51 protein-coding genes (1 of these 51 cut by a window edge) are annotated in these 55795 nt (G+C 71.4%); 27 read left to right on the top strand and 24 right to left on the bottom strand.

Annotated features, from left to right (window positions below; translation table 11 throughout):
- Positions 1 to 703: 703 nt before the first annotated feature.
- Positions 704 to 1138, bottom strand: a complete 435-nt coding sequence (locus ACIBN2_RS44695; RefSeq protein ID WP_399143528.1) for a protease inhibitor — start codon at positions 1136 to 1138, stop codon at positions 704 to 706.
- 324 nt (positions 1139 to 1462) lie between these two features.
- Between ACIBN2_RS44695 and ACIBN2_RS44700 the strand changes: the two genes are divergently transcribed.
- From ACIBN2_RS44700 to ACIBN2_RS44715, 4 genes are all read left to right on the top strand, one after another.
- On the top strand, positions 1463 to 2026 hold the full coding sequence (locus ACIBN2_RS44700; protein WP_399143529.1) for a hypothetical protein: 564 nt from the start codon (positions 1463 to 1465) through the stop codon (positions 2024 to 2026).
- 125 nt (positions 2027 to 2151) lie between these two features.
- The gene (locus ACIBN2_RS44705) at positions 2152 to 2841 is read left to right on the top strand and encodes an alpha/beta fold hydrolase (protein ID WP_399143530.1); all 690 of its coding nucleotides are present in this window, start codon (positions 2152 to 2154) and stop codon (positions 2839 to 2841) included.
- Positions 2842 to 2920: 79 nt separating this feature from the next.
- Positions 2921 to 4090 (top strand): lactate 2-monooxygenase, encoded by a 1170-nt coding sequence (locus ACIBN2_RS44710; protein WP_399143589.1) that lies wholly within the window; start codon positions 2921 to 2923, stop codon positions 4088 to 4090.
- Entirely contained in the window at positions 4087 to 5067 is a 981-nt protein-coding gene (locus tag ACIBN2_RS44715) for a 2-hydroxyacid dehydrogenase (protein WP_399143531.1), read from the top strand. The genes ACIBN2_RS44710 and ACIBN2_RS44715 overlap by 4 nt, the downstream gene beginning before the upstream one ends.
- Before the next feature lie 29 nt (positions 5068 to 5096).
- Here ACIBN2_RS44715 and ACIBN2_RS44720 read toward each other — a convergent pair whose 3' ends face one another.
- The 3 genes from ACIBN2_RS44720 to ACIBN2_RS44730 form a co-directional block, all read right to left on the bottom strand.
- The gene (locus tag ACIBN2_RS44720; RefSeq protein WP_399143532.1) at positions 5097 to 6704 is read right to left on the bottom strand and encodes an RICIN domain-containing protein; all 1608 of its coding nucleotides are present in this window, start codon (positions 6702 to 6704) and stop codon (positions 5097 to 5099) included.
- 447 nt (positions 6705 to 7151) lie between these two features.
- Complete coding sequence (locus ACIBN2_RS44725) at positions 7152 to 7529, bottom strand: toxin Doc (RefSeq protein WP_399143533.1); 378 nt, start codon at positions 7527 to 7529, stop codon at positions 7152 to 7154.
- Positions 7530 to 7532: 3 nt separating this feature from the next.
- Positions 7533 to 7778, bottom strand: a complete 246-nt coding sequence (locus ACIBN2_RS44730; RefSeq protein WP_399143534.1) for a hypothetical protein — start codon at positions 7776 to 7778, stop codon at positions 7533 to 7535.
- A 146-nt stretch (positions 7779 to 7924) separates the two neighbouring features.
- On the opposite strand from ACIBN2_RS44730, the gene ACIBN2_RS44735 reads away from it, so the two are divergent.
- Both ACIBN2_RS44735 and ACIBN2_RS44740 read left to right on the top strand, forming a co-directional pair.
- Positions 7925 to 8425: a methylated-DNA--[protein]-cysteine S-methyltransferase gene (locus ACIBN2_RS44735; RefSeq protein ID WP_399143535.1), complete on the top strand. Its 501-nt coding sequence runs from the start codon at positions 7925 to 7927 to the stop codon at positions 8423 to 8425.
- Positions 8426 to 8453: 28 nt separating this feature from the next.
- The gene (locus tag ACIBN2_RS44740) at positions 8454 to 9176 is read left to right on the top strand and encodes a 2OG-Fe(II) oxygenase (RefSeq protein WP_399143536.1); all 723 of its coding nucleotides are present in this window, start codon (positions 8454 to 8456) and stop codon (positions 9174 to 9176) included.
- A 27-nt stretch (positions 9177 to 9203) separates the two neighbouring features.
- Here ACIBN2_RS44740 and ACIBN2_RS44745 read toward each other — a convergent pair whose 3' ends face one another.
- Positions 9204 to 9833 carry a hemerythrin domain-containing protein gene (locus tag ACIBN2_RS44745; RefSeq protein ID WP_399143537.1) on the bottom strand — a complete coding sequence of 210 codons (630 nt, stop codon included), beginning with the start codon at positions 9831 to 9833 and terminating at the stop codon, positions 9204 to 9206.
- A 175-nt stretch (positions 9834 to 10008) separates the two neighbouring features.
- On the opposite strand from ACIBN2_RS44745, the gene sigJ reads away from it, so the two are divergent.
- Together sigJ and ACIBN2_RS44755 are read left to right on the top strand one after the other, a co-directional pair.
- Positions 10009 to 10914 (top strand): RNA polymerase sigma factor SigJ, encoded by a 906-nt coding sequence (gene sigJ / locus ACIBN2_RS44750; protein ID WP_399143538.1) that lies wholly within the window; start codon positions 10009 to 10011, stop codon positions 10912 to 10914.
- A complete protein-coding gene (locus ACIBN2_RS44755) occupies positions 10911 to 12386 on the top strand; it encodes a cytochrome bc complex cytochrome b subunit (RefSeq protein ID WP_399143539.1) in 1476 nt (491 codons plus the stop codon). The genes sigJ and ACIBN2_RS44755 overlap by 4 nt, the downstream gene beginning before the upstream one ends.
- On the opposite strand, the gene ACIBN2_RS44760 is transcribed toward ACIBN2_RS44755, so the two are convergent.
- The gene (locus tag ACIBN2_RS44760; RefSeq protein WP_399143540.1) at positions 12377 to 14620 is read right to left on the bottom strand and encodes a glycoside hydrolase family 9 protein; all 2244 of its coding nucleotides are present in this window, start codon (positions 14618 to 14620) and stop codon (positions 12377 to 12379) included. The two genes, ACIBN2_RS44755 and ACIBN2_RS44760, sit on opposite strands and share 10 nt — an antisense overlap.
- Positions 14621 to 14771: 151 nt before the next feature.
- Positions 14772 to 17867, bottom strand: coding sequence for a glycoside hydrolase family 2 TIM barrel-domain containing protein (locus tag ACIBN2_RS44765; RefSeq protein WP_399143541.1), 3096 nt, complete (start codon positions 17865 to 17867; stop codon positions 14772 to 14774).
- Positions 17868 to 18121: 254 nt separating this feature from the next.
- On the opposite strand from ACIBN2_RS44765, the gene ACIBN2_RS44770 reads away from it, so the two are divergent.
- Complete coding sequence (locus ACIBN2_RS44770; RefSeq protein WP_399143542.1) at positions 18122 to 20509, top strand: SpoIIE family protein phosphatase; 2388 nt, start codon at positions 18122 to 18124, stop codon at positions 20507 to 20509.
- Positions 20510 to 20531: 22 nt separating this feature from the next.
- On the opposite strand, the gene ACIBN2_RS44775 is transcribed toward ACIBN2_RS44770, so the two are convergent.
- Entirely contained in the window at positions 20532 to 21101 is a 570-nt protein-coding gene (locus ACIBN2_RS44775) for an RNA polymerase sigma factor (RefSeq protein WP_399143543.1), read from the bottom strand.
- A 19-nt stretch (positions 21102 to 21120) separates the two neighbouring features.
- Between ACIBN2_RS44775 and ACIBN2_RS44780 the strand changes: the two genes are divergently transcribed.
- From ACIBN2_RS44780 to ACIBN2_RS44790, 3 genes are all read left to right on the top strand, one after another.
- Positions 21121 to 22491 carry a serine/threonine-protein kinase gene (locus ACIBN2_RS44780; protein ID WP_399143544.1) on the top strand — a complete coding sequence of 457 codons (1371 nt, stop codon included), beginning with the start codon at positions 21121 to 21123 and terminating at the stop codon, positions 22489 to 22491.
- A 126-nt stretch (positions 22492 to 22617) separates the two neighbouring features.
- Entirely contained in the window at positions 22618 to 23328 is a 711-nt protein-coding gene (locus ACIBN2_RS44785; protein WP_399143545.1) for a DUF4232 domain-containing protein, read from the top strand.
- Positions 23329 to 23436: 108 nt separating this feature from the next.
- Positions 23437 to 24690 carry an SLC13 family permease gene (locus ACIBN2_RS44790; RefSeq protein WP_399143590.1) on the top strand — a complete coding sequence of 418 codons (1254 nt, stop codon included), beginning with the start codon at positions 23437 to 23439 and terminating at the stop codon, positions 24688 to 24690.
- Between the two features lie 9 nt (positions 24691 to 24699).
- Here ACIBN2_RS44790 and ACIBN2_RS44795 read toward each other — a convergent pair whose 3' ends face one another.
- Positions 24700 to 26526, bottom strand: a complete 1827-nt coding sequence (locus ACIBN2_RS44795) for an RICIN domain-containing protein (RefSeq protein WP_399143546.1) — start codon at positions 26524 to 26526, stop codon at positions 24700 to 24702.
- 213 nt (positions 26527 to 26739) lie between these two features.
- Complete coding sequence (locus tag ACIBN2_RS44800) at positions 26740 to 27651, bottom strand: helix-turn-helix domain-containing protein (RefSeq protein ID WP_399143547.1); 912 nt, start codon at positions 27649 to 27651, stop codon at positions 26740 to 26742.
- A gap of 63 nt (positions 27652 to 27714) precedes the next feature.
- On the opposite strand from ACIBN2_RS44800, the gene ACIBN2_RS44805 reads away from it, so the two are divergent.
- Positions 27715 to 28533, top strand: coding sequence for a phytanoyl-CoA dioxygenase family protein (locus tag ACIBN2_RS44805; RefSeq protein WP_399143548.1), 819 nt, complete (start codon positions 27715 to 27717; stop codon positions 28531 to 28533).
- A gap of 18 nt (positions 28534 to 28551) precedes the next feature.
- Here ACIBN2_RS44805 and ACIBN2_RS44810 read toward each other — a convergent pair whose 3' ends face one another.
- Positions 28552 to 29523 carry an aldo/keto reductase gene (locus ACIBN2_RS44810; protein WP_399143549.1) on the bottom strand — a complete coding sequence of 324 codons (972 nt, stop codon included), beginning with the start codon at positions 29521 to 29523 and terminating at the stop codon, positions 28552 to 28554.
- Between the two features lie 260 nt (positions 29524 to 29783).
- Between ACIBN2_RS44810 and ACIBN2_RS44815 the strand changes: the two genes are divergently transcribed.
- From ACIBN2_RS44815 to ACIBN2_RS44840, 6 genes are read left to right on the top strand one after another with little or no spacing between them, the layout of a single operon-like run.
- Positions 29784 to 30680, top strand: a complete 897-nt coding sequence (locus tag ACIBN2_RS44815) for an endo alpha-1,4 polygalactosaminidase (RefSeq protein ID WP_399143550.1) — start codon at positions 29784 to 29786, stop codon at positions 30678 to 30680.
- A gap of 17 nt (positions 30681 to 30697) precedes the next feature.
- Positions 30698 to 31990 carry an ABC transporter substrate-binding protein gene (locus ACIBN2_RS44820; protein WP_399143551.1) on the top strand — a complete coding sequence of 431 codons (1293 nt, stop codon included), beginning with the start codon at positions 30698 to 30700 and terminating at the stop codon, positions 31988 to 31990.
- Positions 31991 to 32013: 23 nt separating this feature from the next.
- Entirely contained in the window at positions 32014 to 32976 is a 963-nt protein-coding gene (locus ACIBN2_RS44825; RefSeq protein WP_399143552.1) for a carbohydrate ABC transporter permease, read from the top strand.
- A complete protein-coding gene (locus ACIBN2_RS44830; RefSeq protein WP_399143553.1) occupies positions 32973 to 33794 on the top strand; it encodes a carbohydrate ABC transporter permease in 822 nt (273 codons plus the stop codon). The genes ACIBN2_RS44825 and ACIBN2_RS44830 overlap by 4 nt, the downstream gene beginning before the upstream one ends.
- Entirely contained in the window at positions 33791 to 34738 is a 948-nt protein-coding gene (locus tag ACIBN2_RS44835) for a carbohydrate kinase family protein (RefSeq protein WP_399143554.1), read from the top strand. The genes ACIBN2_RS44830 and ACIBN2_RS44835 overlap by 4 nt, the downstream gene beginning before the upstream one ends.
- A complete protein-coding gene (locus ACIBN2_RS44840) occupies positions 34735 to 36036 on the top strand; it encodes an alpha-glucosidase/alpha-galactosidase (protein ID WP_399143555.1) in 1302 nt (433 codons plus the stop codon). The genes ACIBN2_RS44835 and ACIBN2_RS44840 overlap by 4 nt, the downstream gene beginning before the upstream one ends.
- A 21-nt stretch (positions 36037 to 36057) precedes the next feature.
- On the opposite strand, the gene ACIBN2_RS44845 is transcribed toward ACIBN2_RS44840, so the two are convergent.
- Positions 36058 to 36591 (bottom strand): flavoprotein, encoded by a 534-nt coding sequence (locus ACIBN2_RS44845; protein WP_399143556.1) that lies wholly within the window; start codon positions 36589 to 36591, stop codon positions 36058 to 36060.
- Positions 36592 to 36600: 9 nt separating this feature from the next.
- The gene (locus tag ACIBN2_RS44850) at positions 36601 to 37059 is read right to left on the bottom strand and encodes a nuclear transport factor 2 family protein (protein ID WP_399143557.1); all 459 of its coding nucleotides are present in this window, start codon (positions 37057 to 37059) and stop codon (positions 36601 to 36603) included.
- A 115-nt stretch (positions 37060 to 37174) separates the two neighbouring features.
- Here ACIBN2_RS44850 and ACIBN2_RS44855 point away from each other — a divergent pair, with 115 nt between their 5' ends.
- Complete coding sequence (locus ACIBN2_RS44855; RefSeq protein WP_399143591.1) at positions 37175 to 37726, top strand: TetR/AcrR family transcriptional regulator; 552 nt, start codon at positions 37175 to 37177, stop codon at positions 37724 to 37726.
- A gap of 18 nt (positions 37727 to 37744) precedes the next feature.
- Here the strand turns inward: ACIBN2_RS44855 and ACIBN2_RS44860 are convergent, their stop codons facing one another.
- Together ACIBN2_RS44860 and ACIBN2_RS44865 are read right to left on the bottom strand one after the other, a co-directional pair.
- Positions 37745 to 37939, bottom strand: coding sequence for a ferredoxin (locus tag ACIBN2_RS44860; protein WP_399143558.1), 195 nt, complete (start codon positions 37937 to 37939; stop codon positions 37745 to 37747).
- Positions 37940 to 37952: 13 nt separating this feature from the next.
- Positions 37953 to 39152 carry a cytochrome P450 gene (locus ACIBN2_RS44865; RefSeq protein ID WP_399143559.1) on the bottom strand — a complete coding sequence of 400 codons (1200 nt, stop codon included), beginning with the start codon at positions 39150 to 39152 and terminating at the stop codon, positions 37953 to 37955.
- 321 nt (positions 39153 to 39473) lie between these two features.
- On the opposite strand from ACIBN2_RS44865, the gene ACIBN2_RS44870 reads away from it, so the two are divergent.
- Positions 39474 to 39917 (top strand): nitroreductase family deazaflavin-dependent oxidoreductase, encoded by a 444-nt coding sequence (locus tag ACIBN2_RS44870; RefSeq protein WP_399143560.1) that lies wholly within the window; start codon positions 39474 to 39476, stop codon positions 39915 to 39917.
- Between the two features lie 55 nt (positions 39918 to 39972).
- Here the strand turns inward: ACIBN2_RS44870 and ACIBN2_RS44875 are convergent, their stop codons facing one another.
- Complete coding sequence (locus ACIBN2_RS44875) at positions 39973 to 40938, bottom strand: cation diffusion facilitator family transporter (RefSeq protein ID WP_399143561.1); 966 nt, start codon at positions 40936 to 40938, stop codon at positions 39973 to 39975.
- 97 nt (positions 40939 to 41035) lie between these two features.
- Between ACIBN2_RS44875 and ACIBN2_RS44880 the strand changes: the two genes are divergently transcribed.
- Both ACIBN2_RS44880 and ACIBN2_RS44885 read left to right on the top strand, forming a co-directional pair.
- Complete coding sequence (locus tag ACIBN2_RS44880) at positions 41036 to 42049, top strand: glutathione S-transferase family protein (protein ID WP_399143562.1); 1014 nt, start codon at positions 41036 to 41038, stop codon at positions 42047 to 42049.
- A 3-nt stretch (positions 42050 to 42052) separates the two neighbouring features.
- Positions 42053 to 42376, top strand: coding sequence for a DUF4235 domain-containing protein (locus ACIBN2_RS44885; protein WP_399143563.1), 324 nt, complete (start codon positions 42053 to 42055; stop codon positions 42374 to 42376).
- 15 nt (positions 42377 to 42391) lie between these two features.
- On the opposite strand, the gene ACIBN2_RS44890 is transcribed toward ACIBN2_RS44885, so the two are convergent.
- Together ACIBN2_RS44890 and ACIBN2_RS44895 are read right to left on the bottom strand one after the other, a co-directional pair.
- Positions 42392 to 42784 (bottom strand): VOC family protein, encoded by a 393-nt coding sequence (locus ACIBN2_RS44890; protein WP_399143564.1) that lies wholly within the window; start codon positions 42782 to 42784, stop codon positions 42392 to 42394.
- Between the two features lie 131 nt (positions 42785 to 42915).
- Positions 42916 to 43629: a TetR/AcrR family transcriptional regulator gene (locus ACIBN2_RS44895; protein WP_399143565.1), complete on the bottom strand. Its 714-nt coding sequence runs from the start codon at positions 43627 to 43629 to the stop codon at positions 42916 to 42918.
- Positions 43630 to 43755: 126 nt separating this feature from the next.
- On the opposite strand from ACIBN2_RS44895, the gene ACIBN2_RS44900 reads away from it, so the two are divergent.
- From ACIBN2_RS44900 to ACIBN2_RS44910, 3 genes are all read left to right on the top strand, one after another.
- A complete protein-coding gene (locus tag ACIBN2_RS44900; RefSeq protein ID WP_399143566.1) occupies positions 43756 to 45258 on the top strand; it encodes an APC family permease in 1503 nt (500 codons plus the stop codon).
- A 54-nt stretch (positions 45259 to 45312) separates the two neighbouring features.
- Positions 45313 to 46947 (top strand): amidohydrolase, encoded by a 1635-nt coding sequence (locus ACIBN2_RS44905; RefSeq protein ID WP_399143567.1) that lies wholly within the window; start codon positions 45313 to 45315, stop codon positions 46945 to 46947.
- 434 nt (positions 46948 to 47381) lie between these two features.
- Positions 47382 to 49112 (top strand): hypothetical protein, encoded by a 1731-nt coding sequence (locus tag ACIBN2_RS44910; protein ID WP_399143568.1) that lies wholly within the window; start codon positions 47382 to 47384, stop codon positions 49110 to 49112.
- 69 nt (positions 49113 to 49181) lie between these two features.
- Here the strand turns inward: ACIBN2_RS44910 and ACIBN2_RS44915 are convergent, their stop codons facing one another.
- Genes ACIBN2_RS44915 through ACIBN2_RS44935 form a run of 5 tightly spaced genes read right to left on the bottom strand, consistent with a single transcriptional unit; the run spans position 49182 to position 53547 of the window.
- Positions 49182 to 50432, bottom strand: a complete 1251-nt coding sequence (locus tag ACIBN2_RS44915) for a cytochrome P450 (RefSeq protein WP_399143569.1) — start codon at positions 50430 to 50432, stop codon at positions 49182 to 49184.
- Entirely contained in the window at positions 50429 to 51034 is a 606-nt protein-coding gene (locus tag ACIBN2_RS44920) for a GTP-binding protein (protein ID WP_399143570.1), read from the bottom strand. The genes ACIBN2_RS44915 and ACIBN2_RS44920 overlap by 4 nt, the downstream gene beginning before the upstream one ends.
- Positions 51015 to 51386: a DUF742 domain-containing protein gene (locus ACIBN2_RS44925; protein WP_384267462.1), complete on the bottom strand. Its 372-nt coding sequence runs from the start codon at positions 51384 to 51386 to the stop codon at positions 51015 to 51017. Before ACIBN2_RS44925 ends, ACIBN2_RS44920 begins: the two co-directional genes overlap by 20 nt.
- Positions 51383 to 51793 (bottom strand): roadblock/LC7 domain-containing protein, encoded by a 411-nt coding sequence (locus ACIBN2_RS44930; protein ID WP_030043913.1) that lies wholly within the window; start codon positions 51791 to 51793, stop codon positions 51383 to 51385. The genes ACIBN2_RS44925 and ACIBN2_RS44930 overlap by 4 nt, the downstream gene beginning before the upstream one ends.
- A 5-nt stretch (positions 51794 to 51798) precedes the next feature.
- A complete protein-coding gene (locus ACIBN2_RS44935) occupies positions 51799 to 53547 on the bottom strand; it encodes an ATP-binding protein (RefSeq protein WP_399143571.1) in 1749 nt (582 codons plus the stop codon).
- A 320-nt stretch (positions 53548 to 53867) separates the two neighbouring features.
- Here ACIBN2_RS44935 and ACIBN2_RS44940 point away from each other — a divergent pair, with 320 nt between their 5' ends.
- On the top strand, positions 53868 to 55088 hold the full coding sequence (locus ACIBN2_RS44940) for a PucR family transcriptional regulator (RefSeq protein WP_399143572.1): 1221 nt from the start codon (positions 53868 to 53870) through the stop codon (positions 55086 to 55088).
- A 20-nt stretch (positions 55089 to 55108) separates the two neighbouring features.
- Here ACIBN2_RS44940 and ACIBN2_RS44945 read toward each other — a convergent pair whose 3' ends face one another.
- On the bottom strand, positions 55109 to 55795 hold the 3' portion of the coding sequence (locus ACIBN2_RS44945; RefSeq protein WP_399143573.1) for a GlxA family transcriptional regulator. Its footprint extends 273 nt past the window's final position; only the last 687 of its 960 coding nucleotides appear in the window; its start codon lies beyond the right edge, outside the window — the gene reads right to left on this strand; it ends in the stop codon at positions 55109 to 55111.

Genomic DNA, 55795 nt, shown 5'->3' on the forward strand with positions numbered 1-55795 from the left:
CATCGTGCTCGGGCACCAGGGCGGCGACGCGGTCGGGTACCGAGGCGCGGCCCGCACTGAGGTCTGCCATCGCCGGGGCCAGGGCATCGATCAGCAAGTCCGTGTCGAGCAGATCCTCGACCTGCGAGCGACCCAGAACCAGCATGCGCCTCAACCTCCTGTAGCCGCTCCTCCGGACAGCGACCGCACAGCCAAAGCGTTGACCGCCGGCCCCCGTCGCCCCAGCCACGACACGCCGCACTACACGCGCACGTTCATCCGTACGCGGCTGAGCACACAGCGTGCAGGCCGGCAACGGATTCTCCGGTGAGTTGACGGAAGTACTCCATCAAGCCACCGCACACGGTTGTGGCAGTCATTGACTCCCCGTCCGTCGAGGCCCGGCCGACTTCGGGGGGCCAGGTCGGTCATGCGCAGGCCGACGGAGCGGGTGAAGTCGTGCTGAGACATGCGAGTTGACCGGTAGTTCCAGCGCATGGAGGCGGCCCGCCGGCTGCTGCGCGGTGCGGGCCCCCTGAAAAGGCTTCCGCCCCTCCCCGCACTCCCCGGGGAGGGGCGGACATGAGCCAGGAAGTCGGCGGGCGGCCCCACTCCGCCCTGCCGACCCCTGGTACGAGATCGCCGGGTACCCCGCGTCAAGGGACTCGCACTCCCCAGTTGCGGTCACTTCAGATGCGCGCCGGCACTCTGCGACCCCGGTCCATCAGAACGTGAAGACGCTGCTGAGATAGGAGTTCTTCACGCACGAGTTGGCGAAGGTCTGCTCGTAGGAGACCCGTTTGCCCTGCCAGACGCCGTCCACGGTCACCACGACCGGGTCGTACTGCTTGGTGCACAGCACGTCGTCTCTCGCCGTCAGGGCGGTGACGTCTCCTCCGACGCCGCGCAGTTCGGCACAGGCCTGGGCCGGCGCCGGATGGGTGCCGGAGGCCGTCGGGGCGCACGACAGGGTGACGGCGCGCAGCGGCGTCGCGGTGGCGGCGCTGTCACCGTGGCCCACGGTGAGCACCAGGGCCGAGGGGGCGTAGAGCGAGGCGGGGACGGGGGACGGGTTGGCGAGGGCGGCGCCGGTGAGGGGTCCGCAGACGGCGGTGGCCGTGAGAGCGAGGGTCGCTGCCCAGCGCGCGGTGTTCCGCATTGTGTGCATCCTTCCGCTGGATTCGAGGGTGTGCCGGACGATTCCGGATGGGTGCCGGACCGGCGAGCGCGAGTCTGTCTGGTCCGCCGCCGAAAAACACCTCGACCCCACGCGTTTCGGTAACCTTCTGTATTCAATCAGTGGCGCGAAGTTACGGAATTCGAACGCGTAAACCCCGAAACTGAGCGGCCCTTGATCGCCCGATGCAGCCAACTGGCCGATTTCCGGCGCGTGATTAATAGGCCTGAAACATTCCGGTTGAGCTGTCGGCTGACTTCTTCCCGCCCCCTTGTGTTCATGGATCGTGCGAGTAATGGTCATTACATGATTACGACAGAGCAACAAGAGAAACTGCGCGGCTGGTTCGCCGGCCGGATGCCCGAGGACCTCTTCGAGGAGCCGGCCGAGCTCACGGTCGACCGCGAGGAGATCACCGTGATCGGCCGCATCCCCGAACCCCGGCTCGCCGAGGGCGCCTCGGACGCCGAGCGGGAGGCAGCGGTGCAGGGGCGGATCCAGGAGTTCCGGGAGCGCACCAGGGACGCGCGCGTCGAGGTGGCGCGCGAGGCCGAGCACCGCTTCCGGCGGAAGGTCTCCTGGGGTGTGGAGTGCGGCGGCGAGCGCGCCCTGTTCACCCACGTCGCCGCGCCCGTGATGACCCGGCTGCGCCAGCCCGAGCGCCAGGTGCTCGACACCCTGATAGCCGGCGGCGTCGCCCGCAGCCGCAGCGACGCCCTCGCCTGGTGCGTACGCCTGGTTCAACGGCACACCGACGACTGGCTCACCGAACTGCGGGACTCCCTCGAACACGTCCAGCGGGTGCGGGCCCAGGGCCCGGACACCGAACCGGAGGACGCCGCACCGAAGGCTCCGACGGACGACGAGTGAGGGACCATTCGTACAGTTCCGGCGCGGAAGATGGATGAACCCCTGGCGCTGCTGCGGCCGTTCCCCGAACCGCGGGCGGCCTACGGGCCTGAGGCGTCGTCAGTGCATTCGGTTACCTTGCTGCCATGACTGAATTCGTTCTGGTGGCGGGTGCCAAGCTGGGGGCGTGGGCCTGGGAGGACGTGGTGCCCGAGCTGCGGTCGGCCGGGCACGGCGCGCATGCGCTGACACTGTCCGGCCTGGCCGAGAGGCGAGGCACACCGGCCGGGCTGCAGACACATGTGCAGGACATCGTCGACGAGGTGGAGCGCCTCGACCTGCGGGACGTCGTGCTGGTCGGGCACAGCTACTCCGGGATACCCGTGGGGCAGGCGGCGGAGCGGATCGGCGACCGGCTGAAGCGGGTGGTGTACGTCGACGCGAGCGTCCCCGCGGACGGCAAGTCGTTCCTGTGGGGCTGGGACAGCGACGGGGTACGGGCGGCGATCGCGGAGAACGGCGGCTTCTGGCGGCCCTTCTCGGCGGAAGACCTTCAGGGGCAGGGTCTCACTGACGAGCAGGTCGCCCGGATCGTGTGCGGCGCGACCGCCCACCCGGGCGCCTCGCTCACCGAGCCGGCGGCCCTGACCCGCTCCCCCGCCGAACTGCCGACGACCTACGTCAAGTGCCTGCTGGACGGGCCCGAGCCGGGCGACGACGTGGCCGAGCTCCTCAAGAGCGAGCGGTGGCGGCTGGTCGAGCTGGACACCGGTCACTGGCCGATGTTCTCGCGGCCCCGCGAACTGGCCCGCATCCTGCACGAATCGGCCGTCTGACCCCGAGTCCCCACCCTGCCTACCCGCCGGTATGGTCAGCGTGCAGCGCGTTCTCAGCGACGAGAGGCGGGACCACCTCATGGCCAAGCACTGGGCGGACTTCCAGTACGAGATCTATCTCAACGGGATGACGGGCGCCGTCCCGCGGCTGCCGACTGATCTGACCCGGCTGGAGGAGCTGACCGAGCAGCGGCTCGGCCCCGGACCCGTCGGCTATGTCGCGGGCAGTGCGGGCGACGGCAGCACGGCACGCGCGAACCGGGCCGCGCTCGAGCGGCGCCGGATCGTGCCGCGGATGCTGCGGGACGTGCACGAGCGGGACCTGTCGGTGGAGGTGCTGGGCCGCGCCCTGCCCGCCCCGCTGGCGCTGGCGCCCGTCGGCGTGCTGTCGATCATGCACCCGGACGCCGAGCCGGCCGCCGCCCGGGCCGCCGCCGCGCAGGGGGTGCCGTACATCCTGTCCTCGGCGTCCAGCACGCCCATGGAGCAGGTCGCGGAGGCCATGGGGGACGGCGAGCGCTGGTTCCAGCTGTACTGGCCCAAGGATGTCGAGGTGGCCCGCAGTTTCCTCGGCCGAGCGAAGGCGGCCGGGTTCACCGCGCTGGTCGTCACCCTCGACACACCGTTGCTGTCCTGGCGTCCCCGCGACCTCGACCAGGCCTATCTCCCCTTCCTGCACGGCGTGGGCACCGCCAACTACTTCTCCGACCCGGCCTTCCAGGCGGGCCTCGCCAAGCCGGTGCACGAGGACCCGAACGCGGCCGTGATGCACTTCGTCGGCATGTTCTCCGACCCCGGCAAGAGCTGGCCGGATTTGGCGTTCCTGCGGGAGAACTGGGACGGCCCGATCGTCCTCAAGGGCATCCTGCACCCGGACGACGCCCGGCTCGCCGCCGACGCCGGGATGGACGGCGTGGTCGTCTCCAACCACGGCGGCCGCCAGGTGGCGGGTTCCGTCGCGGCCGCGGACGCGCTGCCGCGGGTCGCCGATGCGGTCGGCGACCGGCTCACCGTGCTGTTCGACAGCGGCGTCCGCACCGGCGACGACGTCTTCAAGGCCCTCGCACTCGGCGCGCGGGCGGTGCTGCTCGGGCGGCCGTACGTGTACGGGCTCGGGCTCGACGGGCAGCCGGGCGTCGAGCATGTGATCCGTTGCCTGCTCGCCGAGTTGGACCTCACGCTCGCCCTGTCCGGGCACGCCACCCCCACCACGATCGGCCCCGCCGACCTCATCGAGGAATCCGCATGACCACCGACCCGAAGAACGTGCTCGCCGTCATCGCCCCGCACGTCGGTGGCCGCACCGCCGGTGCCGGGCTCGCCACCCTCTTCCCCACCGAGGCGGACGTCACCGTCGTCGAGGCGGCCGACGAGGACCCGGCAGCCCTGCGCAGGGCGCACGTGATCATCACCGCACTCGCCCCCGTGAGCGCCGAACACCTCGCCGCCGCACCGGACTTGGCACTGGTTCAGTGCGCGAGCCACGGCTTCGACTACGTCGACGTGGAGGCCGCCCGCGGCCGCGGAGTGAAGGTGGCCAACATCGGCTCCAGCGGCGCCGAGTCGCAGAACGTGGCCGAGCAGACCTTCGCCCTGATGCTCGCGCTGGCCAAGCAGCTGATCCCGGCGCACACCGCACTGGTCGAGGCCGACTGGGCACTCCCCCGGCTCCAGCGCTCCCTGACCGAGCTGTGCGGCAAGACACTGGGCATCGTCGGGCTCGGCAACATCGGGCAGGAAGTCGCCCGCCGCGCGGTCGCGTTCGACATGAACGTCGTCTACGCCGGCCGCCGCAGGCTGCCCGAGGAGACGGAGGCCCGGCTGGGCGGGGCCCGTCATGTTCCGCTCGACGAGCTGCTGCGCACGGCCGACTACGTCTCGCTGCACGCGCCGCTCACCGGCGAGACGCGGAACCTGCTCGACGCCGAACGGCTCGCGCTCCTCAAGCCGACGGCGTTCGTCGTCAACACGGCGCGGGGCGCCCTCATCGACCAGGACGCCCTCGCGGACGCGCTGGAGAAGGGCGCCCTGGCCGGGGCGGGCATCGACGTCTTCGACCCCGAGCCGCCCACCCCGGCCCTGCGCCTGCTCAGGGCCCCGAACGTGGTGCTCTCCCCGCACGTCGGCGGCGTGACCCGCGAGACGCTGATCCGCATCGCACTGGCCGCCGTGCAGAACGTGACCGGGTACCTGGCGGGCGGGGAGCCGAAGGACGTCGTGAACTGAGCGCGCTCACCGTGGCGTTCCGAACCCGGTCACGAGATCCGCTCCGCCAGCTCGGCGGGCCGCACCGCCGGCGTGCGGGTGCCCGTGATCGACAGTGAGCCCGGACTGGCCGACGTCGCGGTGTCGGCCAGCCAGCGCTGTGCCGGGGAGTGGTCACGGACCTTGACGACGATGTCCGCGCCCGGTTCGGCGGCGGTGGAGGCGAGGGCGAGCTGCTCGTCCCAGCGGGGCAGCAACTCCCCCTGCACGGTGAGGTCGTAGCGCACGTCGTTGCCCCGTCCGCCCTTCTCGGCGGCACACTTGCCGAGGACGACCACGCCCGCGTCCACGTGCGAGTCCAGGCACAGCGTGGCGTCGGCCGCGCTCTGGAGGAGCCCGTCGCCGTCGTACGACCACAGCTGGGTGGGGACGTCCGCGCACGTCGCCAGTTCGGCCGCGGCCCCCGCCTGCACGGTGCCCTTGATGTCGAGGCAGAGGCCGGCGCCGGCGTTGCGCAGCCTGGACTGCCCCGGTATCGCGGGGAGTTGGGCGGTACCCGGCGACGAGTGGGCGGTCACACCCGGCGCCGAGCCTCCTCCCGCGCTGTTGGAGGCGGCCGGGTCGACGCCGTCGTCGGACGAGAACAGGCCGGTCATGAACACCGTCACGAGCAACCCCGCCGAGACGACGCCCACTCCGGTGAGCAGCGCCCGCGAGTTCCCCGGCATGCCCGGAGGCCGGCGGACGGCAAGGGGGATACGGGGCAGGACGCGCGAGCGCCCGCCGCCGTGCCGCGAGGTGCCGCGCGTGCGCGTCGCCTGCCCGGTACGGCCGGGACGGGAGTCGAGATAGCGGCGGGAGCCCCAGCCGAGCACGGCCTCGGCGAGGAGCACGCCCAACCCGCCCTCGAAATGGCTCAGTTGTTCGGCGGCGAAACGGCAGTAGCGGCACTGCGTCAAGTGCTGCTGGACGTCCGGCAGCAGGGCTCCGCCGCGGCGAATGGGAACGTCGAGGAGGCGGTTGTAGAACCGGCAATCCTTGCTCGGCGCGAGTTCCCGATGGGCCTGTACACAGCCTTCGCGGAATTTATCACGCGCCTGTTCGAGCGCGGCCGACGCGGTCTCGGTGTCCATACCGAGCAGGGCGGCCGGAACCGCAATCGGCTCGGCCTCGACCTCGACATGCCAGAGCAAACACCTGAGGAGTCCGGGAAGACCGAGGAATGAACGCTCGGCCAGCTTGCGATTTTCGGGCGTCATGGACTTCGCCGACCGCATACCGCGGCCACCGGCGGGTTTCTGCAACTCCGGCAGAACACCGGATATTCGGTCCTCCGCGGACCACACGCGAACCGTCTCCCGCACGGCCACGAGCAGCCGGGGACGCACCGCGAGCGCGGGTTCTCCCAGCGCCAGCCGGTCGAGGACCTGGTGGAAGGCAGCCGACGTCACCATGGAGGCGACCTCGGCCGTAGAGGCGAGGCAGATGGCCGCGTAGTCGCGGGCGGGCTGCCAGTGCCGAGCCATGAGCAGCGCGACGGTTTGGGCGACCTCGCCGTCGGGACGCCCCCTCAGCCGGGTGGCGAGGTTCTCGTCGGATTCTCCGGGAACCCCGCCGGGCGGCGGGTAAGGGGGGCGAGGTGGGTGGGGGGTGGGCACTGAGGGGATTCCTTCCCACGCGCAGGGGACACACAGGAGGGCGTGAATTCGGGAGTGTCCATTCGACCCGGTTTCCGATAGGGCGATCGACACCCGGTCATTACACCCCCCGCACGGGTAGTTCACCCTGGCACAGGACGCTCATGACCAACAAGGCACTCGGGCAACATCCGCATCTTTGAAAGATAGTCAGATACGGCGGCAACTCACTCCGGCCGCATGAGCTTTCGTCATTCCATGCGCCCCGTGTGAATCAGGCGCACGCGCCGGAGCACTGCGCACGCTCCCGGCGTGCGCCACCCCGTAGTGGACTGTGTAGCGGCCCTTCTCGGAGGCCCTGCGCAGGACGGCGGCTCTCCTGCGCAACACGGGCCGCCGGCCTTGTTCCTCCCGCCCTCGGCCGGCGGCCCCGGGGGCGGCGGGTTGCACCGGCTCGGTCGGCGGCCCTCAGATCTGCCAGGAGCGCAGCCGGTCGGCCGCGCCGTAGACGTCGGTCTTGGCGGACATCAGATCGCGGGCCAGGTCGACCAGGGCGCCGTAGGGCGGGTCGATGCCGACGCCGCTGACGAACATGTAGGCCACGGCGGTCGCGCAGGCGAAGCGGGCGTTGGCCGACGGCAGGGGCCGCAGCAGGGCGAGGGTGTGCAGCAGCGCGGCGGCGCGCCAGGCGGCGTCGGAGTCCACGCCGAGGCGCGGCGGGTCGACACGGTGGCGGGCGACGGCGGCGACCAGCGCGGAGAAGTCGTTGACGGTCGGCTGGTCCGGCAGCACCTCTTCATGGCGCTGCAGCAGCCAGGGCACGTCGATATGGATGACGGATGTCATCGGTCAGGCGACCCGCCCCTCACCGGTGTGGGCCGGTTCGTCGTCCGGGAAGGCGGCCGCGAACTCGTCGGCGTGGGCGGCGAAGAAGCGGCGGAACGCCTCCGCGCCTTCCTGCAGGGCGCGGTGGCGGGCTATGTCCGCGGCGGCGGCCTCGCGTACGAGTGCTTTCATCGACGTACCGCGTTCCTTGGCGATCTGCCGCAGGTCCTCAAGTTCACGATCGCTGAACTCGACATTCAGGGCTGGCATGCCTTCACGGTACCGCCGAGGTACTTACTCGTAAATACCCGCTGGTCAAAGCCCTCTATCCCGGTACCCGGCGGCGACGGCGGCAACCGAGGACCATGTCCGATATCCGCCGGTTCCACGTCGTGCGGCGCAGCAGACTGAAGGCCATGACGGCACACACGACGTACACGACGACCGACAGCCCGGTGGGTGAACTGCTGCTGGTGGGCGACGGGCACGCACTGTCCTCGCTCTCCCTGCCGGGGCAGCGCACCGCGCCCTTCGTCCGCTCCGACTGGCGGCGCGACGACGAGGCGTTCGGCGAGGCACGCCGGCAGCTCACCGCCTACTTCGAAGGCCGGCTCCACCGCTTCGACCTGGACATCGTGCCCGCGGGCACGGAGTTCCAGCAGCGGGTGTGGCGGGCACTCGACGAGATTCCGTACGGCACCACCACGACCTACGGCGAGCTCGCCGCGCGGCTGGACGTGCCGCGGGCCGAGATCCGGGCCGTGGGAGCCGCGATCGGCGCCAATCCGCTGCTGATCGTCCGCCCCTGCCACCGCGTGATCGGCGCCGACGGCTCGATGCGCGGGTACGCGGGCGGCGTCGAGCAGAAGGTGCGGCTGCTGACGCACGAGGGCGCGCTGCAGCAGACGCTCGCGTGACGGGACTCGCGTGACGGGAGGAGACCTCATGACGCTCACCCAGGCTCAGGCGCGCCGGCGTGCCGCGGACACCGACTGGGCGGCGCTGGCCGCCGAGCTGGACGTCCACGGCAGCGCGCCGACGGGGCCGCTGCTGACGCCCGCCGAGTGCCGTGACCTGGCCGCGCTGTACGAGAAGCCGGAGCTGTTCCGGACCACGGTCGACATGGCGCGGCACCGCTTCGGCTCCGGCGAGTACCGCTACTTCACCCACGATCTGCCGCCCGCGGTGTCCGCGCTGCGCGCCGCCCTCTACCCGCGCCTGCTGCCGGTCGCGCGGGACTGGGCGGCCCGCCTGGGCCGCCCGGCGCCCTGGCCGGACTCCCTGGAGGAGTGGCTGGAGGCGTGCCACGCGGCCGGGCAGGACCGCTCGGCGCAGATCCTGTTGCGCTACGGCGAGGGCGACTGGAACGCCCTGCACCGTGACGTCTTCGGCGACATGCTCTTCCCGCTCCAGGTGGTCGTCGGTCTCGACGAGTACGGCGTCGAGCACACCGGTGGAGAGTTCCTGATGGTCGAGCAGCGGCCCCGGGCCCAGTCCCGGGGCACGGCGACGGCGCTCCAGCAGGGCCGCGGGCTGGTCTTCACCACCCGGGACCGGCCGGTGCGCACCCGGCGCGGCTGGTCGGCCGCAGCGATGCGGCACGGCGTGAGCACCGTCCGCTCCGGCCGCCGGCACTCCCTGGGCATCGTCTTCCACGACGCGGCCTAGGACCCCTGGCCCTGCCGGACCGGCGCCCTACACCTCCACCCACAGCCCCCGGCGCCGGTAACTCGACTGCCAGAAGAGGCGGTTGAGCACGCGGACGGGCGGCGGCAGGGCGCCCAGGAAGGCGGTGCGGTCCGCCGCCGGGACCCCGTCGACGATCCACGGCACGAACAGCGCGGCGCCGCGCAGGCCCTGCGTCTCGCGCATGCGGCCGGTGAAGCCGGCCCAGTCGGCGGGCGTCAGGGCGTCCTGCATCAGCGGCAGGGCGCTGTCCTCCTCGTGTTCGAGGTGGTCGTCCAGGGTGGCCCCCAACGCCCGTACGAGATCGGGCAGTTCGGCGGCACCGTCGGCCAGTGCGCTGTCGACCGCCGCGAGCAGCGGGTCGATGCGGGAGTGTTCGGCCTCCATCTCGTCGAGCAGGGCGAGATCACGGGGGCGTCCTGCGAGGCGCTCCCGCAGCCGCGGCCACAGCTCGCTGTCCTCGGCGGTGTGGTGGATGTGCAGCTGGTGCTTGAAGTTCTCCCAGCCGGCGCGGACCGCGGGCGTGGCGGCCCGCCCCGCGGCGACGGCGGCCGCCAGCCGCTCCAGGTCGCGCCGGAACGCGTCGTGGGAGGCGTACATCGGTGTGAAGTCGATCGTCTTCTGTTTGCTGTCGGTCATCGAATGGCTTCTTCCCGTTCGGGTCTGTCACTCCCGTTCAAGAGGGCGGGGGGTCGGGCGACTGTGACGCGAGCGAGATTCGCTGAGACGTACGTCACATATCGGCCCTCCGATGTCACAATCCGCCCCCTCACCGGCCTCGAAGTAGTGAGCGCGTCACTGGGGAGGCACACGTATGTCCGATAGCTCTGTCGACGAGGCGACCGACGTCTTCATGGACCATCGCGAGCTGCTGTTCGGTCTCGTCTACAACATGCTGGGCAGCGTCGCCGACACCGAGGACGTGCTGCAGGAGACCTGGCTGTCGTGGACGGGCCGGGGCACCGCGGGGATCGCCAACCCGCGCGCGTACCTGGTCCGGATCGCCGTCAACCACGCCCTGCAGCGCCGCACCTCGGTGGCCCGGCGACGCGAGACCTACGTCGGCCCGTGGCTGCCCGAACCGCTGGTCGCCGACGACGCGGACGCCGGCGATCCGGCCCTGCGCAGCGAGTCCGTGTCCTTGGCGATGCTGGTGGTCCTGGAGTCCCTGACACCCCTCGAACGCGCGGTGTTCGTCCTGAACGAGGTGTTCGGGTACGCCCACACCGAGATCGCGGACATCATCGACCGCACCCCCGCGGCCGTACGCCAGCTCGCGCACCGTGCGCGCGACCACGTGCACGCCCGCCGGCCGCGCTACCGGGCGCATCCGCGGGTGCGGCGGGAGGCCACCGAGCGGTTCGTGCGGGCCGCGCTGGGCGGGGACATCGCGGAGCTGATGGAGATCCTGGCGCCGGACGTCACGGTGTGGACGGACGGCGGCGGCAACCGCAAGCCGGCGGGGCTGCGCCCGGTGCACGGCCGTGACAAGGCGGTCCGGCTGATCACTGGTTACGCGACCAGGGACGGCGCCCGGCACAGCGAACTCGACCTGCGCTACCGCCGCGTCAACGGCGACGACGCCGCCGTGCTGTTCGACGGCGACTCGCCGTACGCCGTCATGGTCATGGACCTCACGCCCGAGGGCGACCAGGTCAGCGGGATCTACATCGTCACCAACCCCGAGAAGCTCACGCACGTGCACAAGGAGGAGGAGTGACCGCCACCGGGACGCCCAGCAGGGGCGAGCGGGTCGCGGACTGGCTCGACGGCCGCCTCGGCATCCATTCGCTCGGCAGGAAGTACCTGCGCAAGGTCTTCCCCGACCACTGGTCGTTCCTGCTGGGCGAGATATGCCTCTACAGCTTCGTGGTGCTGATCCTCACCGGCGTCTACCTCACCCTCTTCTTCCACCCGTCGATGAACGAGGTGACGTACCACGGCAGTTACGTCCCGCTCAACGGCGTGCGGATGTCCGAGGCGTACGCCTCCACGCTCGACATCAGCTTCGACGTGCGCGGCGGGCTGCTGGTGCGGCAGCTGCACCACTGGGCGGCGCTGGTCTTCGTCGCCGCGATGGTCACGCACATGATGCGGCACTTCTTCACGGGCTCCTTCCGCAAGCCCCGTGAGATCAACTGGCTGTTCGGCTGGACGCTGCTGTTCCTGGGCCTGTTCGAGGGCCTCTTCGGCTACTCGCTCCCCGACGACCTGCTGTCCGGGACGGGCCTGCGCTTCGTCAACGGCGCCCTGCTGTCGGTCCCGATCGCCGGAACGTACCTGTCGATGTTCCTGTTCGGCGGGCAGTTCCCCGGCCACGACATCGTGGCCCGCTTCTACTCGCTGCACATCCTGCTGATCCCGGGCATCATGGCGGCGCTCGTCGTCACGCACGTCCTGCTGGTCGTCTACCACAAGCACACCCAGTTCGCGGGCCCGGGACGGACCCGGCGCAACGTGATCGGCGCCCCGTTCTACCCCGTGTACCTGGCGAAGGCCGGCGGCTTCTTCTTCCTGGTCTTCGGCACCCTCTCGATCGTCGCCTCGGTGGCGTCGATCAACCCGGTCTGGGTCTACGGCCCCTTCCGCCCCGACCAGGTCTCCACCGGCGCGCAGCCCGACTGGTACCTGGGCTTCGCGGAGGGGCTGGTGCGGGTCATGCCGGGCTGGGAGGTCACGCTCTGGGGCCACACCCTGGTGCTCGGCGTACTGATCCCGGTCGTGGTCTTCCCGCTGCTCCTCGTCTTCATCGGGGTCTACCCGTTCCTGGAGGCCCGGGTGACCCGCGACCGGCGCGAACACCACATCCTGGACCGCCCGCGCAACCGCCCCGTCCGCACCGCGATCGGCGCGGCCTGGATCAGCGTCTATCTGATCCTGCTGGCGGGCGGCGGCAACGACATCGTGGCGACCCGGCTGCACCTGTCGATCAACACGGTCACCTGGCTGGTCCGCGTCGCGGTGTTCGCCGTGCCGGCGCTCGTCTTCGCCGCCACCCGCCGTATCTGCCTGGGCCTCCAACTCCGCGACCGGGAACTGGTGTTGCACGGCCGGGAGACCGGAGTGATCAAGCGGCTGCCGCACGGGGAGTACGTCGAGGTGCACCAGCCGCTCGATCAGGCCGAGCTGCACACCCTGACAGCGCACCGGCGCGACCAGGGTGAACTCGTGGAGCGCGAGCCTCAGCCCTGATCCGCCACGAAGGACGCCATCCGGGCCAGGGCCGCGTTCCAGTTGATCGCGGTCTCGTTGGTCGACCAGGACTGGATGTCGTCGATGTAGCAGAACTGGCCGACGCAGCCCTGGAGTTTGCTCTGTGCGTAGGGGTCCTGGATGGACGAGTTCGGCCCGCCCGCGAGCGTTCCGCTCGGCGGGTTCGGGAGGTTCGGGTCGAGCTCGTGGGCGTACCAACGGCTGTGCTCGTTGTGCGAGTTGACCTCGCCGTAGCCGGTGACGTAGGAGATGTTGAGCGCGTTGCGGCCGAGGATGTAGTCCATGCTCTGGACCGCGCCGTCACGGTACTTCGGGGAACCGGTGATGTCGTACGCCGTCGCCAGGACGACCGCGTTGTTGAGGACCTGGTGGCTGGAGCCCCAGTCGTAGACGTTGTTGTCGGGGGCGTACGGCATGCCGTAGGGCTGTGACCTCAGGGTCGCCAGGTAGCGGTCGGCGCCCTCGACGACCGACCGGCGCACCTTGTCCCGTCCGGGCAGCTTGCTCGGTACGGTCGCGAGGTCCAGGCGTCCGGCGGCCGCCGTCCTGCCCCAGTCGAAACCGAGCGGGCCGAAGATGTCGGCGGTGTTCACGGGTGAGTGGGCGACGTAGTCCGCGAACTGCTTCTCCCCGGTGGTGAGATACAGCTCCGCGGCCGCCCAGTAGAACTCGTCCGTGGCATTGGTGTCGTCGTAGGTGCCGCCTCCGGTGCCGTCAGCGGGAGAGGCGTACATCGCGGGATGGGCGAGCGCCGCCGACCATGCCTTGCGGGCGGCGGTCAGGGCCTTGGCCGCGAAGGCGCGGTCGTAGGGCCGGTACAGGCGGGCCGCCTGGGCCGCCGTCGCCGCCAGGTTGAGGGTCGCCTGGGTGGACGGCGGGTGCAGTTCGCGCTTCTGCGGGTCGTCGCTCGGCAGCAGGGGCAGACCGGTCCACTGCGCGTCGTGGATCTTGTGGTGGGCCATGCCGGCCAGCGGCTGCCCGTCGGGCACCTGCATCTTGAGCAGGAACTCCAGCTCCCAGCGGGCCTCGTCGAGGATGTCGGGCACCTTGTTGCCGCTCTCCGGAACGGCGAGCGTGCCGTCCCGCAGCTTCCCCGACTCGCCCGTGCGGGCCAGGCGTTCACGTTCGTACGTGCTCAGCAGCTCCCAGGTGGCGATGCCGCCGTTGACGACGTACTTGCCGTGGTCGCCCGCGTCGTACCAGCCACCGGTGACGTCCAGCGTGTAGTCGCACACCCCGGGCTGGCAGGGGACGTTGGAGTCACCCTGGTTCGGCGCGACGTCGACATGCCCGGCCGCCCGGCCGTATCCCGGCCGCAGGTCGTCCCGTATCGCGATGCCGCTGCGCTGCGTGTAGTAGTACTTCACCGAGTCGAGCCGCAGCCGCTCGTACGCGCTCGTGCCGATGTCGAAGGGCCTGCTCGTCTCGCCGTCGGCGACCAGCGTGAAGCCCTTGCCCACCTGGCGGTAGGCGCCGAAGTCGATCGAGTGGACGTTCTGTCCCGAGGACACGTCGACCCCGCGCGGAACGGTCCAGCCGTGCGCGACCGTGGCGCCCCCGGCGTTCTTCAGCTGCCAGGGCAGCTTCGCGGTGGCGTCGGTGACCAGCGTGGCGTTCTTCGGTCCCGAGGGCAGGTAGGCGACCTGGTTGACGCGCACCCGCGGCCCGGTGTCCGGCGTGTACACCTCGGGCGGCACGCCGCCCAGCAGCGACACGTCGTCCATGCACATCCGCCAGCCGTCCGCGCTGCCACCGGCCTGGAGGGCGACCTGGCCCTGGGTGGTGTCGACGGGCGAGGTGAACGTGTACGAGTAGGTGTCGCCGGACGCACTGAGCTGCGGGCTCACCTCGAAGTAGGTGTCGTACGGCGCCACTTGGAGCCCCACGACGGCCCGCACCACATGGCCCTCGGGCGAACCGGACGCCTTGAAGCTGAACCGGTACGACTCACCCTTGACCAGGGTGACGTCGTTCTGGCCGACGGCTGCGTCCCAGCGGTTGGCGGTGCCGCCCGGGACGTCGGCACAGAGCCGGCCGTCGGAGAGACCTGCGGTGACGTTGGCGGTCGTCCACCAGGGGGCGGTGGTGGTGTCGAAGGTACCGTTCTTCAGCTGCTCGACCTCGTCCGCCGCGGCCGGACCGGCAGGCAGCGCGGTGAGCGCCGCTCCCAGCAGGGCGACGATGGTCAGCAGCGTGGTTCTGCGTCGTTTCACGCCTGGGCTCCTCGGGCGGAGGGACGGGTGACGCTCGCCGATTGCGATGGGAGCGCTCCCAGAAGCGGACGCAGCACATGCTTGTTGGCGCCATGACACCCGTCAACGGTCCGGACGGGACTGGTTTTCCCGTCCGGACCGCGAAGGCCGGTCAGCCGCCGGGCGCCGCCAGCTTGCTGATGCGCACCGCCCCGGCGACCTCGCCCGGGTGAGCGCTGGTCAGCGTGAGGCGGAGCCGGGAGCCCCGCGCCGCGTCGAAGGTGACGACCGTCGGCGCGTCCGAGGCGGCGGCCCAGTCGACGGCCGCTCCGGTGACGGGCACGTACCGGCGGCCGTCCCACACGGCGGCCTCGACGGCCGAGGGCAGGCTGTGCGTCGCGTCCACGGTGAAGGAGACCTCCACCCGGTCGAAGCCGCGGGCCCGCCCGTAGTCCACCGAGACCCAGTCCTCCTTGCGGGCGCCGTTGAACGCGGGGAGCAGGGCCGTGGCCGATTTGGCGAAGGCGTTGGACCAGCCGGTGGCCGCGTCGCCGTCGAGCATCGCCGCGGGCAGCGTGTCCGGGCGCCCGGAGTAACTGGAGTCAGCGAGCGGGTAGTTCTGTGCGGCCGGGTGGTCCGGCTTGAACACGGCCGCCGGGGTGGTCGCGGGCGAACGGGCCTCCGTGGTGTGCACGGTCGCGGTGCCGGTCCGCAGCCCGTCCGCGCGGGCGGTCACCTTCAGGCCGCCGGCCTTCGTGCCGGAGCGCACGATCGCGAGCGCCTTGCCGTGGAAGGCGGTGCGGGTGGTGGCCTGGTAGCGCTCGGCGCTCTCCTCCCTGCCGTTGTCGAGGCCCGCGAGCGAGCCGCCCTTCACGTCGAACGTGATCAGGTGCTCGGCGTCGGGTACCACCACGCCGTGCGCGTCGACCACGTCCGCGGTCACGAAGACCAGCGAACGCCCGTCCGCGGCAACGGAGTTGCGGTCGGCGGTGAGGCGTACGGCATGCGGCTCACCGGCCGTGCGCAGCACGTCCGTGGCGACCGCCTTGCCGCCGCGGCGGGCCACCGCCTTCAACTCGCCCGGCTCGAACGGCACTTTCCAGATCAGGTGGAGCTTGCCCGCGCTGCCGTTCGGGCTGGTGTAACTGCCGGGGTAGGGGCCGGTGGTGAAGGTTTTGTCGTCTCCGGTCGCCTCCGTGGTCTCCAGATACGTGCGGCCGTCCGTGGTCTTCTTGGTGTCGAAGCCGCGCGTGCCGAGGGACCTGCCGTTGAGGAACAGCTCGACGGTGTCGACGTTGGAGTACGCCCACACCTCGACCGTGTCGCCCGTCTCGTGGTTCCAGCTCATCGGCAGCAGATGGACCATGGGCTCGCCGGTCCACTGGCTCCGGAACAGGTGGTACATGTCCTTGGGGAAGCCCGCGGTGTCGACGGCGCCGAAGAAGGACGCCTTCACGGGGAAGACGTTGTACGGCGTCGGCTCCCCGATGTAGTCGATGCCCGACCACAGGAACTGGCCCGCGAACCACTTCCGGTCCCGGTCCTTCTTGTGCCCGTACTCCCCGCTCATGGTCCAGGAGGCGAGGTTGTTGTCGAACGAGGAGGTCGCCCGCCGGCCCGGGGTCTGGTTCTCCCCGGTGTTGAGGTGCTCGGGCTCCTGGTACGTCGAACGCGTCGAGGTCTCGGAGGAGGACTCCGACTCGAAGAGGAACAGGTGCGGGTAGGCCGCGTGCAGGGAGTCCACGGACTTGGCCGTGTTGTAGTTCAGGCCGAGCCCGTCGAGCTTGGCGAGCATCAGGTCGGCCGCGGAGCCCTTGGCGGGTACGGAGCGGTACTTGTCCGAGCCGATGACCAGGGGCCGGGTGTCGTCGGCGGCCCTGATCGCGCTGATGATGCGGTCGGCCATCGCGAGGCCCGCGGTGGAAGTGGAGTCGGGGATCTCGTTGCCGATGGACCACAGCACCACGGCGGGCGAGTTGCGGGCCGCGAGCACCATTTCGGTGGCGTCCTTCTCGCACCACTCGTCGAAGAAGCGGCCGTAGTCGTACTTCGTCTTGCCGGTCCGCCAGCAGTCGAACGCCTCCACCATCATCACGATGCCCAGCTCCTCGCAGACCTGGATCATCTGCGGCGAGGGCGGGTTGTGCGAGGTGCGGAAGGCGTTCACGCCCATCGACTTCATGATGGTCATCTGCCGGCGTACGGCGTCGATGCTGATCGCCGCGCCGAGCGCGCCCTGGTCGTGGTGCAGGTCGACGCCCTTGATCTTGCTGTGGGCGCCGTTGAGGTGGAAGCCCTCGTCCGGGTCGAAGCGGTAGGTGCGGATGCCGAAGACGGTGCGGTAGGTGTCGACGGTCTTGCCGCCCACGCGCAGTTCGGTCTCCACCGTGTAGCGGTGCGGTGCGTCGAAGTCCCACAACTTGGGCTTGGCGACGGTGAGTTCGTGGGTCTCGGCCGTCTTGTCCGTGACACCCACCGTGCTCGCGGCACGGGCCACCGTCCGCCCGCCGGGGTCCTTGACCGTCGAGCGGATCTCGACCTGGCTCGCCGCGCCGGACTCGTCGACCACGGAGGTCCGCACGCGGACGACGGCCCGCTCCGCGCTGACGTCCGGTGTGGTGACGTAGGTGCCCCAGCGTTCGACGTGCACCGGCTCGGTGACGACGAGGCGCGCCTCGCGGTAGATGCCGCTGCCCGAGTACCAGCGGCTGCTGGGCAGTTGGTTCTGCACCTTGACCGCGATGACGTTCTCGGTGCGGCCGTCGGTGTGCAGCAGGCCGGTGACGTCGAAGGCGAACCCGGTGTAGCCGTAGGGGTGCCGGCCGGCCTGGGTGCCGTTGCAGTAGACGTAGGAATCCATGTAGACGCCGTCGAACTCCACCGAGATCCGCTTGCCGGCGAAGGACGGCGGCAGGGTGAAGGCGAGGCGGTACCAGCCGAGGCCGCCGGGCAGGAAGCCGGTGCCGCTGGTCGTGCCGTGCTCGGTGGAGGGCGTCTGCTCGATGCTCCAGTCATGGGGCACCGCGACCTCGCGCCAGGCCGAGTCGTCGTAGCCGGGGTCGGCTGCCTGGGCGTAGGCGCCGGTGGGGTCGGTGATCCCGTCGGAATTGACCAGCGCGAAGCGCCAGCCGTCGCGCAGGGCGACGGTGCGGCGGCCGGATCCGCCCGCGGCGGCCTCGGCGGCCCGTGCCACCGGACTGCCGACCAGTGCTCCCGCCGCCGGCGCGGCGGTGGAGGCGATCAGGACCGATCTTCGCGTCACTGTCATGGAGCTCCCTCTCATCAGGGCCCAGAAGTACTCACAATTGATCGTGAACAAACAGATTCTTTCGCCGGGTCACACGCGGCCGTCAAGGGTGCGGCGCGGTACTCCTGTCCCGTGGGCCACAACATCCCGGTATGCGCTTTCTACCGGCCCCCCGGATGCCCTGGGGTTACCGTCCCGCGAACACGCCGACGGACTACGCTGGAACTCAAGTGACGTGCTTGTTCACTGTGAGTGTGCGCGATGGAGTGGCGACGATGAGTCCGGTCAACCCGTTCGACGATGCCGGGACGGCGCGCGCGGTCGTCGACGAGGGGGGCACACTCGTCGGGTGGAACGCCGGCGCGGAGCGTCTGCTGGGCTGGACGGCTGCCGACGCCGTGGGACGGCCCGCCGCCGAGTTCCTGGTCGGCGAGGCCACGGGCGCGGTCTTCGACCCCGAGGCGCTGCGCTGGCACGGCCTCGTCACCCTGCGCCACCAGGACGGCGGCTCCGTCTCCGTCTGGCTGCTGGCCCACCGCACCGAGCCCGACGGCGGCGGACCCGCCGAGTGGCTGGTGGTCAGTCCCCTCGACGGCGATCTGCGGCACCCGGCCGACGACCCGCTGGAGCAGGCGGGACTGCTCCAGTCGCCCTGCGCCGTCGCGATCTGCGACGACCGGCTCCGGCTGCGCCGGATGAACGACGTCATGGCCGAGGTGCTGGGGCTGCCGGAGGAGCACGTACGGGGGCTGCGGCTGCCCGAGGTGAGCGGCAGGCCGCAGAGCGCCGAGATCGAGCGCCATCTGCGCCGCGTCCTCGCCACCGGGCAGGGCCACGACGTGCAGACGTATGTGCCGATCGGCATCAACGGGCGGATGAACGCCTGGCTGGCCCGCATGTCCCCGATCACCGACGCTGTCGGCAAGGTCCGGGGCGTGTGCCTGGCCGCCCACGACTTCTCCGAGCAGTACCGGGCCCGCGAGCGGCTTCAGCTCGTCAACGAGGCGAGCGTCCGCATCGGCACCACCCTCGACGTCACCCGGACCGCCGAGGAGCTGGCGGAACTCTGCGTGCCCGCCCTCGCCGACTTCGTCAGCGTCGATCTGCTGGACCCGCAGGACCCCGGGGGCGAGGCGTTCGCCGGACGGCCCACCGCGCCGGTCGCCCTGCGCCGCACCGCGCACCTCTCCATCAATCCCGGCACGCCCGAGGCGGTGGTCGAGATCGGGCACGTGGACCTCTACCCGACGCCCTCCCCGCAGGCCGATCCGCTGCTGGCGGGCCACTCCATCGTGGCGACGACCGAGGCCGACGACCTCGCGCAGTGGCTCACCTGGGACCCCCGGCGCCTGGAGCGGATCAAGGAGTACGGCATCCACTCGACGATGTCCGTGCCGATCCAGGCCCGTGGTCTGACGCTCGGGGTGGCGGTCCTGTGCCGGTTCCGGCGCCAGGACGGGTTCACGCCCGACGACGTGCTGCTGGCCGAGGAGGTGACGGCGCGCGCCGCCGTCTGCATCGACAACGCCCGCCGCTACTCCCGGGAGCGGGAGACGGCCCTCGCGCTGCAGCGCAGCCTGCTGCCCCGCTCGCTGCCGGCCACGGCCGCGGTGGACGCCGCCTCCCGCTATCTGCCGGCGGCGCGCGCGGGGGTGGGCGGCGACTGGTTCGACGTGATCCCGCTGTCCGGCATGCGGGTCGCCATGGTCGTCGGGGACGTCGTCGGTCACGGCGTCCAGGCCTCGGCGACCATGGGCCGGCTGCGCACCGCCGTGCGCACCCTCGCCGACATCGACCTCGCCCCCGACGAGCTCCTGACCCACCTCGACGACCTGGTCGTCCGGCTGTCCGCGGAGGCCGGGCACGAGGGCAGCCCCGGCGAGGTCGGCGCCACCTGCCTCTACGCCGTCTACGACCCGGTCTCGCGGCGCTGCACGCTGGCCCGGGCCGGGCATCCGACGCCGGTCGTGATCCCGCCGGGGGGTGCGCCGCGGCAGGTCGACCTGCCGGTAGGACCGCCGCTCGGCCTGGGCGGGCTGCCCTTCGAGTCCGCCGAGTTCGAGCTGCGCGAGGGCAGCGTGCTGGCGTTCTACACGGACGGGCTGATCGAGTCCCGCGAGCGGGACGTGGACGCCGGTCACCGGCTGCTGTGCGAGGCCCTGTCGACGTCCTCGGACTCGCTGGACGAGACCTGCGACCGCGTCCTGCACCGGCTGCTGCCGACCGGCGGCGCCCCCGACGACGTGGCCCTGCTGCTCGCCCGCACCCGGGGGCTGCCCTCCTCGCAGGTCTCCACCTGGCACATCCCCGCCGACCCGGCGCTCGTCGCGCCCATCCGCAAGCAGGTCGTCGAGCAGCTGGAGCGATGGGGGCTGCAGGAGGCATCGTTCACGGCCGAGCTGGTGGTCAGCGAGCTGGTCACCAACGCGATCCGGTACGGCGCCCACCCCATCCGGCTGCGCCTGATCCACGACACGGCCACCCTGATCTGCGAGGTGTCGGACACCAGCCACACGGCTCCCCATCTGCGCCGCGCCAAGACCTGGGACGAGGGCGGGCGCGGTCTGCTGCTGGTCGCCCAGCTCACCCAGCGCTGGGGCAGCCGGCACACGGCGGAGGGCAAGACGATCTGGTCGGAGATCGCTCTGCTGGACGAGGGCTGACGCGCGCCGGTCTGCCGGGGCGTCAGGACGCTTCGGTCAGCCAGGGCCTGACCTGCTTGCGCGCCTCGTGCAGCCGTGACTTGAACGTCCCGAGCGGGATGCCGGCGCGCTCGGCCGCCTCGGCGTAGTCGAGCTGGCAGATGTCGCGGTACACCAGCGGCTCGACGAGCTGGGGATGCTCGCGCTCCAGCCGGTCCAGCGCATCCAGCAGGTCGAGCCGGGAACCTGCGATGACGCTCGTCGTGCGCGGGTCGACGTGCCGCTCGGTGTCGATCGCCACCGGCTGCTCGGCCGCGCGCCGCTTGAGTTCGCGGTACTTCTGGCGGCAGCAGTTGGCGACGACCGTGTAGAGCCAGGTGCTGAAGCGGCTGCGCCCCTGGAAGGTGGTGATCTTCCGGGCGACCTGGAGCAGGACGTCCTGCGCGGCCTCCTCGGCGTCCTCACGACAGGGCAGGAAGCGGGCGCAGCGCCGCAGGACCTCGGGGCTGATCGCCTGGAGCAGCTCGTCCAGGGCCGTCGCGTCGCCCCCGGCGGCGCCACGGGCCAGGTCCTCGGTCGGCGCGACCAGGGGCTCTCCTCGGAAACGATCCACGGCCAGGCATGATAGTCGTATGCATTCCGTCGAGCGCATCGGGCGCTACCGCCTCGAACGGCGCCTCGGCGCGGGCGCGTTCGGCACGGTGTGGCTCGCGCACGACGACGAGCTCGAGGCCCCGGTGGCGGTCAAGGTCCTCGCCGACAACTGGTCGCACCGGCTCGACGTCCGTGAGCGGTTCCTGGCCGAGGCGCGGATGCTGCGCCGGGCCAATTCGGACCGGATAGTGCAGGTCTACGACATCGGTGAACTGCCCGACGGCAGGCCCTACTTCGTGATGGAGTACGCCGACGGCGGCACCCTCGCCGACCTGGTGGCCGACGGCCCGCTGCCCGTGTCCGAGGCGCTGCGCCTGACCGCGCTGGCCGCCCGCGGCGCGGCCGCGCTGCACGCGGCGGGGATCGTGCACCGCGACATCAAGCCGAGCAATGTGCTGCTCTGCGCGTCTCCCGGCGACCCCGCCGGCGTGTCGCGGGTGCTGCTCGCCGACCTCGGGCTGGCCAAGAGCCTGGCGCAGGCCTCGGGTCTGACCCAGGCCGCCGGCTCGGCGGGGTACCGGCCGCCCGAGCAGGCCGAGCCGGGCGCGGGCATCGACGCCCGCGCCGATGTCTACAGCCTGGGCGCGGTCGGCTACCACCTGGTCACCGGCACCGTTCCGGGTGCGCCCGGCAAGGTGGTGCGGCCCGACCGGGTGCGCCCGGATCTGGCACCCGCGGTCCGGCGGGCGCTGATGCGGGCGCTGGCACCGGACCGCAGGCGGCGCTGGCCCGGCGCCGAGGCTCTCGCCCAGGAGCTGGAGCGGCTCGTCGCCTCCGGCCACCGGCCCCGCAGGCGCCGTATTGCTGCCGCTCTGACCGGCGCCGTGGCCGCCGTCGCCGCCATCGGCGTGACGGCCTCGCTGGTGAACCGGCAGTCCCCGGCGCCGGACCTGCGGGTCGCGGACACCACCGGCCGGGTCGTCGCCGAGGTGCCCGGCGGCTGGGGCCGCCAGCTGCGCGACTCCGGGTGGGACCCGAAGGCGCTCGGCCTGCCCTCGGGGCACGAGCCGGGGCTCGCCGTCGCGGACCGCCTGACCAAGTGGCAGGACCTGGGGGCCGAGGTCAACGGCGTCTTCGTGGGGCTGAGCGAGCACGGCGACCTCACCGCCGCCGTGGACACCCTCACCCATCCCGCCTGCCACTACGACGGCGGCCGGGCCTACGACAGCGCCCCCTGGCGGGGCCGGGTGCGCACCTGGTCCGGCTGCCCGGGCGGCGGCTCGGTGACGGAGGCCGCGCTCGCCCCGGCGCACGGCAGCGCGCAGACTCGGGTGTACGTGCAGATCCGCCAGAGTGGCCGGGCCTCGGCGACCGGCCGTGTCCTCGGCTCCGTACGCATCGGAAGCTGACCGAAACCACACGCCCGGGTGAGAACTTTTCCGGCCTGCAGCGCATCCGAGATGTATGACGGGGCACAGAGCGCCGTACGCACATGCCAGGACGTATGCGTGGAATCTTTGGGAGTGTTGAGGAACATGACCATGAAGTCCCCCTCGGTCCACCGGGCGGCACTGGCCGCGAGCGCGGTCGCCGTGCTGGGCCTGCTGACGGCCTGCGGCAACAACGACGGCACCTCGGCGAGCTCTCCGCAGACCCTTTCCGGTACGGCCGCGCCCGCCACCGGAAGCCACGGCACCGACTCGGCGAGCCCGTCCGCCTCCGGGTCGCACCCCGCCGCCGGGGACACCACGCCGGCCACGGCCAAGCCGACCTCCACGGCCACGGCCCCGGCCAAGGGCGCGTCCACGCCGGCCGGCACCACCGGCGGCGGGCGCTGCCACACCTCCGAGCTGAAGGCGACCGTCGGGCGGAACAACCCCGGCGCCGGGCAGGAGAACTTCCCGATCGTCCTGACCAACACCTCCTCCCGCACCTGCACGGTGCGGGGCTACCCGGGCGCCGCGTTCGTCGACGGGTCGGGCCGGCAGATGGGTCCCGACCCGCAGCGCTCCCCGGGAACGCCGGCCACGGTCTCGTTGGCGCCGGGCAGGAGCGCCTGGGCCGGACTGTCGTTCTCCAACCCCGAGGTCAGCGGCGCCCACGCGGCCACCCCGGCCTCGCTGCTGGTGACCCCGCCGGACGAGCGCGACAGCCTCACCGTGAGGTGGCAGGGCGGCCAGGTGCCCGTGTCCGGCAACGCCTCCTCGGTGCGTCTGACGGTGTTCGGCCCCGGCACCGGCGCCTGAACGACCGGGGGGCCGGGCGGAATCCTCACCCGGACCTGTTTTCATTGAAGGTCCCCGCGCTGAACCACCCTGAAGGTCCCGGCGCAGAACCGCCGTGAAGGACCCGCCCTGAACACCCCGCTCGCCGAAACACTGTCCGTCGTCCTGCTCGTCGCCGTGCTCGCCTGGGCGGTGCTGCGCCCCAAGGGCCTGCCCGAGGCCGTGCTCGCGGTCCCGGCCGCCGGGCTGGTGATCGCCACGGGGGCGATCTCCCTCGGCCATGCGCGGGCCGAGGCCGCGAGCCTCGGCCCCGTCGTCGGGTTCCTGGCGGCAGTGCTGGTCCTGGCCCACTTCTGCGACGTCGAGGGACTCTTCCAGGCGTGCGGGGCGTGGATGGCGCGGCGGGCGGACGGGTCCCCGGAGCGGCTGCTCGCGGCGGTCTTCGTCCTGGCCTCGGTGATCACGGCAGTGCTCAGCCTGGACGCCACCGTGGTGCTGCTGACACCGGTGGTGCTGGCCACGGCGGCGCGGGCGGGGGTGCGGGCGAGGCCGCATCTGTACGCGTGCGCCCACCTGTCCAACACGGCCTCGCTGTTGCTGCCCGTCTCCAATCTCACCAACCTGCTGGCGTTCGAGACGAGCGGGCTGAGCTTCACCCGGTTCGCGGCGCTGATGGCGCTGCCGTGGCTGGTCGCGATCGGTGCCGAGTACCTGGTCTTCCGGCGCTTCTTCGCCACCGACCTGTCCCTCTCCGTCCGCTCCACCGAATCCGGCGAGGCGCCCGGGCTGCCCCTGTTCGCGCTGGTCACCGTGGGGTGCACGCTGGCCGGGTTCGTGGTGGCCTCGGCGGTCGGCATCGAGCCGGCCTGGGTGGCCGCCGCGGGCGCACTGGTACTGGCGAGTCGTGCGCTCGTACGGCGGCGGGCCAGTCCGCTGTCGGTGGTGCGGGCGGCGCAGCCGGCCTTCCTGGCGTTCGTCCTCGCGCTCGGCATCGTGGTGCGGGCGGTGGTCGACAACGGGCTCGCCGGCGCGCTCACCCATGTGCTGCCCGGCGGCTCGGGGTTCCTCGCGCTGCTGGGCATCGCCGCCCTGGCGGCCGTGCTGGCGAACCTGATCAACAATCTGCCCGCGGTACTCGTCCTGCTGCCGCTCACCGCCGCGGCGGGCCCCGGCGCGGTGCTGGCGGTGCTGCTCGGGGTGAACATCGGCCCGAACCTCACCTACGCGGGATCGCTGGCGACGCTGCTGTGGCGGCGCATCCTGCACCGGGACGGCCACGACATCCAGCTCGCGGAGTTCAGCCGGCTCGGCCTGCTGGCCACCCCGGCCGCGCTCGTGCCGGCCGTGGCGGCGCTGTGGCTGTCGCTCCAGGTGGCCGGCTGAGCGTCGCGGTCAGCGGCGGCCGCCACCGCCGTGTCCGTAGTGTCCACCGCCCCCGGAGCCGTCCCAGCCGCAGGAGTACGGGTCGTAGGAGCAGTACGGGTTCGCGGGGTACGAGGTCGTCGGCGTGGGCTGCGCGGTCGTCGGGGCCGCGGACGGCGTCGGCGTCGGGCTGCGTGTCCTCGACGCCTTCGGGGTGGGCTTGACCGAGGGAGACGGCGCGTGGCCGCCGTCGGCGTCCCAGTTGACCACCTGCATCTGGAGATCGGCCTTCGAGGTGTCGAACGCCCAGCGCTGGGCGTCGCTGCCGTCACGGTTCTTCGCGACCAGCGCGCCCGAGCCGTCGGTGGCGGCGGGGGTGAGCGCCAGGTCCTGGTTCCAGCGCGGCACCAGGGTGCCCTGGAGGGTGAAGTCGTAGCGGACGTTCTTGCCCTTCGGCTCGGAGTTGCCCGTGCACGCGACGAGTCGCACCGAGAAGCCGAGGTGGGAGTCGAGGCACAGACCGGGGTCCGTGACGCTGCGCAGGCGGCCGTCGGTCTCGTACGACCACTGCTGGACGCCCGCCGAGGAGCAGCCGGCGAGTTCGGTCTCGGCGCCCTGGACCGGCTTCTTGCCGACGACGGCGACGCACAGTCCGGACCCGAGGTTGCGCAGCCGGCCGCGCAGGGTGCCCTGGGCGCCCGTGCTGGTGCCGGCCCAGGACGGGTCGGCGGTCGGCGACTTCTTGCCCTGGCCGGGCGCCTCGGAGGGCTGCTTGCCGCCGGTCGTGGTGGTGCCGCCGGAGCCGAGGACGGACCACAGGACCAGCGGCAGGACGATCAGCCCGCTCACCGTCACGACGGCCAGTGCGAGGTTGCGGCGGCGTGCGGCGGCGCGGCGCCGGGCCGCCTTGTTGGCCGAGCGGCGGGAGGCGACGCGGCTCCCGGGGGGCGGGGCCGTCCGGGGCGCGGGGGCGAAGGGTTCGCCCGGTATCGGCGGGGTGGGGACCTCCGGGGGAAGCGGACCGGGGTCCTCGGGCCATGCGGTGCGGGCCTCCACGTAGGCCCGCGCGCCCCAGCCGAGCACCGCCTCGGCCAGCGCGAGGCCGAGTCCGTGGTTGAACTGGGCCAGCTGGTCGGCGGTGTGCAGGCAGTGCCGGCAGCGGGAGAGGTGGGCGCCGAGGTCGGGGTCGATGTCGGAGCCGCCGCGGCGGTAGGTCACGTCGAGCATCCGCAGGAAGCGGCGGCACTCCTGCTCGGGGGCGAGTTCGCGGTGGACCTGGAGGCATTCCTCGCGCAGCCGTTCGCGGGCCCGCTCCAGTTCGACGCGCGCGTCCTCCACCTCCAGGCCCAGCAACCCGGCGGGGACGTCCAGGGGTTCGGCCTCGACCTCGATGTGCCACAGCAGGCAGCGGGCCGACTGGGGCAGCCGCTGGAAGGCGCCGGAGAGCAGGCGGCGGCCGGGTGAGGGAAGCAGCAGGGCCGCGGCGCGTTCGACGCCCGCGCACAGTTCGGGATTCAGGTGTTCCCGTCTGTGGTCGTTGTCCCATTCCGCCGCGATGCGGCGCACGGTGACGAGGAGTTGGGGCCGCCAGGCGGAGGTGGGCCCGATCTGCCGCAGCGTTTCACCGAAAAGCCGGGTGAATGCGGCAGTTGTGAGCATTCCCGCGGAAGGGGCGCCGTCGGTGCACAGCCGCGCGTAGGCGAATCCGGCTTCCCAGTGGCGGTCCAGGAGTTCGCCGACGGGTTGCAGTGCGGGCGTCGTGCCCGTCCACTTCTTGAGTTCGGCGCTCAGCTGCTCGTCCGTCACGTCGAACCGGCGGTCGGACCTGGGGGAATTCGACAGGCCGGTGTGTTTCACGGCTGCATTCCTCTCGGGGGCTGCGGCATAAAGTCCATACCAACTGGTATGGGAACCCGGCGGAATTGTCCCTGGTCCGTGCGCCGACAGGGCACACCTTTGCACAGGTCAGGGACGCCCAACAAGAGATCACGCGGTTTTGTGCATTGCCTGCCCGCCGACGGCTATTGACGAATTGTCAATCGATCTGTTCGACGGCCGGGAAAGGCGGAGCTACTCCGTCTCCGGCTCCAGCCATTGGCCTCCGGCACGGTAGGTTCCGGGCGGAACCCCGTACCGCTCGCGGAAGACCCGGTTGAAGTGGAAGGGGCTGGCGAACCCCGAGGCCGCGGCCACCCGGTCGACCGACAGATCGGTGCTCTCCAGAAGCCGGGCGGCGTGCCGCAGCCGGGCCTCGCGCAGGGCCCGCATCGGGGACCGGCCGACCTGCCGGGTGAAGAGATGCGCGAACCGTGAGGGCGAGAGGGCGACGCTCGCGGCGAGCCCGTGCACGGTGTGCGGAGCGCCCGGGTCTGCGGCGATCAACTCCTCGGCGCGGCGCACCCGGACGTCGACGCCGGGCGGTGGCGACGGCGGGCGCGCGGCGGCGGCCGTGAGCAGGACGATCTCCTCCAGGCAGGACAGGGCGAGCTCCCGCGCCGCGGTGCCGTGCGCCACGGCGACCCGGTCCTGCGGCGCGGTGACGGGCGGAGACCCGGTGCCCGTCCAGCGGGCGTCGGCGAGCATCCGCCCGAAGGCCGCTCCGACCCGGTCGTGCAGCGCGGCCGGGGCCGGTGTGACGGCGAACAGTCCGTCGCCCGCCTCGTACGGCCGCAGCCACGGCGCCCAGGACGGGCGGGCCTGGCAGTGCACCCACCAGAACTGCCAGCTGCCGGCGCCCGGTTCGACCGCGTAGTCGTGCCGCACGCCCGGCGCGAACACCACCAGGTCACCCGCGCCGGCCCGCACCTCGGCGGCTCCCTGGCGCAGCCGGCCACGCCCGCCCGTGGTCCAGGTGAACAGCCAGCTGTCGGCGCCGCGCGGCCTGGTGACGCCGTACCCCTCGGGCTGGTCGTAGCGGCCGACCACGACCAGGCCGGGCGGCGGCGCAGCAGTCTCGGGCAATCCGTCAGCGTTCACGGGCATCCTCCTGAAGCGCCCCGCGGCCTAGCGTGACCAGCGTAGGACACCCGAGCGAGGAGTGGACGTATGACAGTCACGGGAAAGGGCGCCGCCGGTGCCCCCGTCCTGACCCAGGAGGGGCTCAGGCGGTTCGAGAAGGACGGCTTCACCATCGTGCGCGGGCTGTTCGGGCGCGACGAGATCGACCGGCTCTGCGCGCACTTCGCGGACCTGCACGCGGCCGGTCCGGTACCGGGGCACTTCCAGCCGCGTGCGTCGGCCGATCCGCTGGCGGCGTATCCGCGGGTGATGCACCCGCACGAGATCAGCGGGCTCTCGCGACGCGTCCTGCTCGACGCACGGCTCGGCGCGGTGCTGCGGGTCCTGCTCGGCGAGGAGGTGCTGGCGGCGCAGAGCATGTTCTACTTCAAGCCGCCCGGCGCCCGGGGCCAGGCGCTGCACCAGGACAACTTCTATCTGCGGGTGGAACCGGGCACGTGTGTGGCGGCCTGGGTGGCCTGCGACGAGATCGACCGGGACAACGGCGGTCTGGAGGTCGTCCCCGGTACGCACCGCATGGACGTGTTCTGCCCCGAGGAGGCGGACGCGGAGGTGTCCTTCGCGCGTGAGTACGTGCCCCCGCCGCCGGGCCTCGCGGCCGTGCCGGTCGACCTGGCCCCGGGGGACGTGCTGTTCTTCAACGGCAGCCTGGTACACGGCTCGCAGCCCAACCGCACCGCCGACCGCTTCCGCCGGTCGTTCATCGCCCACTACGTCGGGCGGTCGGCCGAACGCATCGGGACCCACTACCGCACGCTGACGATGGACGGCGAACGCGTGCCGCTGCCGGAGAGCGAGGGGGCGGGCCCGTGCGGCACGGAGTTCGCACCGCAGGGACCCCATTAGCGGGCACGACGGCCCGGGTCAGCTGTGCCCCACGACCGCATGGGGCGCGTACGGCTCCTGGAGCTCCTCGAGGTCCTTGTCGCTCAGCTCCAGCTCCACCGCGGCCACCGCGTCCTCGATGTGGTGCGGCTTGGCGGCGCCGATGATCGGGGCCGCCACCATGTTCTGGTGCAGCAGCCAGGCGAGGGCGACCTGGGCGCGCGGGACGCCGCGGTCGTTCGCGATGCGGGTGACGGCCTCGACGATGGTGCGGTCGCCGTCCGGGTAGAGACGGCTGCCGAAGTTGTCGTTGGCACTGCGCTCCGTCACGGTGCCCCAGTCCCGGGTGAGCCGGCCGCGGGCGAGCGGGCTCCAGGGCAGGACGCCGACGCCCTGGTCGGCGCAGAGCGGCAGCATCTCGCGCTCCTCCTCGCGGTAGAGGAGGTTGTAGTGGTTCTGCATGGACACGAACTTGGTCCAGCCGTTCCGCTCGGCCGTGTACTGCATCTTGGAGAACTGCCAGGCGAACATCGAACTCGCCCCGATGTAGCGCACCTTGCCCGCCTTCACCAGGTCGTGCAGGGCCTCCATCGTCTCCTCGACCGGGGTGTGCGGGTCGAAGCGGTGGATCTGGTAGAGGTCGACGTAGTCGGTGCCGAGCCGGCTCAGGCTGTGGTCGATCTCGGAAAGGATCGCCTTGCGGGACAGGCCCGCGCCGTTGGGCCCGGGCCGCATCCGGCCGTTCACCTTTGTGGCGAGGACGATCTCGTCGCGGCTCGCGAACTCGCGCAGCGCCTTGCCGACGATCTCCTCGCTGGTGCCGTCGGAGTAGACGTTCGCCGTGTCGAAGAAGTTGATCCCGGCCTCCAGCGCCTGCCGGATCAGCGGACGCGAGGCGTCCTCGTCGAGCGTCCACTCGTGCGCGCCGCGGTCGGGCAGTCCGTAGGTCATACAGCCCAGACAGATCCGCGACACGTCGAGGCCCGTCGAACCGAGCTTCACGTACTGCATCGTTGCTGCTCCTGCCTTCGGGATCGGGTATCAGTGGCGAGCGTACGACGTGAGGTCCCGGGTGCCTCTGCTTCACCGTCCCCACTTGACGGCGGGCGGCACCGGACGATTTCATCCAGGGGACGTGCCGCCGCGTGCAGCGGGGCACACAGAGGTGCGCCCAGCCGGTAGCGGACGAGCTCCAAGTCCGGCCCAAGTCGCCAGGACCGACCGGACACCCGGTCCGAGGCGGGGTCGTACCCGCGATTGATGGAGCGGACATGCCCGTCAAGGGTGTCTACCGCGTCGGAGGTCTCGGGACGACCGTCGGCGCATGCGTTCTTCTCGTCGCCGGGGTGTCGGCGTGCGGTACTTCCCACAAGCCGTCGAGATCGACGAGTGGTCCCGCGAAAGCATCCGAAACATCCGGTGCCCAAGCGGCGGCCTCCGACCCGTCGCCGGCCGCGGGGGTGCGCCTGCCGCCCCGCCACGCCGGCTTCGACTACCAGATCGGCGGCGCCTATCCCCCACCGGCGGGCGTCCGCATCGTCAGCCGCGACCGTACGGCATCGCCGGCGCCCGGCCTCTACAACATCTGCTACGTCAACGCCTTCCAGGCCCAGCCCGACGAGCGGGGCTCCTGGCCCGCCGACCTGCTGCTGCGGGACGGGCGGGGCAAGGTCGTCGTGGACGAGGACTGGGGCGAGGCGCTGCTCGACATCCGCACCCCGGCCAAGCGCGCACGCGTGGCGGCGCGGATCGGCGGGTGGATCGACGGCTGCGCGGCCAAGGGCTACGACGCCGTCGAGCCCGACAACTACGACAGCTACACCCGCTCCCGGCACCTGCTGACCGCCAACGACGCCACCGCCTTCATCACGCTCCTGTCGCGGCGCGCGCACGCGCGGCACCTGGCGATCGGGCAGAAGAACACGGTCGAGCTGGCCGGGCTCAGGAAGCGGGCCGGGCTCGACTTCGCGGTGGCCGAGGAGTGCGCCGAGTACGACGAGTGCGGGACGTATGCGAAGGCCTTCGACGACCGGGTGCTGGTGATCGAGTACTCGGACGGCGGGCTGCGCAAGGCGCTGGCGGGCTTCCGCGACCGGCTGAGCATCGTCCGCCGGGACGTGATGGTGTCGACGCCCGGCAGCGGCCACTACGTCCGCAAGGCGGGGTGAGCGCGATGAACGACGGCATGACACGTCGCCGGCTGCTGCTGGGCGCGGCCTCCGCGGCCTCGGCCGCCGCCGTGAGCGGCTGCGCCGGCGGCGGCTCGGACGGGGTCGGCGCCGACGGCAGGGTGACCGTGGAGCTGTGGCACGGGCAGGCGGACACGGCCCGCAAGGCGCTGGAGAAGCTGGTCGCCGAGTTCAACCGCACGCACCCCGCGATCCACGTCGACGCGGGTGGCGGCGGGGTCCTCTCCGACGCGATGCTGCAGAAGGTGACCGCCGCGCTCGCGGCCGGCTCCTACCCGGACGTCGCCTACATCTTCGGCTCCGACCTGGCCAGCGTGGCGCGCTCGCCGCGGGTGGTCGACCTGACCGACGCGATGCGCGACGGGCCGACGCCGTGGAGCTCGTACTGGAAGCCGGTGCGCGAGGCGGTGACCGTCAACGGCCAGGTGCGCGCGGCGCCCGCGGTGCTCGACTCGCTCGCGGTCGTCTACAACCGCAAGCTGTTCCGGCGGGCGGGCGTCCCGTTCCCGAAGGCCGGCTGGACCTGGGACGACTTCACCGCCACCGCGAAGCAGCTGACCGACCCGGACCGCGGCGTCTTCGGAACGGGCTGGCCGGGCGTCGGCGACGAGGACACCGTCTGGCGGCTGTGGCCGATGATCTGGGACCTCGGCGGCGAGGTCGTCGCCGCGGACGGCAAGCACATCGGCTTCACGAAACAGGGCGTACGGGCGCTGGAGACGGTCGCCCAACTCGCCCGCGACAAGAGCGTGTACGTCGACATGAAGACCGGCAGCGAGCAGATGTACCAGGTCTTCCTCAGCAGCCGCATGGCCATGGTCCCCACCGGTCCCTGGCAGCTGCCGGACATCATCACCGCCGGCATCGACTACGACGTGGTGCCGCTGCCCTCGTACAGCGGGCGGGCGGTGACCATCTCGGGGCCGGACACCTGGACGGTGTTCGACAACGGCAGCGCCCGCTCCCGGGCCGCCCAGGAGTTCGTGCGCTGGATGATGCAGCCCGCGCAGGACGTGCGCTGGGACGCCTCGGCGGGCAGCCTGCCGCTGAGTACGGCGACGGCCGCCCGGCCGGAGTGGCGGCGGCACAGCGCCGACACCACGGGCCTCGCCGTCTTCACCGACGCCCTGCGCTCGGCCCGCGTCCGCCCCATCCACGCCGCGTACCCGCAGATCTCCCAGGCGCTCGGCGAGGCGGCCGTCTCCGTCCTGCTCGGCCGTGACTCCCCGGCCAACGCCGTGCACCGATGCGCCGAGAAGGCCGACGCGGCCCTGCTGATCCCCAGGTGACTTCCCCGGTACGGGAGACCGTCATGTCCACACTGCCCCGCGCCCTCACACTCGCCCCACAGGCACCCGCCGTCCCGGCCGCCGACCGGCGGGCCGCCCGCCGTCGTGCCCGCCGCGAACGGGCCACCGCCTGGGCCTTCATCAGTCCGTCGGTCGTGGTGATCCTCGGCCTGAGCATCGTGCCCGTCGTCTGGTCGCTGCTGCTGTCGTTCCGTGCGGACGACCTCGTCACGCCCGGCCGCTGGGTGGGTCTCGACAACTACCGCGCCCTCGCCCAGGACCCCAACTTCCGTACGGCGGTGGGCAACACGCTGCTGTACTCCGCCCTGTACGTCCCGCTCAGCCTGATCGGCGGGCTCGCCCTCGCGCTGGCGCTCAACCGCCGTCTGCGCTTCATCGGGCTGTACCGCACCCTGGTGTTCATCCCGTTCGTGGTGTCGGCGACGGCCCAGGGCGTGCTGTTCTCCTTCATCCTCGACCCGGACTTCGGGGTCGCCAACGCGCTGCTGCACCATCTCGGCGTCTCCAAGCAGGGCTTCCTCTCCGATCCCGGCCAATCCCTGTACCTGCTGGTCCTGATCTCCCTGTGGAACGGCGTCGGATTCTGCGTCGTGGTCTATCTGGCGGCACTTCAGGACGTGCCCCCCGAACTGGTGGAATCGGCGCGGCTCGACGGCGCGAACCGCCGCCAGGTCCTGTGGAACGTCACCCTGCCCGCGCTCAGGCCGGTCACCGTGTTCCTGCTCCTGTGGCAACTCATCACCGCCCTCCAGGTGTTCGACCTGATCTACGTCACGACCAAGGGCGGCCCGCTCGACTCCACGACCGTCGTCGTCTACTTCGTCTGGCAGCAGGCCTTCCAGCTCTTCACCGCGGGATACGGGGCGGCCTCGGCGTACGTCCTCGCGGTGGCGCTGCTGCTGGCGGGCGGCGCGCTGCATCTCGTGCGACGCCGGCAGGACCGTACGGAAGGAGCCGCCCGATGAACACGCGCCGTACGACGTTCGCCTGGCATCTGCTGCTCGCGCCGCTCGCGCTGGCCTTCGCGCTGCCACTGGTGTGGCTGCTGCTGAGTTCGGTGATGTCGGACGCGGAGATCAACCGTTTCCCGCCCGCGCTGTGGCCCGACGGCATCCATCTGGGCGGCTACCGGTATGTGCTGGGCAACGCGATGTTCCCCCGCTGGTTCCTCAACTCCCTGATCGTGTCCACGGTCGCGGTCGCCTCGAACCTGTTGTTCGGCGCGCTGGGTGGGTACGCGTTCGCGCGGATGCGGTTCGGTGGATCGCGGCTGATGCTCGGGCTGATGCTGGCGACGATGGTGGTGCCGTTCCAGCTGACCATGATCCCCACGTTCCTGGTGATGAAGTGGTTCGGGCTGATCGACACGCTGGGCGCGCTGATCGTGCCGTCGCTGGTGACGCCCTTCGCGGTGTTCCTGTTCCGGCAGTTCTTCCTCTCGCTGCCGCGCGAGATGGAGGAGGCCGCCTGGATCGACGGCTGTTCGCGGCTGCGGGTGCTGTTCTCGATCGTGCTGCCGCTGGCCCGGCCCGCGCTCGCCACGGTCGCCGTCCTGACCTTCCTCACCGCGTGGAACGACCTGTCGTGGCCGCTGATCGCCATCAACCACGACACGCAGTACACGCTCCAGCTGGGCCTGACCACCTTCCAGGGCCAGCACCACACCAAGTGGTCCGCGGTGATGGCGGGCAACGTGATCACGGTGCTGCCCGTGCTGATCGCGTTCCTGCTGGCCCAGAAGACGTTCGTCCAGTCGCTCACGTCGAGCGGGATCAAGGGGTGACCGAAGTGCAGTACGACCTGCTGGTGATCGGGGACGTCAACCCCGACGTGGTGCTCGGCCCGGTCGGCGGGCTCGAGTTCGGCCAGCGCGAACAGCTGGTGGAGCACGGCCGGCTGGTGCTGGGCGGCTCCGCGGCGATCATGGCGTGCGGGGCGGCCCGCCTGGGACTGCGGGTCGCCTTCGCGGGGCGGGTGGGCGACGACGCGGCGGGCGCGTTCGTACGGCAGGCCCTCGCGTCGCGCGGCGTCGACGTCGGCCATCTCGTCGTGGACCCCCAACTGCCCACCCCGCTCACGGCGATCGTGACCACGGGCGACGGCGACCGGGCGATCCTCACCTCGTCCGGCTGCCTGGCCGCGACAGGACCGCGGGACGTGCCGGCCGAACTGCTCGCCGGGGCGCGGCACGTGCACGCGGCCTCCTTCTTCCTGATGCCGCGCCTCGCCCGCTCGCTGGCCGACGTCTTCGCCGAGGCCCGGGCGCACGGGGCGACCACCTCGCTCGACACCAACGACGACCCCGCCGGCCGCTGGGACCGCGCCCTCCTGGACCCGGTCCTCAAGGTCACGGACATGCTGCTGCCGAACGCGGCCGAGGCCCGGGCGCTGTCGGGTGCGGACCAACTGACCGACGCCGCACAGTCGTTGACACGGTACGGCCCGACGGTCGTCGTCAAGGACGGCGCGGACGGCGCCCTCGCCTGCGCCGGCGGGGAGCTGCTGCGCGTGGGGGCGGTCCCCGTCGAGCCCGTCGACGCGGTGGGCGCCGGGGACAGTTTCGACGCCGGTTTCGTCGCGGCACGGCTGCGCGGACTGGAGCTGCGCGCGTCCGTCGAGGTCGCCGTCGCGTGCGGCTCTCTGTCGACGCGCGACCACGGCGGTACGGCGGGACAGCCGACGTGGGACGAGGCATGTGCAGTCGCCGACCAGAAAGGGACCGAATGAAGATCGCCTTCGTGGGGGCGGGCAGCGTGGTGTTCACGCAGGGCCTGCTGGCGGACCTGTTCGCCTTCCCCGAACTCGCGCACGCCCGCATCGCGTTGCACGACATCGACCCCGAACGGCTGGCGACCGCGGAGGGCGCCGCCCGCCATATCGCGGAGGTGCGTGCGGCGAAGCCGGTGATCTCCGCCCACCTGGACCGGCGGGCGGCGCTGGCGGACGCGGACTTCGTCGTCAACATCGTCCAGGTCGGCATGGACGCGGCCACCCGCACCGACTTCGCGGTACCGGCCCGCTACGGCCTGCGCCAGACCATCGGCGACACCCTCGGCATCGGCGGCATCTTCCGGGCCCTGCGGACGTTCCCCGTCCTCAAGGGCATCGCCGATGACATGGCCGAACTCTGCCCCGACGCCCAGCTGTTGAACTACACCAACCCGATGGCGATGAACGTCCTCTATCTGAGCCGTATCGCCCCGCGGCTGAAGGTCACCGGCCTGTGCCACTCGGTGTACTGGACGATGCACGACCTGTCCGCCCTGGTGGACGTGCCCTTCGAGGAGGTCAGCTATCTGGCGGCGGGCGTCAACCACCAGGCTTGGGTGCTGCGTTTCGAGCGGGCGGGGCAGAACCTGTACCCCCTGCTGGACGAGGCGATCGCCCGCGATCCCGGTCTGCTGCGCCGGGTCCGCGTGGACATGTACCGCAGGCTGGGGCACTACCCCACCGAGACGAGCGAGCACTCCTCCGAGTACGTGCCCTGGTATCTGCACCACGACAGCGAGATCGAACGGCTCCGGCTGCCGGTCGGCGCGTACCTGAAGATCATCGAGGAGAACGCGGCGAGCTACGAGCACACCCGCGACGCCCTCGCGGCGGGCCGTCCGCTGCCGGTGGAGGGCACGCTGGAGTACGCCCCGCAGATCATCCACAGCACGGTCACGGGCACGCCCCGCACGGTCTACGGCAACGTCCCCAACCGCGGCCTGATCGACAGCCTTCCGGCCGACTCGGTGGTCGAAGTGCCGTGCCTGGTCGACGCGCTGGGCGTCCAGCCCACCCGCGTCGGGGCCCTGCCACCGCAGTGCGCGGCGCTCAACAGCGCGTACGTCTCCGTCACCGACCTGGTGGCCCGGGCGGCCACGGACGGCGACCCGCGCCACATCCGGCACGCCGCGATGGCCGACCCGGCGACGGCGGCGACGCTGCCGGTGGAGCGGATCTGGGACCTGTGCGACGACCTCGTACGGGCCCATGGAGAGCTGCTGCCGCCGGAGTTGCGGGAGGAGCTGGGGCACTGACGCCCTGGAGGGGAGCGGGCGTCAGCCGCGCGTCAGCAGCTCCAGCGCCCGCTCCCAGCCGAACTCCGGTCGTGAGCCGCCCTGTTCGGGCTCGCCCGAGTACGGCTCACCGAACCGGACGCCCATGCCGCGCAGGCGTGTCAGGCTGTCCCGGTAGGCGGGGTGGGCGGCCAACGCGTCGGCCACGCACGGCAGTACGGCGACCGGGACGCCCAGGCCGTAGCTCTCGCACAGGGTCGCCACGGCCAGGGTGTCGGCCAGGCCCGCCGCCCATTTGTTGATCGTGTTGAAGGTGGCGGGTGCGACCACGACGGCGTCCGGCGCCGGAAAGGGCCGCGGGTCACCGGGAGTTCGCCACGCGGAGCGGATGGGGCGGCCGGTCTGTGCCTGCACGCCGGCGGTGTCGAAGAAGCCGTTCACGGCGACCGGTGTCGCGATGACCCCGACCTCCCAGCCCCGCGCCTGCGCGGCGGTGATCAGCTCGCCCACGTCGGCGGCGATGCCCGCGGCGCAGACGACGACGTAGAGGAAGGGTTTTCCGGCCTGTTCGGTCATCCGGGAACCCTACTGAAGGGGGAAGGACCGCCCGCGCTCGGCTTCGGGCCGCGGTCCGTGGATACGGCGTTCCTTCTCCTCGATCGGTACGTCGTTGATGCTGGCCTCGCGGCGGGTCATCAGCCCGTGCTCGTCGAACTCCCACAGCTCGTTGCCGTAGGAGCGGTACCACCGGCCGTCGGCGTCGTGGCACTCGTACTGGAAGCGGACGGCGATGCGGTTGCCGTCGAAGGCCCACAGGTCCTTGCGCAGCGCGTAGTCCAGTTCGCGCTCCCACTTGGCGGTGAGGAACTCGACGATCTGGTCGCGGCCGGTGACGAACGCGTCGCGGTTGCGCCACACCGAGTCCTCGGAGTAGGCGAGCGCCACCCTGTGCGGGTCGCGGGTGTTCCAGGCGTCCTCGGCGGCCTGCACCTTCTGCGCGGCCGTTTCGCGGGTGAACGGGGGCAGGGGCGGACGGTCGGCCATGGATTCCTCCTCGACGGGCGGACGGCAGCGGAGAACGGGCGTTCTCCCGCCTGCTGCTACCGTAGGAGAACGCTCGTTCTCGAGTCAAGGAGAGGTTGTACGCCGCATGGCCGTCATGGACAGCGCAGTCGCCCGCGAGCAGGCGCTGGACGCCGCCGAGGAGTTGTTCTACGGGCGGGGCATCCAGTCCGTCGGCATGGACGACATCCGGGGCGCCTCAGGTGTCTCGCTCAAGCGCCTCTACCAGCTGTTCCCGGCGAAGGAGCAGCTGGTGGAGGCGTATCTGGAACGACGCGACGCGCGGTGGCGCACCCGTCTCGCCGGCCATGTACAGCGGCACGAGGACCCCGAGGAGCGGATCCTCGCCGTCTTCGACTGGCTGGAGCTGTGGTTCGGCGAGGACGGATTCCGCGGGTGCGCCTGGATAAACTCCTACGGCGAACTGGGCGCCACCTCGGAGCGCGTGACGGCCCAAGTGCGGTCCCACAAGCGGGCGTTCCGCGCCTACCTCGCCCAGCTCGTGGCAGACGCGGGCCTCTCCGGCACCCTGACCGGCCAGCTGTTCCTGCTGGCCGAGGGCGCCATGGTCACGGCGGGCATAGCCCGGACCACGGAACCGGCACGGGAGGCACGGGAGGCGGCCGGGGTGCTGTTGCGGGCCGGGTGAGCCGCGTCCGGGTCGGACTCAGCCCCCGGACACCGTGATCGCCCCCACCGGGCAGGCCCGTGCCGCCTCCCGCACCATCGGGTCGCCGCCGCCGTCCTCGTGGCCCGGTACCAGCGTGCTGTAGCCGTCGTCGTCCTGGGTGAAGACGTTCGGGGCGGACAGGGCGCACTGGCCCGCGCCGATGCAGGTGTCCTTGTCGATGTCGATGTGCATGACGTGCAGCCTCTTACCAGGTCACGGGGAGTTCCAGCATCCCCTGGATTGTGTCGCCGGGCTTGAAGGGGATCTCGTCCGCCGGGGCGGCGAGGCGCAGCGTCGGCAGCCGGTCGAAGAGGGTGCGCAGGGCGATCTCCAGCTCGGCGCGGGCCAGGTTCTGGCCCAGGCACTGGTGGATGCCGAAGCCGAACGCCACGTGGTGGCGGGCGGACCGGTGCCAGTCGAGGGTGTCGGGTGCCGGGTAGACGTCCTCGTCGCGGTTGATGACGGAGGTCGCGAAGACCACGCCGTCGCCCGCGCGGATCGTCGTGCCGCCGGCCTCGATGTCCTCGGTCGCCCTGCGCAGCAGCCCGTCGGCGATCGACAGCATGCGCATCAGCTCCTCGACCGCGGAGGGCAGCAACTCCCGATCACCGCGCAACTCGGCCAGCTGCTCCGGGTGCTGGAGGAGGGTGAAGGTGCCCAGGGAGATCATGTTGGCGGTCGTCTCGTGCCCCGCGACCAGCAGGATGGTCGCGAAGGCGATCACGTCCTGGCGGTCCAACTCCCCCTCGCGCAGCTGCCGGTGGACGAGTTCGTCCAGTACCCCGTCGCCCGGAACCGCGTCCTTCTGTTTGCGGTCGATCAACTCCTCGAAGTACGCGTCCAGTTGGCGGCGTGCCTCCTCGACGTCCTCGACCTTGGGCCCGCGCAGCAGCCGCCGTGACTGTCCTTCGAAGAACTCGTGGTCGGCGTAGGGCACGCCGAGCAGCGCGCAGATCACCATCGACGGCACGGGCAGCGCGAAGGCGCTCACCAGCTCGGCGGGCGGCCCCTGCGCGATCATCGTGTCGAGCAGTCCGTCCACGATCTGCTGGATCTGCGGGCGCAGTTCGACGGCGCGCCGCAGGGTGAAGCTCGGCACCATCATCCGCCGCTGGACACGGTGCTTCGGGTCGTCGACGCCGAGCAGCGCCAGCCTCCGCTCCTTCACCGCGGCGAACCGCTCGGTGGGCGCGGGGAACTCGGGATGGGTGCGGTCGGTCGACAGCCGCTGATCGGCGAGCAGGTCGCGGGCGAGCGCGTGACCCGTCACCAGCCAGGCGGAACGGCCGTCGTAGAGCGTGACCCGGCTCAGCGGGCGGGTGGCACGCAGGGGCTCGTATGCGGTGGGGGGCTGGTAGGGGCAGGACCGGTCCTGGGGAAAGGCCACAGGTTCCGTTTCCGGCATGGAAGACCTCGCAGACGAAGAGTGCGTCGTGCAGATCTTCATTAGATGCCCAAGGCATCTATGGGGCGACGAGAAGTTCGGCCAGATCGGTGGTGGGGGCATTCTGGCCGGGGATGCTCGCTCAGGTGTCGGACCGGCACCCGTGCCGCGCTCGGCATCGCCCCTGGAGCAGGAGGGCACCGCTCTCGGGTGGCGTGATCACGGCGCCGCGCCTACAGATGGTGGTGGCCCGATACGCACCACCGGTGTGGATGAATCACGGGTACACGGGTGTTGTAGCAGGGTGCCGGCCAGCAAGGACTCGACGATGGGACGGATGTCATGCCTCTCGAGGGTGAGTACGAACCCAGCCCTGAGCAGTGGGTACGCGACCAGGTGGAGCTGTACGAGAGCTCCGGTGGCACGAAGGGGAGGACCCTGATGGACACCGGCCTGCCCGTGATCGTGCTCACGAGCCGCGGCGCCAGGAGCGGCAAGATCCGCAAGACGCCGCTGATGCGCGTGGAGCACGACGGGCGGTACGCGGTGGTCGCCTCGCAGGGCGGCGCGCCCAAGCACCCCACCTGGTACCACAACCTCAAGGGTGATCCCCATGTGGAGCTGCAGGACGGGCCGTCGAAGTGGGACATGACGGCGCGTGAGATCACCGGCGCGGAGAAGGACCAGTGGTGGGAGCGTGCGGTGGCGGCGTATCCGCCGTATGCCGACTACCAGAGGAGGACCGACCGGCAGATCCCGGTCTTCGTCCTCGAACCGGCCGAGTAGCGAAAGAATCTTCGTCCGCGTGTGCATGAACCCGGTGACCCGGGGCACGCGTGCGTCAGGCCCCGCCGCGTTCCCCCGTCGCGGCGGGGCTTTCTCGTGCCTCCTCGGCCGGACGGTCGGTGATGTCGAGGAAGATCTGGTCCGCCTCGGACACGTCCTCGGCCAGGGACCGCTTGATCCGCACGGCGACCTCCTCGACCTGTTCGCTGTCCAGTCCGGGCACCAGGTCGACACGGGCGGCGACCAGTGCCGTGTCGAGGCCCGTCTTCATCGTGAACAGGGCCTCCACGCTGTCGATCTCGGGCTGCTCGGCCAGCAGGGAGCGGATCCGGTCCGCCGTCTCGGGGTCGGTGGACTCGCCGATCAGCTGGTCGCGGGCCTCGCGGCCGAGGCGGTAGGCGACGTAGACGAGCAGCGCGCCGATCGCGAACGAGGCCGACGCCTCGTACACCACCTGGCCGGTGATCATGTGCAGCACCATGCCGATGGCGGCCAGCGTCACGCCGAGCACCGCCGTGCCGTCCTCGGCGACCACCGTGCGCAGCGCGGGGTCGCGCAAGCCGTCCCTGCCGCCCTGGCGGCGCACCTGGTGCAGGGCCCGCAGCAGTGAGACGCCCTCGGCGAGGAAGGAGACGCCGAGCACGATCAGGCCCGCCACATAGCCGCTGAGTTTCTCCTCGGCGCCGTTCTTGAGGGCCTCGGCGCCCTGGAAGACGGAGAAGCAGCCGCCCATGACGAAGATCCCGACGGCCGCGAGGAGCGACCAGAAGAACCGCTCCTTGCCGTAGCCGAAGGGATGCCGTTTGTCGGCCGGGCGCCGGCTGCGCCGCAGCGCGGCCAGCAGGAAGACTTCGTTGAGGCTGTCCGCCACGGAGTGCGCCGCCTCCGACAACAGGGCGGGCGAGCCGGCGAACAGGCCGCCGACGGCCTTGGCCGCCGCGATCAGCAGATTGGCCGCGAGCGCCACCAGCACGGTGATGCGTGTCTTGCGGTCCTTGGAGTTCGAGGATGTCCCACTCACCTCCGCCGAATGCCCCTGTCCTGGAGGATCACACCGTGCGGGCGGCGGAAATCGGGGAACGCGTAGCTCACGGGGTCACGCGACGCAGGGAGGAATCATGGGCGCCGGGGGCAACAGTTCACTCGGCCACGAGTCGTTCAGGCGGTCCAGGAGCCACTTCACGGACCGGGTCACGGCGGACGGCCGGGACGGGTGGCCGGTGGAGGCGGGACGTTACCGCCTGGTGGTCAGCCGTGCCTGTCCGTGGGCGAGCCGGGCCCTGGTCTCGCGACGCCTGCTCGGTCTGGAGGACGCCGTGTCCCTCGCCGTCGCCGACCCGATCCAGGACGACCGCAGCTGGCGCTTCACGCTGGACCCGGACGGCCGCGACCCGGTCCTCGGCATCCGCTTCCTGAGCGAGGCGTACGAACGGCGGGAGGCCGGGCACCCGGGTGGAGTGAGCGTGCCCGCGCTCGTCGACACACCGAGCGGAGAACTGGTCACCAACGACTACCAGCAGCTCACCCTCGACTTCGCCACCGAGTGGACCGCCCTGCACCGCGACGGGGCTCCCGACCTGTACCCGCAGGACCGGCGCGAGGAGATCGACGCGGTGATGGCGGACGTCTTCAGGGACGTCAACAACGGTGTGTACCGGGCAGGTTTCGCCACCGAACAGAAGGAGTACGAGGACGCGTGCACCGGTGTCTTCCAGCGGCTGGAGCTGCTCACGCGACGACTGGAGGGACAGCGTTATCTCGTCGGCGACACGATCACCGAGGCGGACATCCGGCTGTTCACCACCTTGGTCCGCTTCGACGCCGTCTATCACGGCCACTTCAAGTGCAACCGCTGGAAGCTGACGGAGAATCCGATCCTGTGGGCGTACGCCCGCGATCTCTACCAGACGCCCGGGTTCGGTGACACCGTCGACTTCGATCACATCAAACGGCACTACTACCAGGTCCACACCGGCATCAACCCGACCGGGATCGTCCCCGTCGGACCGGAGCTGTCCGGCTGGCTCGCACCCCACTTCCGGGAGGAGCTGCGCGGGCGTCCGTTCGGCGACGGGACACCACCGGGGCCCGTGCCCGCGGGCGAGGAGATCGCGGCCGAAGGACGACCCTGACCCATGAAGGAGAAAGACGTGGCGAAGACGAAGAAGAAGAAAATGAAGCTGCCTCTGGCCTACAAGCCGCTGGGATTCGTCCTGGGATGGACCAGCGGAGCGCTCGCCGGGCTCGTCTTCCGCAAGACATGGATGGCGCTGCGGCACGAGGAGGACGCACCCGACGCCCTGGACCAGGACCGCGGCTGGGGCGAGATCCTGCTCGCGGCGGCGGTCCAGGGCGCGCTGTTCGCCGTGGTCCGCAGCGCGGTGGACCGCACGGGCGCGAAGGCCATCGAGCGCTCGACCGGCGTCTGGCCGGCCGCCGATCCGGACGGCCGGGACTGACGCCGGCGTGAGCCGTCAGCCCTGCTTGGGCGCCTTCGGCGTGGCGCGCAGCAGGGAGAAGGAGTGGCCGGCCGGGTCGGCGTACCCGCGTATCTCGAACGGCCCGGTCGCGTCCTTCGTCTCCAGCGGACGCCCGCCGAGCTCCACCACCTTGCGCTCCGCCGCATCCAGGTCCGCCACGACGAAGTCGAGGTGGGCCTGGAGGGAGTTCTCGGGACGCGGCCAGCTCGGCGGGGTCGCGTTCACATCGCGGCGAAAGGCCATCCGGATGCCGTCGGCACCCCTGATCTCCACGCGGTTGGCGGTCGAGTCCGTCTCCTCGGCCTCCAGCAGCTCCATGTAGAACACCGCGAGCTTCTCGGGCTCGGCGCAGTCGAGCACCACGAAGCCCGCTTCCACCAGTGGCATGTCTCCTCCGTACGGTTCGGGCGCGGGGCGTCGTGCTCCGCCGCTCAGTACCTTGGCGGATATCCCGGTCCGGCCTTTTCAGTCGCCGACCGGCCCCTCCCCCTCCACGCCCTCGTGACCGGGGGCCGCCGTCAGCCCCCTCCCCCGGTCTCCGTCAGCCGCGCCGCCGCCGCGCTCAACAGCAGGTCCAGGGCGGCCGGGTAGGAACTGCGGTTCATGTCGGCCACCAGATGGCGGGCCGTCGCGGCGATGTGCGGGTGCGTGTCGGCGGGCAGCCGGACGTACGTCGCCCGCCACACGGCCGCGTCCGCCTCCCTGGCCGCCTTCGGCAGGGCGGCGCTCGCCGAGTCGAGGGCACTGAAGGCGAGGGCCTGGTCGACGAAGGCGTGATAGACGCGCACCGCCTCGGCGTCGGGGAAGCCGGCGTCGCGCAGCACGCCGAGGATGGTCTCCACGGCCTGGATCTCGTGCACCCGCCCGGTCACCCGGTAGGAGCTCAGGACGGCCGCACGGGGATGCGCGAGGGCGCCCGCGTGCACGCGCAGGCCGAGGTCGCGCAGGTCGGCGCGCCAGTCGCCGGTGGGACGCCAGGTGCGCAGCGTACGGCCGATGAGCTCGTCGGCGACGGCGAGCATCAGGTCGTCGGTGTGCCGGAAGTAGCGGTAGAGGGAGCTGGGGTCGGCGCCGAGGGCGCGGCCGAGGCGGCGCACCGACAGGGCTTCCGCGCCGTGTTCCTCCATCAGCCGCAGCGCGGTGGCGACGATCAGCTCCTCGGAGAGGACGACGCCCTGCTTGGTGGGGCGTCTGCGCCGCCGGGCATCGGGCGGGACGACGCGCTCACTCATGGTCTGCCTCCCTGGGGCCGGTGGCGGCACCTTATGACAACACCGTTGACCTGTTAAGTCCCCGGGCAGTTTCATGTGCGGTCACCGGGGCCGACCAGGCCCCCCGGTGCGAGCGGAGAACCGGCCATGTCCGATCAGCCCTTCGGTGCACGACCACCAGCGCGGCCCGCGCTGCGCAAATCCCTCGGCGTGCTGGACGGCATCGCCATCGCCGCCTCCAGCACGGCCGCGACCACCAGCATCGGCATCGGCCTGGGCGTCACGGCCGGCGTGGTCGGCCTGCATCTGCCGGCCATCATGCTGCTGGCGTTCCTGCCGGTCCTCGGCATCGCGGGGGCCTTCTCCCGGCTGAACCGGGTGGAGCCGAACGCGGGCAACGGCTATGTCTGGGTGGGCCGTTCGCTCAGCCCATGGCTCGGCTTCATGGTCGGCTGGGTGAACATCGTGGCGACGCTGGCGTTCCTCGCGTACACGACGGCGGTCACCGGCTCGGCGCTCATCCAGCTCGCCGGGGAGGCCGGGCTGCACCGGCTGGGCGGTCTCGCCCTGGACGCGGGCTCGACCGCGCAGACCACGGCGGTCGGCATCCTCGTGCTCGTGGCGGTCACGCTGACCGCCGTCACCGGCATCAGGACCGCGGCACGGCTGCAGACATGGCTGCTGGTCTTCGAGTACGTCGTGCTGCTCGGGTTCTGCGGCTACGGCATCGTCACCGGCCCGCACGCCTTCAGCCTGAGCTGGTTCGACCCGTTCGCGATCCCGTCGGCCTCCGCGCTCGCCCAGGGACTGCTGCTGTCGGTGTTCTGCTACTGGGGCTTCGAGGCCGCGTTCAGCGTCAACGAGGAGGTGCGCGATCCGCGGGACGCCTCCCGTGCCGGGCTGATCACACTGGTGACCATGCTGACGCTGTTCCTCATCGGCTCGGTCGCCTTCCAACGGGTGCTGTCCGAGAAGGAGTTGGCCGGACACGGCGCCCAGGGACTGGCGTTCTTCGGGGACCGGCTCGCCGCCCAGCCGATGGCGGCGCTCCCCCTGGTGGCGCTGATGTTCTCGGCCGTCGCCTCGCTTCAGGCCGGGGTCATCCCGACGGCCCGCGGGATGTTCGCGATGAGCCGGGACCGCACCCTCGGGCCCGTCTGGTCCCGGGTCAGCCGCCGCTACGGTACTCCCGCCGCCGGGACGCTGCTGATCGGCGCGCTGGCGACGGTGATCGCGGCTCTCGCCCTGGTCATCCCGCGGCTCGCGGACATGATCATGGCGACGGTGAGCGCCGTGGGCATCGTGGTCGCCCTGTCCTACGCGCTCACGGCGCTCGCGGCGGCCGTCCGCTTCCGCCCGCTGCTGCGCGAGAACCCGCGGGAGGGCGTACGGGCCGTGGTGCTGCCCACGCTCAGTGCCCTGGCGCTGCTCGGCCTCGGCGGCTATCTCGGCTGGTCCTTCTTCACCTCGGCCGACCATCTCGAACTCCGCGCGGACAACGGCTGGTTCCTGCTGCTCACTCCCCTGGCGATGATCGCCTCGGGCTTCGTGGCCGCCGCCTGGGCCAAGTGGGTGCGCAGGTCGCCGTACTTCCGCACGGGCGACGGTACCGACGCCGACGCACGGCAGCTGCTCCCGACCGCCCAGTAGGAATGTCCGGCGTTCACCGGCACCTTCCCCCCCCACCTCACCAGGAAAAGGAACATGCACGCAGATCTCCTCTTCACCGGCGGCCCGGTCCTCACCCCCGAGGGCCGCACCGCCACCGCCGTGGCCGTCACCGGCGACCGCATCACCGCCGTCGGGCACGACGAGGTCCACGAGCTCGCCGGGCCGCGCACCCAAGTGGTCGACCTGGCCGGGCGGTTGCTGCTGCCGGGCTTCCAGGACGCGCACGTCCATCCCGTCCCGGCCGGCCTCGAACTCTCCCAGTGCGATCTGACCGGGACCCGGACGGCCGGGGAGACGGTCGCCGCCGTCCGCGCCTACGCCGAGGCACATCCCGAGCGGGAGTGGATCCTCGGCGGGGGCTGGTCCATGGAGGCGTTCGAGGGCGGTACGCCGACGAAGGAGCTCCTGGACGCGGCCGTACCCGACCGGCCGGTCTACCTGCCCAACCGCGACCACCACGGCGCCTGGGCCAACAGCCGCGCCCTCGAGCTGGCGGGCATCGATCGCCACACACCCGACCCGGGCGACGGGCGGATCGAGCGGAACGAGGCGGGCGAGCCGAGCGGCACGCTGCAGGAGGGTGCGATGCAGCTGGTCGGGCGGCTGGCCCCGCCGGCCACCGCGGCGGATCGGCTGGCGGCGCTGCTGCACGCGCAGCGGCATCTGCACGCTCTCGGCATCACGGCCTGGCAGGACGCGCTCGTCGGGGACTTCCTCGGGATGGACGATCCGGCCGGCGCCTATCTGGCGGCCGCACGCGACGGCTCGCTGACCGCGCGGGTCCGTGGGGCGCTGTGGTGGGACCGGGAGCGCGGGGCCGAGCAGATCCCCGAACTCGCCCAGAAGCGGGTCGCGTTTAGCCATGGCCGGTTCCGCGCGGGCACGGTGAAACTGATGCTGGACGGGGTCGCCGAGAACGGCACGGCCGCGCTGCTCGACCCGTACCTGGACCGGTGCGGCTGCGCCACCGCCAACCGCGGCAAGAGCTTCATCGACGCGGGCCAACTCCCCAAGTACGTCACCGAGTTGGACGCCCTGGGCTTCCAGTGCCACTTCCACGCGCTGGGCGACCGGGCCGTACGGGACGCGCTGGACGCGATCGAGGCCGCGCGGGCGGCGAACGGTCCGAGCGGCACCCGGCCGCATCTGGCGCACCTTCAGGTCGTCCATCCCGAGGACGTGCCGCGGTTCGCGCGCCTCGGCGCCACGGCGAACATCCAGCCGCTGTGGGCCGCGCACGAACCCCAGATGGACGAGCTGACCATTCCCTTCCTGGGGTCCGAACGGGCCGCGTGGCAGTACCCGTTCGGCGCGCTGCTGCGCTCGGGGGCCCGGCTCGCGGCGGGCAGCGACTGGCCGGTCAGCAGCCCCGATCCGCTCCAGGGCATCCATGTCGCGGTCAACCGCCTGGCGCCCGACTGCGACGGCGCCCCGGTGTTCCTGCCCGGCGAACGGCTCTCCCTCACCGAGGCGTTGACCGCGTACACCGCGGGGTCGGCCTATGTGAACCACCTCGCCGACACCGGCCGGATTCAGGTCGGCGCACTGGCCGACCTGGTGGTCCTGGACCGCGACCCGTTCGACGGGCCGACCACGGCGATCGCGGAGACGGGTGTGGCCCTGACGTACGTGGGAGGGGAGGCAGTGTACGCAGCTCATGAGGCGTAAGCAGTAACGGACGTCACGGTGAGGTCACGCGTAGATCATTTACGCTTTGGGCAGCCTCGTATCGCTTCTCGGTTCAACTTTCGGCCATAGAAGCTGAGTTCGAGGACACGGGTGGCCGTTTCGGCCACCCGTTCGCAGGGCCGGGGGACTCTGCGTCGCCGACTCCCGGAAGGAAGCACATGCCTCAGGCCGTCACGTTCGACCTCCCCTTCGACACACCCATCAGCAGGGTTCGAGCAACACACGTCTGACGAGCGACTCGACGCGTTCGAGAACCGAGCGGGCCTTCGCAGCAGGGCCCCCAGCCGGTCGCGTGAGTCCGGCTGTTCGGCGAGGCCGTCGCGGAAGGCACACAAGATTCCCGGACCCGACCGGCCGACAGACAACGGTCGGTCAATTCCGTTGCCACGACCACAGCTTGATGGGAGACCGGTGTGAAATTTCGAGTCGAAGGCGCCGTTTCGAAGGCGTCCGCGAACAGCCTGATCCCGGCGCAGCCGAGCGCCCAACTCCAGTCCACGGAGGCGGGGGACAGCCTGGCCCGCCTCTTCGTGAAACGCATCAAGGGGAGCACGGAGCAGTACCGAAGTTCCCAGAACTCCGCTCAACAGCGGCTGGACGCACTCCGATCCCCCCTCTCCGGCACCACGCTGCAGGTGGAGGGCGCCCTCCACCTGGCGCGGCCCGCGTTCCTCCCGCCCGACGAGGAGGGCCACGCCAGGTTGAGGCACCTCGACACCGGCCTGCGCGTGATAGAAGCAGCCTTCCCCCAGGTCAGCACCGATATCGAGATCTGCCGACTGACCTGCAACATGCTGGAAGGGGCCTGGAGAAGCCGGGCACTCGCCCCGCCGCGCGAGGAGGAGCAGGCGACCGTCTGCACCTGCCCTCTGTGCCGTCGGCTGCCCACACCCCCCGCACGCACGCTGGGTGACTACGACTGGCGGCAGAGCGCCGGTCGTCCCCTCACCGTCAAGACCTGGCCGCACCGCCGGGAACTCGACAGCGTCCTGACCGGTGGATGGTCCTGGACCCGGCAGATGAACGACCTCGAACAAGACCTTGGCCACCGCCACCGCTTCGAGGACGACATCCTCGTCTTCCACGAATACAAGCGCGTGATCGACACCATCGACACGACGCGCCTCACCCAACACGTCGAAGACCGCCTGGCCCAGAACTTCAGCACCAACAGCGCACGGGCCCTGGTCTCCGGGCTTTTCGCAGCACACAAGCGATCCGTCGACGAGTACTGGCTCCAACAGCACCAAGCGGGCAGCGTCGTACTCCCCCAGACCAACCCGCTCAGCCAGAGCGCCTACTCCGTCCTGCAGATGCTGGACTGCCTGTTCTGGCACGTCGCACCCGACACCGAACTCTGGCAGGAGGAGAACCTCGCCTCCCTGCTGCTGTGCCGCGTCATCGACGACATGGCCGATGTACGAGCCGACGCCCTCACCGGCGAGATCAGCAACTTCTGGCTCGCCGACATGCCCACCCACACCAAGGCGCTCTACGCCGCCTGCGCCATAGCCCTCGTCAAGTACGGCTGCATGCCCGAGGCGCACAGCCCGATGTGGAACACCTGGCTGATGACCACCACCGTCGTCTGGATGGGGCTGACGGGCCGTCACGCCCTGTGGTTCGACGGCATCACGCAGGGCCTCCCGCCTGTCGAGGGGTGCTCGCTCTGCGACCTGCAGCCCAACTCATGCAGCGGCATCCTCACCCACGGCACCACCCTCACCATCGCCCCGCGGCCCACCGCACCGGCGCTGAGCGCCCGGACCGCCGAGCTGTCCGCACGCTGCCGAGCCCAATACCCCGAGTCCTGGCCCCTCTTCGACGCCGAGCTCCATGCCTTCGAAGCAGTGCACGGTCCCTGGCACGGCAACATCGACAGCGCATGGGAGATCTTGCGCCGCACCTACATCGCCGCCGTGGAGGCATCCAGGGCCGCACCGTCCCTGGCGCGCGCTCGTCAGGTCCAACAAGACGCCGGCGTGGTCGGGTCCGAGAAGTTCTCCACCCTGCACGACCCTCGAACCGGGAGGGAGGACACCACGCTGCTCGCCTACATGTTCGGCTGTGCCCACCCGCATTTCCTCTGGAACGCCACGGGATACCGTCCCACGGGCGTGACAGGCGACTGGCTCGACGGCTGACGCCTCCGGCCCGTTCCGAGCGAGGAGACGGCGCTGCCCGGCCGGGGGTCCGGCCGGGCAGCGGTGGTGTCAGACGGAGAACTCGACCGGCAGGCTGTCGAGCCGCGACTCCCAGGTGGAGGCGGTCGAGGAGAGTTCCTCCGACGGCACGGCCAGGCGCAGGCCCGGCAGCCGGTGCAGCAGGACGTCCACGCCGATCTCGATGATGGACTGGCCGATGTTCTGCCCCGGGCACTCGTGCGGTCCGGCGCTGAACGCCAGGTGCGACTGGTTGCCCTGCACGGCGACGGCCGAGTCGGGCCGTACCTCCGGGTCGATGTTGCCGGCCGCCAGGCCCAGGATGAGCAGTTCTCCCTCCTGGATGTGATGACCTCCGAGCTCCAGGTCGGAGGCCGCGAACCGGCCCGGCAGCACGGCCAGCGGCGGGGTGTCCCACATGACCTCCTCCACCACCGAGGAGATGTTCAGCTGCCCGCCGACCAGACCGGACAGCCGGGCAGCGTCGGTGAGGACCAGTTGCAGGACCCGGGCCAGCAGGTTGCTGGTGGTGGTGTGCGCGGCGATCAGCACCAGGCGCAGATGGCTGACGACCTCGTCGTGGTCGAGGCCGGCCGGGTGCTCCAGCAGGGCCGTGGCGAAGTCGGAGCCCGGCTCGGCCCGCTTGCGCTCGGCGAGTTCCCCGAGGATCTGGATGATCCGGCCGTTGTGCTCAAGGGCGTCCTCGCCGCCCTTGAAGACCTGGGCGCACGACTCGATCAGGCGCAACCCGTCCGCCGCGGGGAGGCCCAGGATCCGGGTGAGCACGAGCATCGGCAGGAGCTCGGTGTAGTCGGCCACCAGGTCCGCGCGGCCCGCGTCGGCGAACGCGTCGATCTGCTTGTTCGCGAAGTACGTGGCGTGACGCCGGACGCCGCGGCTGGACGCCGCGAGCAGCCCGTCGGTGACCGCCCCGCGCAACCTGCGGTGCGGTTCGCCGTCCTGGGAGACGCAGTCGGGCCGCCAGCCGATCATCGGGATCAACGGTGACGTCTCGGAAACACGCCCCTCCCGCCAGTCCCGCCAGATCCGCGCGTCCCGGCTGAACTGGCGCGGATTGTCCAGCACCCGCCGGTTGTCGCGGTAGCCGAGCACCAGCCAGGCGGGGACGTCGCCCTCGAGGAGCACCGGCGCCACGGAGCCGTGCTCCTTGCGCAGCCGCTCGTAGATGCCGAGCGGGTCCGTCGACGCCTCCGGCCCGAACAGCCGGGTGAGGTCGGCCCCGCCGTGCGCCACCGGGCAGCCGCTCGGGACGTCGGGACCGTTCAAGGGCTGGGCGTTCATCGGGACTCCAGTGCGACGGCCGATCGGTCCTTCAGGTGGTGGATCAGCGCGACGAGTACGTCACGGCTGGAGGCCCGGTCGCGGGCGTCGCAGGCCACGACCGGGATGTGTTCGGGGATGTCGAGGGCGTCGCGGATCTCCTCGACGGGGTAGTCCTTGGAGTCGGGGAAGACGTTCAGGGCGACGACGAACGGCACGTTCTGCCGCTCCATCTCCTCTATCGCCCGGAAGCTGGAGGCCAGGCGCCGGGTGTCGACGAGGACCACCGCGCCGAGCGCGCCCTTGAACAGGCCGTTCCACAGGAACCAGAAGCGCTCCTGGCCCGGCGTCCCGAACAGGTACAGCATCAGGCTGTCGTTGAGGCTGATCTTGCCGAAGTCCAGGCTGACGGTGGTCTCCGTCTTGTCCGCGACGCCGATGAGATGGTCGACGCCGGCGCTGGCCTGGGTGAGCGTCTCCTCGGTGGTCAGCGGCTTGATGTCGCTGACCGAGCGGACCATGGTGGTCTTCCCCGTGCCGAAGCCGCCGGCGATCATCACCTTCACCGAGCGGGTTCCCCCGGCGGCCGGGCGGCCGGGATGGTCAAAGCCGTTCAAGTCCACTGAGTACCTCCTCAAGGAGCGCGAGGTCGGGCCCGCGACCGGCGTCGTGCGCCGGTATGGGATCACGGGCTTCGACGCGGCCTGCCTCGAGCAGATCCGCCAGCAGCACCGCGAGAATGTTGAAGGGCAATCCGAGGTGGGCGCCGAGTTCGGCCACCGACAGCGGATCGCGGCAGCGCCGGACTATCTCCTCGTGCTCGTGCTGCATGCCCGGTGCGGGGGCGGTCGCGGAGACGATGAGGGTCGCGACGTCGAGGCTCGACGCCGAACCGCCCGGTCCGCTGCGTCCGCCCGTGAGGACGTAGTACCGCTCGAGACCGGACGGGTCGGTGGGCCGGCGGGGAGCACTCATCCAGAGTGCTCCTCCAGGCGCGGAGTGGTGCCGAGGAGCTCACCCATCCTGCGGGCCAGATCCCTCATCTGGTGTCCGAGCAGTCCCTGATCGAGTCCTTCCCGGGCGAGGACACCGAGATAGGTCTCCACACCGGCGCGTACGACGAAGAGGTGTCCGCCGTCGACCTCGATCATGGCCAGCCTGAGCTGCCCCGCGTACTTGGGGAACTGCTCGGCGACCGGCTGGGCCAGTGCCTGCAGTCCGGCCACCACGGCCGCGAACCGGTCCACGTCGTCGGGGTCTTCGGCGCCGAAGGAGGTGATGGCCTTGCCGTCGCTGGAGGCCACGAGTGCGAAGCGGATCTCGGGGATGGACTCGACCAGATCGCGGAGCGCCCAGCTCACGTCGGTTCCCTGTTGCGTCATGAGGACTAGTCGCTCTCTTCAGTGCGGTGCTCGGTGGACTCGGGCCCGGCGGGCGCCGTCTCCTCCGCGATGGTCTCCGTGGCGGCTCCCGGGCCGGCCTCCGCGCCGGACGTACGGCCGGCGGTGGCGAAGGCGGCCAGGCCGGTGAACGAGGCGTCCGGAGGAACGGCGGAGACAGCGGTCTCCCTGGTCCGCTCGGAGCGTTCGGCCGGTTGGTGCCGCACCGGCTCGTTCCGCCTGCTGCGGCGCCGGGGCAGTCCGCCCGGCGTGGTGTCCACCGATTCGGAGGGTTCGGCCACGGGCTCGGCCGACGCCGCCCTGAGCACCGGCGCGGCCGCGGCGGGCTGCGCCGCCGGGGTCGCCGCGGTGGCCGGAACGGCCGCGGGCAGCGGACTGAAGTACTTGTGGGGGACCACGATCACCACCGAGGTGCCGAGCCAGGGCGAGTCGGCGAACGTGACGCGGATGCCGTAGCGGCGGGCGAGTGCGCCGACCACTCGCAGACCGATGTTGGCGTCCTCGGAGATGCCGCCGATGCCCGGTCCTGCGGCGGTGCCGGTGAGGGCCTCCTCGGCCTCACGCTTCTTCTCCTCGTTCAGGCCCTTGCCGGAGTCCTGGATCTCGATGCCGACGCCGTTGGGCACCTCCTTGCCGGAGACGAGCACCGGCTCGCTGGGCGGCGAGTAGCGTGCGGCGTTGTCCAGGAGCTGCGAGAAGATCAGCGTCAGGTGGTCCACCAGACCGCCGTCGACGCCGAGTTCGGGCAGGTGGCGGACCTCGATGCGGTGGAAGTCCTTGATCCGGCCGATGCCGCCGCGGACCACGCTCAGCAGACGCTGCGGCTCCTGCCACTGCCGTCCCGGCCGGTCCGAGCCGCCGAGCACGCCGATGCTCGCGGCGAGCGAGTCGGCGGGGCCGAGCTCCTGGTCGAGCTCCATCAGGCCCTGCGCGACGGCCGGCAGCCGGCCGTGCTCGCCCTGCATCTCGTGCAGCCGGCCACGGAGCTTGCTGGTGAGGACGTGGATGCGGTTGCCGATGCTGATGACGGCCTGTTCGGCGGAGGTCGAGCGGTTGAACTCCTCCTCGACGCCGATGAGCGCGGTGCGCAGCACCTTGCGCAGGTCGGCCTGGAGGTCGGCGCCCACCTTGGCGCACTGGTTGGGGGCGGGCAGCAGGTCGTCGATGGCGTCGCCTTCGCGCAGCCGCTTCAACGCGTCCGGCAGCTGCTCGTTGGCGAGGCGGGCCACGGCGTCCTGCTGGTGGGCCAGTTGTTCCTGCCAGCCGTCGGCCTGCTCGGCCAGCTGCGCCTGGAAGGACTTGGCCTGCTCGGCCAGCCGCTCCTCGAACGTCCTGCCCTGCTCGGCGAGTTGGGCCTCGTACGACGAGGTCTGCTCGGCGAGGCGGGCCTCGTAGGCGTCGGACTGGTCGGTGAGCTGGGCCTCCAGGGAGCCGCGCTCGGCGGTGAACTTCCGTTCCAGGACCGCGACATGCTGCTGCCACTGCTGGGAGTGCTCGGCCTGCGTGGAGCGGAAGGAGCCCTCGGTGCGGCTCAGCTGCGTGCGGGTGCGGATCAGCAGCCGTACGCACACGGCGCTCGCGGCGGTGGCCGCCAGGCCGGCGACAGCGGCGGTTATTCGCTCGGAGCTCATGAACGTCGCGGCAACCGTCCCGCCTCCTAAGGCCAGTGGCATCAGCCACCAGCTGTACCAGGCGACAGGGGCCCGCGCCGCCGGCGGCGGAGTGGCGAGTTCCATCTGCATCCTTACAAGCGACACGTTCGAACAAGGGGGGTGTGCAAGGGGGGAAGGGCACTGCATGCATACGCACGGCGAGACGATGCATCACGGTCGCGTCAACTCGCAGCGCCGGAAGGGAGCTTATCGGGTTCGACACCGAAAGGATCAAACTCGAACGCAGCACGGAAGTGAGGGTTCCGTCACTCTCAGCCAGAGGCCCACACATCGACAAATTCCTTTGCAGACCGCGGCGGTTGTCACGCGATGACAAGACCGGGACCCATGCCTGTCCGCCGCTGATAAGCCCTGACGGATTACTGACGGGTATTGTCGCGGCCGTGCCGAAGAGAGCCGCTGTGCTGCCGGTCGATGAGCCGGGCAGTGCGTTCAACGCGCTGCCGGCGGACCTGCACCACCACCTCAGACCCTTCTTCGCCGACATCACCGAGGAGGTCTTCGAGGCGATCAGGACCGAGATCCCGGAGTACGCGCGTCCCGCCGACGACACCTATATGCAGGGCGTGCACCGGGGCGTGGACCATGCGCTGCAGGGCTTTCTGGAGCGGATGGCGAAGCCGGACACGGACTGGGAGCCGGTGAAGGCGACGTACCGGCGCATCGGCCGCGGTGAGGCGGAGGAGGGGCGCAGCCTCGACTCGTTCCAGTCGGCGCTGCGGCTGGGCGCGCGGATCACGTGGCGGCGGGTGAACGCGCTGGTGGACGCAGACCTGCTGCCGCGCAATGTGCTGGCGGCGTTCGGCGAGGCCCTGTTCCTGCATCTGGACGAGATGGCTGCCGTGACGACCGCGGGATTCACGGAGGCGCGGCTGCACGCGGCCGGGGAACTGCAGCAGCGGCGCACGCGGTTGATCGATCTGCTCACCGCGAATCCGCCCGCCTCGGTGGAGGCGATCGCGGAACTCGCGCACAGCGCGCGCTGGCCGGTGCCGCGCGCGGTCGCCCTCGTCGCGCTCGACGACTGTCCCAGGGCGGGCTCGCACCCGATCGTGGCGCCCGAGTTCCTCGCCCGCTTCGACGTCCGGCCGGCCGTGCTGGTGGTGCCGGACCCGGAGGGACCGGGCCGGGTGCGGGCCTTGGCGGGGGCGCTCCAGGGGCTGCGGGCCGCGATGGGCCCGGCCGTGGCGCTCCAGGACGGCGCGCGGTCGCTGCGCTGGGCATCCGAGGCGCTGGACCTGATGCGCCGCGGCGTCCTCGCCGAGACCGAGATGGTGCGATGCCAGGACCACTTGACCACGCTGCTGCTGCTCCGCGACGACGCCCTGATCGACGCGATGGCCGAGCACCGGTTACGGCCGCTGGAGCAGGTGCGCCCGCCGCAGCGCGAACGCCTCGCGGAGACCCTGCTCAGCTGGCTCCAGTGCGGCCGCAACGCCAGCGAGGTGGCCGTCCGCCTGGCCGTGCACCCGCAGACGGTGCGCTACCGCATGCGCCAGCTGGACGAGCTGTTCGGTGCCCAACTGCACGACCGGGCGGCCCAGTTCGAGATGCAGCTCGCGCTGCGCGCGCTGGAGCTGCGCCGGGGTGTGCCCTCGGCCTGACGCGCGGCGGCCTCGGACATTCAGCGCGCGGCCGCCTGGAACGTGCGCCGGTACGTCTGGGGCGACACCCCGATCGCCGCGTGCAGGTGCTGCCGTAGCGAGGCACCCGTCGCGAAGCCGACGTGGCCGGCGATCTGGTCGACGGACAGGTCGCTGGACTCCAGCAGGTGCCGGGCCCGGGCGACGCGCTGCTGGACGAGCCAGCGGCCGGGGCTGAGACCGACCTCCTCGCTGAACCGGCGGGCGAAGGTGCGCAGGCTCATCCGGGCGTGGCCGGCCAGCTCGGCCAGCGAGAGCGGCTCGTCCAGGCGCTCCAGGGCCCACGCCCGGGTGGCGGCGGTGCTCGCGGCCCCGCTCTGCGGGACCGGCTGCTCGATGTACTGCGCCTGGCCGCCGTCCCGGAAGGGCGGTACGACGCAGCGGCGGGCCACCGCGTTGGCCAGTTCGCTGCCGTGGTCGGTGCGCACGATGTGCAGGCAGACGTCGACGCCGGAGGCGGCGCCTGCCGAGGTGAGGATGCGGCCGTCGTGGACGAAGAGGACGTCGGGGTCGACCTCGACGTGCGGGTAGCGGCGCCGGAAGTGGTCGGTCACCTGCCAGTGCGTGGTGGCCCTGCGGCCCTCCAGCAGGCCGGCCGCCGCCAGCACGAAGGCGGCCGTGCAGATGGAGACGATGCGGGCGTCCGGCCGGATCCGGGCGAGCGCCGC

The sequence above is a fragment of the Streptomyces sp. NPDC050534 genome (genome assembly GCF_044457745.1).
GTDB lineage: Bacteria > Actinomycetota > Actinomycetes > Streptomycetales > Streptomycetaceae > Streptomyces.

Bases quoted from the DNA above. Each gene is read 5' to 3' on its own strand.
- ACIBN2_RS44825 (WP_399143552.1), top strand. From the start codon at position 32,014: ATGTCCACACTGCCCCGCGCCCTCACACTCGCCCCACAGGCACCCGCC.
- ACIBN2_RS44805 (WP_399143548.1), top strand. From the start codon at position 27,715: ATGACAGTCACGGGAAAGGGCGCCGCCGGTGCCCCCGTCCTGACCCAG.
- ACIBN2_RS44900 (WP_399143566.1), top strand. From the start codon at position 43,756: ATGTCCGATCAGCCCTTCGGTGCACGACCACCAGCGCGGCCCGCGCTG.
- ACIBN2_RS44695 (WP_399143528.1), bottom strand. From the start codon at position 1,138: ATGCGGAACACCGCGCGCTGGGCAGCGACCCTCGCTCTCACGGCCACC.
- sigJ (WP_399143538.1), top strand. From the start codon at position 10,009: ATGTCCGATAGCTCTGTCGACGAGGCGACCGACGTCTTCATGGACCAT.
- ACIBN2_RS44815 (WP_399143550.1), top strand. From the start codon at position 29,784: ATGCCCGTCAAGGGTGTCTACCGCGTCGGAGGTCTCGGGACGACCGTC.
- ACIBN2_RS44810 (WP_399143549.1), bottom strand. From the start codon at position 29,523: ATGCAGTACGTGAAGCTCGGTTCGACGGGCCTCGACGTGTCGCGGATC.
- ACIBN2_RS44925 (WP_384267462.1), bottom strand. From the start codon at position 51,386: ATGAGTGCTCCCCGCCGGCCCACCGACCCGTCCGGTCTCGAGCGGTAC.
- ACIBN2_RS44700 (WP_399143529.1), top strand. From the start codon at position 1,463: ATGATTACGACAGAGCAACAAGAGAAACTGCGCGGCTGGTTCGCCGGC.
- ACIBN2_RS44850 (WP_399143557.1), bottom strand. From the start codon at position 37,059: ATGGCCGACCGTCCGCCCCTGCCCCCGTTCACCCGCGAAACGGCCGCG.
- ACIBN2_RS44890 (WP_399143564.1), bottom strand. From the start codon at position 42,784: ATGCCACTGGTGGAAGCGGGCTTCGTGGTGCTCGACTGCGCCGAGCCC.
- ACIBN2_RS44780 (WP_399143544.1), top strand. From the start codon at position 21,121: ATGCATTCCGTCGAGCGCATCGGGCGCTACCGCCTCGAACGGCGCCTC.
- ACIBN2_RS44830 (WP_399143553.1), top strand. From the start codon at position 32,973: ATGAACACGCGCCGTACGACGTTCGCCTGGCATCTGCTGCTCGCGCCG.
- ACIBN2_RS44935 (WP_399143571.1), bottom strand. From the start codon at position 53,547: ATGGAACTCGCCACTCCGCCGCCGGCGGCGCGGGCCCCTGTCGCCTGG.
- ACIBN2_RS44785 (WP_399143545.1), top strand. From the start codon at position 22,618: ATGACCATGAAGTCCCCCTCGGTCCACCGGGCGGCACTGGCCGCGAGC.
- ACIBN2_RS44860 (WP_399143558.1), bottom strand. From the start codon at position 37,939: ATGCACATCGACATCGACAAGGACACCTGCATCGGCGCGGGCCAGTGC.
- ACIBN2_RS44800 (WP_399143547.1), bottom strand. From the start codon at position 27,651: ATGCCCGTGAACGCTGACGGATTGCCCGAGACTGCTGCGCCGCCGCCC.
- ACIBN2_RS44820 (WP_399143551.1), top strand. From the start codon at position 30,698: ATGACACGTCGCCGGCTGCTGCTGGGCGCGGCCTCCGCGGCCTCGGCC.
- ACIBN2_RS44895 (WP_399143565.1), bottom strand. From the start codon at position 43,629: ATGAGTGAGCGCGTCGTCCCGCCCGATGCCCGGCGGCGCAGACGCCCC.
- ACIBN2_RS44745 (WP_399143537.1), bottom strand. From the start codon at position 9,833: ATGACCGACAGCAAACAGAAGACGATCGACTTCACACCGATGTACGCC.
- ACIBN2_RS44880 (WP_399143562.1), top strand. From the start codon at position 41,036: ATGGGCGCCGGGGGCAACAGTTCACTCGGCCACGAGTCGTTCAGGCGG.
- ACIBN2_RS44735 (WP_399143535.1), top strand. From the start codon at position 7,925: ATGACGGCACACACGACGTACACGACGACCGACAGCCCGGTGGGTGAA.
- ACIBN2_RS44730 (WP_399143534.1), bottom strand. From the start codon at position 7,778: ATGCCAGCCCTGAATGTCGAGTTCAGCGATCGTGAACTTGAGGACCTG.
- ACIBN2_RS44865 (WP_399143559.1), bottom strand. From the start codon at position 39,152: ATGCCGGAAACGGAACCTGTGGCCTTTCCCCAGGACCGGTCCTGCCCC.
- ACIBN2_RS44710 (WP_399143589.1), top strand. From the start codon at position 2,921: ATGGCCAAGCACTGGGCGGACTTCCAGTACGAGATCTATCTCAACGGG.
- ACIBN2_RS44905 (WP_399143567.1), top strand. From the start codon at position 45,313: ATGCACGCAGATCTCCTCTTCACCGGCGGCCCGGTCCTCACCCCCGAG.
- ACIBN2_RS44885 (WP_399143563.1), top strand. From the start codon at position 42,053: ATGAAGGAGAAAGACGTGGCGAAGACGAAGAAGAAGAAAATGAAGCTG.
- ACIBN2_RS44740 (WP_399143536.1), top strand. From the start codon at position 8,454: ATGACGCTCACCCAGGCTCAGGCGCGCCGGCGTGCCGCGGACACCGAC.
- ACIBN2_RS44765 (WP_399143541.1), bottom strand. From the start codon at position 17,867: ATGACAGTGACGCGAAGATCGGTCCTGATCGCCTCCACCGCCGCGCCG.
- ACIBN2_RS44715 (WP_399143531.1), top strand. From the start codon at position 4,087: ATGACCACCGACCCGAAGAACGTGCTCGCCGTCATCGCCCCGCACGTC.
- ACIBN2_RS44870 (WP_399143560.1), top strand. From the start codon at position 39,474: ATGCCTCTCGAGGGTGAGTACGAACCCAGCCCTGAGCAGTGGGTACGC.
- ACIBN2_RS44725 (WP_399143533.1), bottom strand. From the start codon at position 7,529: ATGACATCCGTCATCCATATCGACGTGCCCTGGCTGCTGCAGCGCCAT.
- ACIBN2_RS44705 (WP_399143530.1), top strand. From the start codon at position 2,152: ATGACTGAATTCGTTCTGGTGGCGGGTGCCAAGCTGGGGGCGTGGGCC.
- ACIBN2_RS44845 (WP_399143556.1), bottom strand. From the start codon at position 36,591: ATGACCGAACAGGCCGGAAAACCCTTCCTCTACGTCGTCGTCTGCGCC.
- ACIBN2_RS44840 (WP_399143555.1), top strand. From the start codon at position 34,735: ATGAAGATCGCCTTCGTGGGGGCGGGCAGCGTGGTGTTCACGCAGGGC.
- ACIBN2_RS44915 (WP_399143569.1), bottom strand. From the start codon at position 50,432: ATGAACGCCCAGCCCTTGAACGGTCCCGACGTCCCGAGCGGCTGCCCG.
- ACIBN2_RS44930 (WP_030043913.1), bottom strand. From the start codon at position 51,793: ATGACGCAACAGGGAACCGACGTGAGCTGGGCGCTCCGCGATCTGGTC.
- ACIBN2_RS44770 (WP_399143542.1), top strand. From the start codon at position 18,122: ATGAGTCCGGTCAACCCGTTCGACGATGCCGGGACGGCGCGCGCGGTC.
- ACIBN2_RS44855 (WP_399143591.1), top strand. From the start codon at position 37,175: ATGGACAGCGCAGTCGCCCGCGAGCAGGCGCTGGACGCCGCCGAGGAG.